The following is a 55,036-nucleotide window of genomic DNA, read 5'->3' on the forward strand; positions in this document are numbered from 1 at the left end:
GTGTCCGCGCTCAAGAACCTGCTTGACCGCAGCGACCTTAAATTCTTCCGTGTAACGCTTCCCACTCATGATTTCTCCTTTGCCTAAATTATGGCTCAGGAGTGTCTACAATGGTCGTGGCGATTCAAGCTAGCTGATTACGTAAATCAGTATACAAATAAATTCCGTAGTCAGCTTTACGCAATAATGCATACTTGGCGGCGAAAAAGCTGCATTTCGCCTTGTACTAAGCTTTGGGTAAGGAATGTTGGCAGATTTAGGTTAGAGCGAGCGTCTAAAGGCAAATGTTTAGACAGTTGACAGTGCCAGAGGCACGGGTATCTTCGCTGTGAAACCGTCGATTTAGCGGAACGACTGTCATATGTTTTGCCTCGACCGGAAATCGGGCTTCGACATGAGCACATCTCATAATTTATGACGCGTGCGGTGAGGCTGTTTATTCGATCCAAGTCTTTAGACACAGTAGGGTGATGTCTTTCGTAAGCAACACTTCCAGGTGATAGTGCTGTCTAAACTGAAAAACTGCTTTTACGCTTGCTCGTGCCTGCTAGATTGATTTGATAGCGGTCGGCTGAACGTTTGCGAGAACACGTCACGTGAGGCGTTTTTGTCCCGCTGTGATGGGCGCAATGTCGGACATCGTTACGAGATCGAGAATTCCTCGGTACAAATTAGCGCCCTTAGGCTTTAGTGACCTGAAGGGGGCGGCATGCAACGAGTTCGGGCATTTGAATCCGCTGAGGGGGCAACACCATCACCGCTTTCCGTACGTAAGCTTGTTGGGAAGAAGGTTGATCTTTGGTACATGCGGTCGCCAAAAAACGGCTGCAGATTTGTGCTGTCGGGCGAACCCTTATATCTGCTGGCTATAACACTTGAAGCCGACCTCCAAGTGCGATCCTACTCACCGTGCGGAACCACTGACAATGCCGTTACTGCTGATAAGGTTGAACCCCAACTCAGTTCCCAATCCGTTGACGGAGTAATCACGAATTACTATACGGTGCGGCTGCGCGGGTCCAAGGCTCGTCGGTCCAAATTCGAAAACGTTGCTGAAAAAGATGGCATAAGAATTGTTACTGACGAATGGCTCTCTGAGCAGCGCATCCTCATTGATAACTGGATATTCTTATGTGCAGCGATGAACCGAGTCTGGAGATTACATTTGTTTGGCGAAGTAGATGTGCTCACTGCCGCAGTATCGAAAACGCGTAGCTGCTCCCTAGGTGAACTTTTAGCACTGCCACAGATTGACAAAGGAAAGATGCTCGGTTTAGTCGCATCAATGCTGCAAAAAGGTACGGCTTCTTTTGATACTGCTGGCGAGCCGCTAACACGAAACAGCGTGATCCGTTTTGGAGAGCAGTAATGGGCCGAAGCCGATTTTCCAAACGAAGCTCAATCCTACCAGTCGCCGAATGGCCCGCAGTGGATGTTGAGTGCTTCGTTGGTGAAGACAAGATACTGGTTGCAAATCGTATTCAGGCTATTCGGATGTATCTCGCTGGGCTACCACATACGCAAATTGCGGCAGATAGCGGAATAATCCGAAGTGAAGTTCATCGTTTGCTCAAGCGCTGCTGCGAGGTTGCTGCCGATGGACGAATCTGGGGATTCCGCGCTCTGGCCCCGAACATGCACATCAAAAATTACGAACGAACCGCTCCGGTTGTTTGTGTACCTGGGGAGGCGAACAATGGGAGCACTGGTGCACTGGGTCAGCTGTTTGAGCGCTACCCGATGCTGCAAAAATTAGTTCATGAACTCTATCTACCACGGGAGCCAAAGAACAAATTCCACGACGTCAGAATGCGCATTTGCGACCTCCACAATAAGTTCATACGGTGGTTGGAGGAACACGGACTACAACCCAATGAATGGCCACTTAGCACCAAGACCGAAGGGCTTGAAGCACTCCGAGCCTACTGTAATTCATTGAGCTCTCCATATCCAGAGCAATGGGTGAGAGCTCGCGCGGGCGAACAGGCTGCAGCGCGCCTTACTGTCGGCCGCGGCATAGAACCCATTGTCCCGACAATGCGTCCATTCAACGCGGTGCAACTGGACTTTCATAAAGTAGATTCCGCCTCAATGATCTCGATCACCAGTCCATTTGGTGTGGAAATCAAGGTTCCTTTACCTAGGTGGTATGTAGGAGCGATTGTTGAAGAGCGATATGATCTGATTATCGGTGCAGTTCTGGCACTAGAAATAAACCCCAGCGCGGACAGTGTTCTGGAAACTATTGAGTCCGCCATCATTCCTCTGGTTGCTGGAAGCAAGAGCTGCGCGCTCGCAATCGGCTTGGGAAACAAAGTGTTTCCCAACCAAATGTTTGAGCAGCTAGCTGGGCAGGGGTTTTCGATTTTGAGAATGGATAACGGTTGGTCAAACGTAGCCTTTGATGTGATAGACAACGTAGTTGATACTATTGGCTGCGCCGTTCATCTTGGGCCTGTAAAAGCATGGTGGGGCAGGGATACAATCGAAAGAGTGTTCGGTCAGACCACCCGCTCAGGGTTGCAACGTAGTCCCTGCACCTACGGCTCTGGCCCGCTGGACTCGCGCAAAAACAATCCGGAGCAAAATGCCGTCGCATTTGAGTTGAAATTATCCGACATCACTTCGGCGCTCGAACATCAGATTTTGCTACAAAATTGCTCCCCAACCGGCGCTCTCATGATGGGCTCGCCGATGGACGCACTGGCGGCTGCTATCGATAACTATGGAAGCACCTTCATACCTTCGCCGCTGCCTGCTACTACCCAGGAGTTACCGTTACTGATGTATCACACCGACATTGTGACGGTACGCGGAAATCGCAAGAAGGGTGAGCGCCCCTACGTGAAAGTAGGACCTTGGCGGTACACGAATGAGATCATCAGCTCTGATTTTGCTCTGATAGGACAGCATCTCAAAATCTACAGTTCGCTTCGTGATGCTCGTATAGCGTATGCCGTTTGTGTGGAAACCGGTGAAGTTTTAGGGAAGCTGTTGCCACCGAATCGATGGCAAGAAGTTGAAATAAGCTGGAGCGTTCGTAGTATCTTAAATCGCGAAGGCACCAACCACCGGCGCAAAGTTCGTCGAGAAATGCATTCAGACGACTGGGCTGGCACACTTGCTACCGCTACAGCGATAGAAGACACCAACGGGATGAATAAGGCGAACGTTAGAAAGGCAGCGCTGGCAGTCGCAAAAGCCGCCGCAAAGCAAGCGCCACTAAACCACCCGAGTGAGCATGAATCTGACGGCACGCCATCAGTCCGGCGAGATCGCGAGGCCGCGCAGTCAGGCAGTTCGATGCAGTCGCTTTTTCTGGATGTCCCATTCAACATTAAGAGCTTGCATCAGCCGGAGTAACGCCATGAAAAAGAAAGCCAGCCTATCTGAGAAGCCAGATGCCGAGCCTGGTAAGTCAGATGACGCATGTGAGCCCCCGAGCGTCGACGGGCGCTCAGCGAACGAACTTCTCTCGTTAACGAAGCACCCGCTTTTCGGTAAAACCTTGGTATTGCCGACGGAGCCCATTAAAGAAATGGTCGGTGCGATGCGGCGTGCGGTTATTTTGCGGGAGTTAGGATGCTGCTTTACGGCGACCAGCGGGTATGGAAAGAGCCGCGGCCTCATCATGGCAGAGCACGAGTTGAGAAAGATTTTTCCCAACGTGCCGATCTTCCGTCATATCGTTGATAACCAGCAAGTGCCGTCGATCCGAGCATTTTTTAAAAATTTCTTGTTGACGGTGGGGATCACGGACATAGCAGGTGAAACATTCGATTTACGAGTACGCCTTGGCGCCGCGTTAGAAGAGGCAGGTTTGGGCGGATCTGAAAAGATGGTGGTGCTGCTTATCGACGAGGCCCAGGGAATGGCGCTCCAAGACTTCTGCTTTCTAAAAGATATAGGCAATCAACTGGAGCGGGTAGACGTGCATTTCGTCGTCTTCATGATGGGTCAAGAGCCGGAATTTACTCGAGTGGCTCAGAGGTTAAGGGAGCGCGGTAGGCTGGATTTAGTGAGCCGCTTCACCCTGAGGCAGGTACAGTTTAAATCGCTCAAGGAAGAATCAGATTTTACAAACCTATTTTCGATAATGGACAAGGCCTGCTACCCTGCAAACGGCGATTGTCCTTGGACGAAGTACTTTGCTCCGAATGCTTGGGAAAGTGGACTTCGGATGGAAACACAGGTAACGCCAATGCTGCGCTCACTGAATGACTTGGTCCCCGGAGGAGTCAGCCGTAACGGTGTATCAGCCCGCCAGCTATTTTTGGCAATTCGTCGTTTTCTCATCGCTATTGCCGAATTAGATATTAGTCGCAAAGCTCTACCTGCAGATCTGTGGAGTGAATGCAATCAATATGCGCTGATCGCTGAGGCGGCAGCAATTGCAAGTAGTGAAAAGAAGGGCCGTAGATTAAAGGTAAATTTATGAGTGCTCCTCATCTTTTGCTTGGGCTAAAACTTACGCCTTTGCCTTTCGAATCATACGATTCGGCAAGCGCCCGATTAGGATGGCGTAACGGGAAATCTTATTCGCAACTGCTTGAACCTTCGAATAAATTTCGTGAATCCTTTTCCCGTTTTTATACCCGAGACGACTACTGGCGCAGACTCACCTGTTGGCAGGACAAGCTGGAAATTTTCCAAATCGGCTCAATCCTGATAACCACTTTTCGCTATTGCCCATTTTGCCTGCTAGGCGCTTACCACAGCGTTTTCTTTTCCTATGAGTTCGTCCGGACTTGTCCTGTACATGGATGCGAATTGACTGATTTATGCCAACATTGCGGTAAGAAGCCCTTTCCTTTAAAGCGCGGTAACTGGCTAAGCCAGTATCGGTATCGATGCAAACAGTGTAAGAACTTTTTATCTGGAGAAGCGCCGAGTCTTGCTGAGCACTTGAGCTTGCGTGACCATGCCACTGTGATCGAGCAGAGATTTCAACCTTTCAGGGATTATGCTCTTAGATTGAGTTCATTCGGAAGAATGACGTCCAGCATTAAAGATCGAGATTTATGCGAGAGTACTGAGCGATTTAGCGTGTTTCATTCACAAGAGCAGTTGCACAGGATTATTTATCATATGCATGCTCAAGCGGGCGAGGCTAGGGCATCAACGTTCCGTGGGATCGTGAGGTTGCAATGGAAGATTGACCGTTTTTCATGGGCACGAGATTTGACGGATGATGAGCGCACCCGGTCACAGGCTATGAAATTGAGGCAACGCGAATACCAAGCTACTTTACGACGGCTCGAAGCTTGGGTCTTTAATCAGCCAGATGAGATACACGAAATTTCGGCTGCGTGCATTCGCTTTAGAAATTCCGAGGGGAATGAAGAGAGCATCGGAAGCTGGCCGCGACTAGTCCTGACCTACTGTTTGTTACGTTATACACTGGAGGGACGTGCATTCTACTCTGCAATCAATCTGCATGATGCAACAATTATCACCATGCCACCGCCGCTTGAAAGGTGGTATTTTGGTGAGCGCCTGCTTCGAGTAGTGCTCCACGCTTATTTGCTAGGGTTGTTTGGCATCATTCATTCCATCGTTTTAAAACATAGTGATTGGCCAATTCAGAAATTATTTGAAGGTACTGGCTTCCCAGCAAGTGTTCTTACCCCTATTCTTGACGGGCGTGTAATGAGGACGGAAAAAGGGGCAATTTTTTTCCCGAAAGTCGATGGTATGCCACTTTGGCCGTTCGTGCGCAGAGATAGACCGATGCAAGAGATTGACGAGCCCGACGGCTCGGAATGCACAGTATTGTCTAAATTGAGGCGCTGAGTCTGTTTGTTTGCTTGATGGATTGCTCCTTGCTCTTTCGCTCAGTGTATCGCCCCCTTCAGTTTGGTCCGCCTTCCACTGTCAGCCGAATGCCGCCGCGAACTGGACCAGCTTGTCGACGGCGCGGTCGTCGGCCGCGCCCTGGCTCGCCAGGTATGCCCGATGGCTGGGGCGTATAGTTAAAACACACATCATCCATCGAGACGCTCAGTACCTTGGTGTCCACATTATGCCAATGGGTGGTTGCTTGCCATGAGACGTAGGACAACGTCGCAGAGATCATTTGCTTGGTTTTGTTGGCTTGTTCTTGGCAGCCTCAAGTTCCGCGTCAAGCATCTTGTCCGACTCGGCCAGATCGCGCTGACGTTTTGCAATCACCTCAAGACCTTTGTCCCGTGCTTCTTTGGAGTCGACATAGACGATCACCCGCTCATCTGACTTGGAACAGCCGGCCGCGCACAGTGAGATGGCGATCATGACGAAAAATTTCATCGTATATTTCCTTTATTGCGTGCCCGGGGCCGGGAGTAAATTTTCTGTTTTTCTTGGTCAAATGTGGCGAGCGGCATATCAGTGGTGTGCCCCATCTGACGACGATCACGCGCAAAAAAGATGGCTGCCTGTTCGTCCGCGGCGGGCAGTGTCCAGACTTCCTCGACTTCCTCCATCACCCATCGGCCGCTTTCCGCGGGCAGCAACATGCTCAATTGCGAGATTTTGCGGCGCACGTCCTGGACGACGTCCTGGCAAAGATCGATAACGTCCGCTTCGCGCCATAAGAAACAGCTCTCGTGCAGCCATATGCCGTCTTCCTTGACGGCGTGGCAGACGAAGTAATATGGGACGCGAAGCTCCATCGTTACCGCTCGCCACATCCTTGTGCCAAGTCCATGCAGGGCAGGGATGGTACGCATGGCGTGATCATCCATTGTTCGTAGCATAATAAATTCCTTTAGCGGTAGCGCCGTCCCATGCATGGCTGGGGCACTTTGCAGAGGCGGCTTCACGTCGCAGCAGATTTCCGCAAAATTACCAATATATTGTGAAGACGAAATAATACCCTAAGACCAAGATCACTCCCAATATATTGGGAGGAATTTTTTGGACGATCCAGCGATCGCGTTCGGCGTGGTGTTGCGAGCTCTTCGCAAGGAGGCGGGGCTATCGCAGGAACAGCTCGGTCTTGAGGCGGGGGTGGAACGCAACTATGTGAGCCTGATAGAACGCGGCATCAATCAGCCTTCCATCCGGGTCATCTTTAAGCTGTGCGCTGCGCTTGACGTGCGCGCGTCTTCGGTTATTGAGGCCGTGGAAAAACAGCTTGAATCCAGTACTTCCAAAGTCACTTCGAAGCGGCGCTGATAAACCGGCGCAGGAAGTTACTGCAGGCTTGTGCTGCGCAGGTGGAAAGCGGGCTCTGTTCGGAAAAAAAAACGAGGAAAAAACGAAAACCGAATAGAAAAAGAGGCGCTTACGCGCCTTTAGCTATGGATGTTTCGCTTCTACGAGAGACGTTCCCAGCGTTGCCATGTACAGTCTTATTGATTTCTTGGCGTGCCGTCAATCGCGAAGTCACAGCATGGGTGGCTACCGCATTACGCCGTTGCGCCCACTGTGGCGGCGAACAGCCCATCGGCAAGGAACAAAGGAGCAATGGACGGAGGCATACTATTCGGCAGCGAGAAAGCCTGGCCTGCTGTCGTTGCTCGCACGGATCAGGTCAAGTGCCTCCTGCTCGGTGTAGATCATTGTTGTGGCCAGGTCGCTATGGCCAAGCCAAGCTGCGACGGTGCGCACGTCCTGTCCAGTCAGGAGGGCGGCCTTGGCAAAGGTATGCCGAAGCCAGTGTGTTGAGGCCCGACGCAAATGCGCCGCTCGCTCAGGCTCACCAATTTCATCCAGTATTTTGGCCGCCTTTTCCAATCTGCCTTTGACAATATGATAGAGGCCGTGGCGGGTGGTAACAGGCAGCCAGGCTTGAAAAAAACGCCGGGACTCAACGTCTTTGATGAGGCGCCCGCTGGCATGGGCTTTGGAACGATCAGTCTTGACAGACAGGATCAGCGAAATTTCCTCGACGGAGGAGGGTTCAGTGTCCATGCCAAACGCCTCGCGATAAACGCCCAGGGCGTCCATCACCACTTTCGGGACAGGCAGCTTGCGCTCTTTGCGCCCCTTGGAGGTTTCCTCACCGATCCGCATGACCCAATACGTCCTCTTATCTTGTGGGTCGGACAGCTTATAGAACGCTGACATGCTGGCTTTGATTAACTCGCTGGCCCGAAGGCCGAGCTCGCGCAGTGCGATGAGAATAAAGCGGTCACGCGCCGCCAGTTGCCTGGCGGTGAACGTCCGCTTTTCCTCCGCATCCATCGCCTCAAACACCATATCGTAAAGGTCGATCGACACGGCCCGCTCCGGGTTAATCTTGCGCATGGTGCCGGCACCGTGTAAGGCCATCGGGTTGATGTGAATGTAGCCCATGTCCCGCCAGGCGCGAAACATCGCATGGGCAAACCGTTTGATGTCGGCCTGACTGCTGACGGCCGGCTGCTTGCGAAATGGCGAGTATCCCGGATCGTGTCTGCTGGCGAAAGCGCCAGTCAGCGGATCTCGGGCGCAAATCGCATCTTCGGGCACATCCGCCAGGTATTTGCAGAACGCGTCAACGTCCTGCATCGTCCATCGGGAGGGGCTGACGGGGTGGACGTTCTCACAGAACCAGCGCACTTTGTCGAGGTGATACCCATATGTCGCGACCGTTTCAGCCGAGTTTTTACGTCCCCGCGTTGCAATGGCGTCGAGCCAAACCTGGGCCGCTTGCCAGTCGTCGGCTACCGGCCCTAGCCCGTGGGCATGCGTGGCCGTCACCAAACGGCCGTTTTGAACACTCACCGGAACCAAATCTGTCACGTGCGCTTTCCTTCTCAAAAATCAACCATCTAATGTCTTCTGCCGAGAATGTTCCGGCATCATAACTTTAGCGCTTACCAGCTCATGCGCAAGTGCTTTGACAGCCGACGACGTCATCAGCCCAAATAGAGGGTCGGCCGGGATTCGTGTAAAAAAACTCAAATGCTGCTGTAACTTATTGATTTAACTAAGTTTCGATAATGCTATAACTAACTCAGGCAGCCCTGCACTATGGCGGTGGCGGCAGCCATGCCAAAGGGACTCGCCTCGGGATATCAACTCCGTCGCGGTCCAGTTGCGGGTCCGGTATCACGCCGCGCCAGCTCTTCATGAACTATTCGGCCCTGAGTCCTGATCGTTTTTTCTTGGGACAATTGGTCGCGATGGCTTGCAGCCGCCGTACCTCTTTGTTCAGCAAGACCGACTTCCGCTCCTGCCCCACCAATTCCAGCCTGGTCACCATTTTGGTTCGAGCGTAAGAACTTGACCTTCATACGTGCCGTCGTCCTTACATGCAATACGCCCTTGTGCTTATGCTGGTATTTATTTGGGGGCAGCTGCTTTCGGATCTCGGTCTGATCGCAGCAGAAGAAGCGGCCTAGCCCGCCGGGCGCTGGAACAGGCCATCCTAGATGCGATGTTTCAGGATGGGACAGCGGGTGATGTCCCGAGCAAAATAGTAGCGGCGGGAGCCATGGACCGCCCGGCCGTTGATATCGGCGACCTGGTGGAAACCGATCTGCTGGTCCGCGTGTCCCTCCACGAGAGCGATCGTAGGCGATAGCGGAACGACGCTGTATGCCGAAAAATTGTCTGGGACCAGAAATTCGGCATCGGCCGCCTTCAATATACCCCATCTCTTGCCCGCCATTCGTTGCCGCTCCCTGCCCATCTCGATCGTAAAGCGCAATCCAGTCATGAAGCGGCTGGCGAGGGTATTGTCCGGCGAAGCGAACACATAGCCGTTGGCCTCCAGGATCTCTTGCGTGTCGATCGACATCTCTCGCTCTGGCGCCACCATATTCATTCGGATATCAGGAAGCGGATTAAGGTAGCGTTCGTGCCGGAGAGTCCACAGCAGATACATGTCGGTGACAGCCGCATTCATCGCAGCATCAAGCGTGGTAACGGCGCCGGCGACTATGTTCTTTGCGACGTCCTGGTACTGATCCTCGATCACCTTCATGAAGACGGATTCGGCCTTCTGGTCCCACAGGCGGCGTGCGCAAAAGTACGAGTTGCCAGGCGTTAGCCACAGATCTTGCTCGTTGCTTTTACGGCGCACCTGCACCGTGCCATTCTCACGGGCGAAACGGGCTATGCAGGCCTTGGGAAAAATATGCTGATCGATCGTCAGTTTGTGCGGGTTGCCTTTTTGTGGCTTTGGATAACGCATCACGTTCCCGTTACTGCTGGCCCATCGTGCGGTCCGTCGTCAACGTCCGGCGCGTCACTTTTTCGCTGGGGCGATTCTTCGAGCATGGCTGTTAGCATTGCTTTTAGGGTGCCACAGGCCTGGTCGAAGGTCGGGTGAAAATTGAGGGCATCGACCGCCTCAAATTGCTTTTTTAACGGTTCATATCGCTCGTCGAGTTGCTGGAATACTGCGGCGGCATGGCGAACCATCCATTCGGCGGCCGCCATGAGTGCCTTGGGCTCCCGCTCAGCAATCAACGCAAAGTCGAAGATATCGCGCCCCGTAATGCGATCGCCTCGATGCCACATCTTCTTGGCGATGATTTCCACGGAGGTCTCCGCCCGGACCTGTTGCCCCAGTATCGTTTCAATCGCGAAGCCTGGTGTTGTCAGGTTCGGCGCCGCCACGAAGTCGATGACCGTCAGGGCATTGGAAAACAGTGTCTCCCATGTCGTCGGGATGCCCGGATCGCCCGCCATCACCAGACTGTTCTGCATACTTGCCACTGCTCAGCCCACAAGCTCAAGTTCTTCATGATCTTTTTCGCAGGCACGTCCGGCGTCGCCGCCTCGGTCACTGCCTTTACGACGACCGGCAGCGGAGTCTCATCAAGCAACGCCATCAAGTGCGGCTGGAATTGTTCAGGTGCCTGGCCGGAACGCAGCATCAGCGACAGCATCTCGGGCGTCACGACGTCCCGGTAACTGGTGCTGATGCTGCGCGCAGCGATCACCAACGCGCTTTTCAATCCAGAGGGTTGTACTGTTTCCATGTCGATACCCACAATGTCCATCACGGCCTTGAGCTTGGTGTAGCCTAAGTCCTTCAGCGTCCCATTTTCCAATTGATTAATCGTGACGCGGGAAAGGCCAGCAAACTTGGCCAGGTGCTCCTGCAGCAGACCAGCCTGGACGCGCTTATTGTGAATTTCACCACCAATCTGGGCCAGATTCATGTTAGAACCAAGTAATGTTAAGTATATTTAACATTATAGTGCGCAAAGCCAAAAATCCAAGAGTTTAAAACGATTGCACGCCTGTAGTTGCGTCAACTATCCAGGAAGTAGATGCGAAAACAAGATCTGAGCATCGGCGCCGACGTCAAGCAGCGCCGTCACTGTCACGTCAATCGACACAGCCGTGCGACGGACGGTGTAACTTAGGAAGCCACAGCACTCCCGCTCCTGAAAAACCATTTTGTCGACGTCAGCCGCCGCCTCCAGTCGGTATGACAGGTGCAGACGTAACTCATCGAGCTGATGACTCAGTAGCGCGCGGGACGTCAAATCACGCAGCCAGTCGGCGCGCTCTTTGAAATTCGCGGCCGACAATGTACAGGCGATCGGCGCCGGCTTGCTGACATTCATCACTGACTCCGCTGACGAAGCTGCATTCGAGCCGCGCTCGCCCTGACAGCCACAAGTACCTTTTCCTGCGCGTAGGCGCGACCGACGACGGAGGTACGACAGCCAGCCAAATATTGACACGAAGGCAATCCCGGCAACCACACTGACGAACCAGGGATTTATCACATCGTCGAGGCAGTACGCGCCGACACCGGCCAACAAGGAAGCGGCAATCGGCGCAATCAAGGGGAGACAACAAGCCGTACAAGCCAGTCCGGCCGCAGCTGCAACGCCAGCTCCGGTAGTTGCGACGTTGCGCCATTTATTTGTCAATGTCATAAGATGAACCTCTCTGGTGATTGAAATACTGCTTGCCTACACCATAAGACCTAAAGTAACTTTAGGTGCAAGCACTATTTGAGGAAATCCTGTCATGCCAGACCCGAATCTCACCATCGGCACGATGTCGGTGCAAACGCGCTGCAGCGTGCCAACCATCCGCTACTACGAGAAAATCGGGTTGTTGCCCCGCCCAGAGCGCGCCTCGAATGGTCACCGCTACTACCGAGAGATCGACCTCAAGCGCCTGACATTCATCAAGCGCTGCAGGGATTTTGGTTTTCCGATCGAGCAAGTGCGCGAACTCACCGATCTGTTCGAGGATGGAGACCGCGCCTGCGTCGAAGTGCGCGACCTGGCCCAGTTCCATCTCGATGAGGTGCGGGCCAAGTTGGCGGAAATGCGCGAACTGGAAGCGAGCCTGGCGGCCTTCGTCTGCAGTTGCGACACCGCTTGCAGCGGCGGGCTGACGAAGGATTGCGTGATAATCGACGACCTGGCGACGCCGGCCGCTTGCGTCTCCGCTACTGACGTATCATGCTGCGCCGTTCCGGCCGCGGCCAGTTCGGCATTGATCACCAAGGAATTGAAACGCAAATGACTATGGATTCGATCGCGCTTGCGCGCACTTTTGGTTTGTTCTTCGCCACCGCCATTGCCGAGTTGCTCGGCTGCTACCTTCCGCTGTTGTGGTTGACCGGCCGGGGTTCAACGTGGCTAGCGCTGCCGGCGGCGTTGAGCTTAATGGTGTTCGTCTGGCTGTTGACACTACACCCTGACGCGAGTGGCCGCGTGTACGCCACTTATGGCGCCATCTATATTGCGACGGCAATAGGATGGCTGTATTTTGTTGATGGCGTCGCTCCGACGTGGAATGACTATATCGGCGTCGGTTTGGCACTCGTGGGGGCCGGCGTTATCGCGCTGGGCCACCGGCCGGTGTGATTGGCCCAAAGGTAATCGGTAGCGCCATAGCCAGTCGTTGTGCGATGGCATCCTATGGAGTCGTGTGATCAAGCGGTTAGGGAAATCTGAGTCAGCGCACATTGATCAATTATCAGATGCGGTACTATGGCGCCTGAACTTTGGAGAGATGCTTCTCATGCAAAATGACTTTGAATGGTTCGGCACTCCGTTAGAGAACATCGAGTCTGCGAAAAAATGGGCTGATAGTTATCACGGACGGCGCAAATTCCATGTGCGCGTGCCGACTCGAAAAGAGGTACTGTCCATGCCTGCGAACGAATTGTCGCCCTTACTGATCGGCTGGATGGTACATAGTCCCACCGAAATCATTCCAAGCAAAGTCCAAATCGAGCTCGTGCTTGAGTTGCTATGCCAAAGATCGGACACCAGCGAATTGGCGGCTGTTATAGCAATGTGCAAGCAATACGCCCGTAATCATTAAATTCGCATAACGCAATTGCATCGCGAGAGACTGCCTTCAAACAGTGCCCCGGCCTCGGTATCACTGCAAACGTAAAATGCGGCGTGCGCCGATGAGGACGATCAAGCTGATGACAAAGCCCACCATCAGGTCCGGATACGGTGAGCCAGTCCATGTCACCAGAGCGCCAGCGATGACCACGCCCAGGTTGGCAATCACGTCGTTCGCCGAGAAAATATAGCTCGCCTTCATGTGGGCGCCGTGATGACGTTTCCTGGCGATGAGCATCAGACAGATCACGTTAGCGACCAGCGCGACAGCGCCAATTCCCATCATGGCGACCGATTCGGGCTCGCTGCCAGTCACGCCACGGTGCAGCACTTCGCCCAGTGCCCCCAGCGCGAGGATAACCTGAAGCCACCCAGCCAAGTGAGCAGCACGGCGCTTCAATGCCACAGAGCGGCCCACTGCATACAGGGCCAGGATGTAGACCGCGGCATCGGCAAACATATCGAGCGAGTCGGCGATCAGGCCTGTCGATTCAGCTAGAACACCCCAGACCATCTCGACCAGGAACATCAGGCCGTTGATCGCCAGCAGCCAGCGCAGTGTCCGCGCCTCGCTGGCGTCGTCAACCGCTTCATTTTCCGGCCAGGCGCTGTCGGTGGCGGGTTTGGAATTAATCAACTGGGCGCCGAGGCCAAACGGTGCGAGGCGGGCAAGAATTGTTTGGGCGTTGCCTTGGTGTGTAACCCTCAGCGTATGTGCGGCAAGGTCAAAATCCAGCGAGCCGACTCCAGCCACACCCCCAAGCACCATGCGAATGAGGTTTTCCTCCGATGGGCAGTCCATCTTTGGAATAAGCAGCGTGGTAACTACGTTGCCTTGAGCAGTGCCGATTGGAACGCTTTCGCGCAACTGCGCCCCCAGATTTAAGGGCAATAACGCGTCTAAAAACATCTGTGCATCGCCAGCGTGATCGATGGTGACGGTACGTTCGTTGAGATCAAATTTAACCGCGCGAATACCGCGCACCGGCTCCAGTGCCATGCGGACTAGACTTTCCTCCGATGGACAGTCCATCTTGGGTACATGCAGGATACTCGCGCGACGGGGTGTGGCTGCTGTGGACGGTTCCTGGGTAAAGCCGGTATCTGTATTCATCCGTCAAGCGTACACCTTGAAGCTACTCTAACGTCAAGCACAATGCGCCGGTGGGGTCATTGCCTGGGCTGCAATGTGTCGATGATGCTGCAGTTGGCCACCGTCCCGCCCTGGCACGACGCCAACATGTTGGCCAATTGCTCCTTGAGCACCACCAGATCGGCAATCTTCTGCTCAACCGCATGTAAATGCTCGGACGTCATGGCCATCACCGCGCAGCAGTCGGCATCGCGCTGGTCGGAGAACGCCAGTAGGCTACGCACCTGGTCGATCGTAAATCCGATTTCCCGGGCCCGCCGCACGAAGGCGAGCCGATCGAGGTCCTCCTTGTCGTATTGCCGGTAGTTGCTGCCGGTGCGCGATGGAGTGGAAAGAAGTCCGATTTTTTCGTAATACCGGATGGTCGCCGAAGGCGTCTGTGCGGCACTGGCCAGTTGGCCGATTGAAAAAGATATCGTCATGATGCTTGACCTTAAAGTGACTACAAGGTTTATAAACGTTGCATGTCAACCCGTCAAGCGTCCGATTATGCACCTTCGAATACGCCATCCCCTCACAAGAGGACTCCTCTTAGCCAGCCTACCTCTGACCTATGTTAGTCTTTGCACTATGTTGAAATTCTTCCGGGCCGCCAGCTATTTTGTTTTGCTCACCTTCGTCTTGAACTTGGGTGATTGGCCGTTTCTGGATGAAGTTTTGGAAGAACAGTCACAGGTTCAACATGAATCGGTGGTCGCGCCCCAGACCAATCCGGTCGCCAAGCCCGAGAGAACCCAAGTCAGTCATGCGGCAGGTCTTTACGCGTCGCTGTCAAATTTGGCAGATATGCCCGTGCACGATTATTTTGTTGGCGCTGCCGAGCCGGACATTCATCTGGCGATAGTGGTCTCAGGTTTTACATCCGCAAACCCCATCCCTCTGGATCGACCTCCTATATGTTCCTGAACTAAACCATTTCTTGATCCGGCGCGCTTGCGCCTGTTTTGTCACGTCATCAGGTTTTACAGGAATCATTCATGGCCCATGTTTATACAAGGGTCGTTCGGATATTGCGCTTGCCGCAAACTGTCCGCGCGACCGTCATTTTTATCGTCTGCTTGTCAGGTAGCTACGCGCCCGCATCCAGCGCCTGGAGTGCCGCTACTGACGCGGAATTTACTGGCACTCCGGCGCCATTGCCCGACGGGGAATTCGTTCCGACTTTGTCGCTCGATGCAGCCATCCAGTTGGCCACACGGCGTAACAGCGATATTCGCGCCGCCACAGGCGAGGTCGCTGCCACGGAGGCGGCACTGGTGCAGTCGGGAGCACGGCCCAATCCGGAACTCGCGTATTCACTGGAAGATCTCAAAAAGGCGACCAGGACCACGACGGTGCAGCTCAACCAGATAGTCGAACTGGGAGGAAAGCGGAATGCGCGAATCGCCGCCGGCGAGCGCGCGCGGGACGCCGCTGCTGCCGACCGTGTTGTCAAGGTGGCCGATATTCGCGCCAGCGTGATCGCCGCATTTTTCGATGTGCTCGTCGCCCAGGAAAGACTTGTGCTCGCGGATGCCGCGGTGGTCCTGGCGCAGCGAGGGAGCGAGATCGCCGGCAAGCGTGTTACTGCTGGCAAGATTTCTCCTGTCGAAGAAACCAAGGCGCGGGTCGCCCAGGCGAACGCCATGCTGGAACGGTCCCAGGCGAACACAGATGTAGTCGCCGCTCGCGGCCGCTTATGCGCGATGTGGAATGGAGATGTGCAGTGTTTTGGCGTTGCCAATGGGGTACTTGGCGATATGCCGGATGTTCCCAAGTTTGGGGACATCGCAACGTTGATCGCCGCGTCGCCGTCGGTGCGCCGCGCTGCCCTGGAGGTAGATCGCCGGAGCGCGCTGGCCGAGGTCGAGAAGACTCGGCGGACCATGGACGTGACAGTTAGCGTCGGCGTCAAGCGGGCCGAGGACATCGGACGCAATCAAGCGCTCATCGGCTTATCCGTGCCGCTGCCGCTGTTCGACCGGAACCATGGCAATGTATTGGAGGCACTACGCCGAACCGACAAGGCGAGCGATGAGTTGAGCGCCACCGAAAGCCGTGTGCGCGCCGACCTGTTGCAGTTCCATCAGCAATGGACCGCTGCGCGTGACGCTGTCGTGCTCTTGCGTAACGACATCCTGCCCGGCGCTCAGAGCGCCTACGACGCGGCGGTAAAGGGCTTCGAGTTCGGGAAATTCACCTTCCTCGACGTGCTCGACGCTCAACGCACCCTGCTGCAGGCAAAAACGCAGTATCTGAACGCGGTCGCATCCTTGCATCGCGCGCATGCCGAGATAGATCGCCTGACCGGCGCACCTATTGCCACCAATTCGCTCAATGGAAAGACCTCCCCGTGAACAAGCCCACCGGAAAACAATTGCGCTACATATCCGCCATGCTCGCCGTTGGCGTGCTGATCGGCGGTCTCATTCTGGGGATGGAACGCGGCGGTCAACGCGACGATGACGACAAGCCTGCCAGCGGCCCATCGGCGAGCACGGTCGCGGCCCCTGTATCCGCCGTCGCCGGCACGGCGGCGGAATCGGATCGTACTGGCGGCGACAGCGTCGTTACCCTGTCCGATGCGCAGGCCCGCCAGGCGGGTGTCACGATCGAGATGTCACAGGCGGACACCATCCGTACGATGCTGACCTTGTCGGGTGAAATCCGGGCAAACGGCGACAAAACCGCCATCGTGGTCCCACGGGTGGCCGGCATCATCGAATCCGTTACCGGAACACTGGGGCAACATGTCAAGCGTGGCGACGTGCTGGCGACCATCGCCAGCGCCACGATCTCCGACCTACGCAGCGAGTTGAACGTCGCCCAGCATCGACTGGCGCTGGCCAAAACCTCCTATGAGCGGGAACGTGTGCTCTGGAAGGAGCGTATCTCGGCCGAGCAGGATTTTCTGCTGGCTGAGCAGGCTTTCACCGAAGCGACGGTCGTGAAAGAAAATGTCCAGCAAAAACTGGCGGCGCTAGGCGCGGCTGGAACGAATGGGACGGCTTTGAACCGATATGAGGTACGCGCCCCGTTCGATGGCATGCTGACGGAGAAGCATCTGGTGGTAGGAAACGCCGTCAAGGAAGACACGCCCCTGTTTCAGGTCTCCGACCTGACCACGGTGTGGGCGGACATCAACGTCCCTGCGAATAATCTTGGCGCCGTGCGCGTGGGCGATAGCGTCACGGTACGGGTCCGGCAACAGGATACTTCCGCTATCGGGAAGATTACCTACGTGAGTGCGCTGGTCGGCGACCAGTCTCGCAGCGCGCTCGCGCGCGTCGTCCTACCCAATCCGAACACACAATGGCGCCCCGGACTGTTCGCGGACTTCGACGTCGCCGACGGGGAAGTCAATGTTCCGGTCGCCGTGCGCGCCGACGCGCTACAGGACCTGGCGGGCAAACCAACCATATTCGTGCGTACGAAGAATGGTTTTCGTACTCAGGTTGTGACGGTCGGTCGCTCAGATGGCCGGCACAGCGAAATTGTCAACGGGCTGAAAACGGGCGTGCCATACGCCGCCAACAGCTTCATCTTGAAGGCCGAACTCGGCAAGAGCAGCGCCAAAGATAACGACTAGGACACCATCATGTTTGAACGCATCATACGCATCGCCGTCGAGCTGCGCTGGCTGGTCCTGCTCGCGGTCCTGGGCACGGCGGGACTAGGCATCTACAGCTATCAAAAATTGCCGATCGACGCCGTTCCCGACATCACCAATGTTCAGGTGCAGGTCAACACCGCGGTGCCGGGTTACTCGCCCCTGGAGACCGAGCAGCGCATTACCTACCCGATAGAGACAGCCATGGCCGGGCTGCCGCAGCTGGAGCAGACGCGCTCGATGTCGCGCTATGGATTGTCCCAGGTCACCATCATCTTCAAGGAGGGGACCGACATCTACTTTGCACGGCAACTCGTCAACCAGCGCATCCAGGAGGCAAAAGACAGCCTGCCACCCAATGTCAGCCCGACGCTGGGACCGATCTCTACCGGTTTGGGAGAGATTTATCTATGGACGGTCAAGGCCGATGCCAAGGCCAGGAAGGTCGACGGCACCGCTTACTCGTCGATGGACTTGAGGGAGATCCAGGACTGGGTCATTAAGCCGCAATTGCGCAATGTGACGGGGGTGACGGAGGTCAATTCGATCGGCGGCTATACCAAGGAGTATGAGGTGGCACCGTCGCCCGAGAAGCTGGCCGCCTATGGTTTGAGCTTGCAGGATGTGGTCAGCGCGCTGGAGCGCAACAACGGCAACATGGGTGCCGGATATATCGAGAAGCTGGGCGAGCAGCTTTTACTCCGGCTGCCCGGACAGGTGTTGTCGCTGTCGGACATCGGCAACATCGCGCTGACCAATATTCAAGGCGTAACGGTTCGCATGCGCGATGTTGGCAGCGTCAGCCTCGGCCGCGAGCTCCGTAACGGGGCAGCGACGGAAAACGGCGAGGAAGTGGTGCTTGGCACCGTGTTCATGCTCATCGGTGAAAACAGCCGCGCTGTGTCCCAGGCCGTCGATGCTAAGCTGGCGCAGATCAACCGCACGTTGCCTCGGGGCGTGCGCGCCGAGCCTGTGTATGACCGCACCGTGCTGGTCGACAAGGCGATTCACACGGTCAAGCAGAACCTGTTGGAAGGCGCGGTGCTGGTGATTGCAGTCTTGTTCCTGTTTCTGGGCAATCTGCGCGCGGCGTTGATCACGGCGCTCGTGATTCCGTTGGCGATGCTGTTCACCTTCACCGGCATGGTCACTTACAAGATCAGTGCCAATCTGCTCAGCCTGGGTGCGCTCGACTTCGGCATCATCATCGACGGCGCTGTCGTCATCGTGGAAAACTGCGTTCGGCGCCTGGCCCATGCCCAAGCGGTGAAGGGGCGGCCATTGAGTCGAAGCGAGCGACTGCATGAGGTGTTCCGCGCATCGAATGAGGCGAAGCGGCCTCTGCTTTTCGGGCAACTGATCATCATCGTCGTGTATTTTCCTATCTTCGCACTTACTGGCGTGGAGGGAAAAATGTTTCATCCGATGGCGTTCACGGTGGTCATCGCTCTCGTGGCGGCGATGGTCCTGTCGATCACCTTCATTCCCGCAGCGGTTGCGTTGTTTATCGGCAGCAAAGTCAGCGAGTCCGAAAACCGCTTGATGGGCGTAGCGCGGCGCGTCTATGTTCCCCTGCTGGGCCGGAGCATGCGCAACAAGCCGGTCGTGCTGACAGGCGTGGGCATCGTCGTCGTACTATGCGGTCTGCTTTCTACTCGGCTGGGTAGCGAATTTATTCCGAGTCTGAACGAAGGTGACTTCGCGATCCTGGCCCTACGCATCCCCGGAACAAGCCTGACACAGGCGGTGCTGATGCAGCAGCAGGTCGAGCACACCCTAAAACAGGGCTTCCCTGAAATTGAACGTGTGTTTACCCGCCTGGGAACAGCGGAGGTTGCAACTGACGCCCAAGGCCCGAATATCTCTGACGGTTACATCATGCTCAAGCCAGAGGCTCAATGGCCGACTCCGCAACGCTCCAGACCGGAGTTGCTGGCGGCGATGCAGTCCGCTGTTGAGAAAATCCCCGGCAGCAACTACGAATTCTCTCAACCGATCCAGTTGCGTTTCAACGAATTGATCTCCGGTGTGCGCAGCGACGTGGCCGTCAAGGTCTTCGGCGATGACATGACGGTCCTGAACGATGTCGCGGCCAAGGTGGCGGCCATTCTTGAGAAGACGGCTGGCGCAGCTGACGTGAAGGTCGAACAAACGGCCGGGCTCCCCATGCTGACCATCGACATCGACCGAGACAAGATCGCCGGCTACGGCATCAGCCTCTCCGATGTCCAGGAAACCGTCGCCACCGCCGTCAACGGCAAGTCGGCTGGTATTGTCTTCCAGGGAGACCGGCGGTTCAATCTGGTGGTCAGGTTGCCCGAACAGGTTCGCAGCGACCTGGATGCGCTGCGCCGCCTGCCGGTGGCGTTGCCAAAAACTGCAGCACCGGATGGAAAAAATAGCTTTGTGCCACTCGCGGCGGTGGCGACACTGAACCTCACGCCGGGTCCGAATCAGATCAGCCGCGAGGACGGCAAGCGGCTGGTGGTGGTCAGCGCCAACGTGCGGGGCCGTGATATCGGCTCGTTTGTGTCCGAATCGCAGCAGGCCATCGATCGGCAGGTGGCGCTACCCGCCGGCTACTGGCTGCGCTGGGGGGGACAATTTGAGCAATTGCAGTCGGCTCTCGGCACGATCAAAATCATCGTGCCGGTCGCTTTGCTGCTGGTGTTGGCGCTGCTCTATCTGATGTTCGGCAACCTGACCGACGGCCTGCTGGTGTTTAGCGGAATTCCGTTTGCCTTGACCGGCGGCGTCATCGCCTTGTGGGCGCGCGGCATCCCGATCTCAATTTCTGCAGCGGTCGGCTTCATTGCCTTGTCCGGCGTCGCGGTGCTGAACGGGCTGGTCATGGTCGCGTTCATCCGATCGCTGCGTGAAGGTGGCACCGACCTCGACACCGCCGTCGAGGAAGGCGCCATCGCACGGCTGCGGCCCGTCCTGATGACAGCGCTGGTCGCTTCCCTTGGCTTTATCCCGATGGCGATCGCGACGGGTACCGGGGCCGAAGTGCAGCGGCCGCTGGCCACCGTGGTCATTGGCGGTATCCTGTCGTCGACGGCGTTGACGTTGCTCGTGCTACCGTTGCTGTATCGTCTGTTCCAAGGCGCAAATGAGGACGAATTCGATTCCGTGTCGACCGCGCAGAGGTCGGTCGTCGATTCCGACGGTCCTGCAAGCGCATGACCCCGCACAATCATCAATAGGAAGCGCGATGGGCATAAAAGCAACCGGCGGAATATTGAACCAGATCCCGGCCGGCGTCTGGGTGCTGGGCTTTGTCAGCATGCTGATGGATATTTCTTCCGAAATGGTCCATAGCTTGCTGCCGATGTTCATGGTGGGAACGCTGGGGACCAGCGTCCTCACTGTGGGCGTCATTGAAGGCATGGCGGAATCCACCGCGCTGATCGTCAAGGTGTTTTCAGGTACGTTGAGCGACTATCTCGGCAGGCGTAAAGGGCTGGCGGTGCTTGGTTACGCCCTGGGGGCGCTGACCAAGCCGCTGTTTGCCATTGCTAGCACGAGCGGCATGGTGCTATCCGCCAGGCTGCTCGATCGGGTTGGCAAAGGCATCAGGGGAGCGCCGCGCGACGCGCTGGTCGCTGATATCGCTCCGCCACACTTACGGGGCGCCGCCTTTGGCCTGCGCCAGTCCCTCGACACAGTCGGCGCGTTCCTCGGCCCACTGCTTGCGGTCGGACTGATGCTGCTATGGGCCAACGATTTCAGGAAAGTGTTTTGGGTGGCGGTCGTTCCTGGCATGCTGGCAGTGGCTTTGCTTTTCTTGGGTGTACGCGAGCCAGAGCGGCACCATACGACCAAACGTACCAACCCCATTCGCAGGGAAAACCTGAAACGCCTCGGCAGTGCATACTGGTGGGTGGTTGCAATCGGCGCGGTGTTCACGATGGCCCGCTTCAGCGAAGCGTTTCTGGTCCTACGTGCCCAGCAAGGCGGCGTGCCTGTCGCGCTGGTGCCGCTGGTCATGGTGGCGATGAACGTGGTCTATTCCGTCTCCGCATATCCGTTTGGAAAGCTCTCAGACCGCATGAGTCATACCCGCCTGCTGGCAATCGGGCTGATCGTGCTGATCGCCGCCGATCTGGTGCTGGCCCAGACCGATCATTGGGCGGTCGTGCTTCCGGGCGTCGCGCTTTGGGGTATTCACATGGGTATTACGCAGGGGCTGCTGGCGACGATGGTGGCGGACACGGCACCTGCAGATCTGCGTGGCACGGCCTATGGCTTTTTCAACTTGGTGAGCGGTATCGCAATGCTGATCGCCAGTATCGTTGCAGGGCTGCTATGGGATAGCGTTGGGGCTGCCTGGACGTTCCGTGCCGGCGCCGGCTTTTGTGTCGTAGCGGTGATCGGGCTGTCGGTGTATCCACACCGACCAGAGTCGAAGCAAGTCAAGTAACGAGCATCCACCATTGGGAGCCGGCGTGAATTTTTGACGTCGACTAACTTGCCTCGCCTCGACCGTCCTCGTCATTTTTTTTGACCTACCGAGGGTCAGGCATGACCTTCGGTAGGTCAAATTTGAACTGTATTCGGGTCATCTGTTCTGGCGGCCGTATCGATTTCGGTAATGGCGAGAGTGTTTAACCGGCGGCGTAGGATATATATACACAAATATATGCATGTATAGCCTCTTTAGCTTATACATGGTTATACATGGCTATACATTTCTGCGATCCATACGAATTGACGTTGGCTTGAGCGCTGTTTCTGCAAAAATCTTGCACTAGCCTCGTCCGGCACATGTAGCTGAACGCATACCTTTGCCGCACTAAAACGGACGCATAGCCTTGCCAAACGGCGAAGTTATGGGTATCGGCATACCGATGCGCGATTTAAGTGCCATTTATTTATGACGATTGTCTTTCACGCCATACCCAAAAACTCCAGTAAAATAGTTTCTGCAGGGAATCAATAACGACAATGGAAGGGTTTCATGAACGTACTTCGTACAATTTCTCGGGCATGGCACAGTGTTACCAGGGGCAAGAACTCGGCGGTCGGCACTTTCCGCCCGGAAGATTTTTATGGTCTGCAGCCTCGATCGGCCCACGCCTACAGAGAACAGTTTGATGTGGCAGAGAATTTTACTTGCGCAATAGGGGCGTCTGTTGAGCGAATAAACTGGATAGATAAAAGCGTTATCAACGATGAGACGCCTTCTGTCATCGAGCCGATGCTCATGGCGGCCGGGATCACGGACCTCCGCCAAAGCAAGGCCCAGTGTTTAAAATGGTCGGCCTATCTGGTGCCGCATGTCGAGCGAGCATTCGGGATGCGCGCCATCCTCACAATCGGCCAGCTTTGGCGTGAGAATGACCCGCTCTTCAATCCGACTTGGGAGCAATTTCACCGACTGCATGAAGAAGGTTTTTCCCTTGAAGACTTCGGTAAAAATGGGACCGGCTTCAACTTCCATGCCTGGATAACGCTCGAAACGGGCGAGATCCTCGACTTCACGCTCTTGTCCAGTTTGGCCGACGCTGTGCCGAAAAAATGGGGAGAGATGGCGGGTACTGTGGTTGGGGGATATCCAGAGGAAGTGATCAAGCACCATCAGTATGTTCCAATGGTGCTTGGCCTCGACTTCGCGCACACGTTGAACAAACGCAGCCCCGTAGCGCTGCTGGCGGAGAGCACACACGATCTACCCAAATTGCCGATGTTCGTAGCGGCCGTACCCATTTGACGTTCCTGCCGCGTGCCACGGTGACGCTCTGTACTTCTTACCGCAGGGGTCGCCGGACGGCATAGCGGGACACGCTAGTCGCCTACGATCGTCCAGAATGGAATAGAACGCTGCGGCAGGCCTGCCCCCTGCACAAGGGTTTAAAAAAGATATATGATAAAAGAAAAATAACACTAATTTCCAAATATCTATCCGGGGAAGGCAGGCGCATGGCGAGCAAACTGGAGCGTATCCTGATCTTGGCTAAAACCTATCCGTCGCCCAGCGCCAAACATACCGAGACTTCGTGCGTCGCCGGCATCAACGAGCATGGCCAGATGCGCCGCCTTTACCCCGTGCCGTTTCGCATGATCGCTGAAAACCAGCAATTTCAAAAGTGGCAATGGGTGACGCTGCGCGTTGAAAAATCGCCGGCCGATCATCGTCCTGAAAGCCACAAGGTATTTGTCGATACGATCCAGATCGGCGAAACGATACCGCCGGATAAGGGGTGGGCGTTTCGCCGTCCTTGGTGGGAGAAGATCCCCACATTCGGCAGCTTTGACGCACTGGAACAGGCCAGGCAAACGCAGCACATCAGCCTGGCATTACTGCGTCCAAAGCGCATTGAAAGACTGGAGGTCACGGCGGTCGACAATCCGGAGTGGACTGATGAGGAACTGACCAAGCTGTCGCAGGAGCAGAGCCAAGGCAACTTGTTTTCAGAAGACGAACAGCGCAAGCAACTCAAGCAGCTGGAAAAGATGCCGTTCGATTTTCACTACCACTATCTATGTGACACGCCGGACGGCGAACGCGCTTACCGCCATAAGATCGTGGACTGGGAAGTAGCCATGCTGTTCCGAAACTGCCGCAAGTCGCATGGGGACGCCTGGGAAACGCCATTCCGGGCAAAGCTGGAACAGGATTTCGCTGCACGCGATTTGATGTTCATGATGGGAAATATCCATCGGTTTCAGCACCAGTGGCTCATTATCAGCCTGATCTATCCGCCTAAGCCAGCGCCAGGTGACGCTGCGCAGGGTTGTTTGTTTTAAGGGCTGCCGCTTGCAGGTGGTTGATCTGCAGGCCGCAGTCCTGGTGGACTGCGTCGGCCACCATGGATCGATGGCACATCTGGTAGTCGGCCTCAAAGCAAAGCAGCGCGCAATGACTTTCCTGTGCGATTTCGGATAATTCCGCCACCACGGCGCGTTGACTGGTGAGGTAGCGCTTGAAGTCGCGTTTGTAGCGCGACCAGTCGCCGTCTTCCCGATACTGGTTGCGGATCGGTTTGGGGCACCCCAGCGCGACGATATGACGATAGCCCAGGCCATTGGCCTGTAAGATTTCCCGCAGCCCGTTCTTTGAAAAACCGCGCTTACGCGACAACGGCAGTTCGCGAATATCGACCACCGTATCGACCTTGCCCAGTTTCAGCAGCTTGATGAACTGGTCGATATCCAACCCTTCGTAGCCGATTGTAAAAATACTCATAATGAATTCCTTGTGAGGCCGCAGTTTACACGATTTCTTGCGATGGACCGCTCCAACGGCCGCTTCAGCGCCGCGCGTGTGCCGGTTCACCGCGCCAGTTCGCAAGTCTCCCGGCTTGGCGCCCACGCGGCTCTGCTGCACTATGCAGGGGCCAGGAAGGGGAGCGCGTACCCCAGAAACTCATTATGCGGGCGACGGACGACATCCCACCGCTTCTGGTAGTTCGGCGGTTTGGGCCGTTGATCGGCGTAGGTCAGCACCAGCCGACGCTTTGCCCGCGAGACGCCGACGAAGAACACACAACGCTCGTCGGCCAGATTGCCAAAGAACGCTTGCTCCTCGATCCCGAGCATGATCACCGAATCAAATTCCAGACCCTTGCTTTTGTGGATCGTCAGCAAACGCACCGCCTGATCGTCAGCAAAACGATTCAGTGCCGATGGTAGCACCGGTTCCAGTTGGAGCAACTCCTCAATCTTCGTCTTGACCTGCTGGATGACCTCTCTCAGCCGAGCGTGTGTTTCATAGTCCGGTGACAGGGCCACCAACGTCTCCAGGCCAACCGCACTGAGAAATTGTTTCGCGTGCTCCCACCAACCATCGTAAGGGGCACCTAGCAACTGCGCCACCGCGACTTCTTTCCTCTGCTTCTTCACAAATTGGTGAAAGGCGCGTCGCTTGGCGGACTGTAGGTCGTCATCGTCATATGGCAGCAACTGCTCTGACAGCCGTGTCCAGGCCTTCGGCTCGCGCTGCCCGTACAAGCAGGCGAGGAAATCGACAATCAACCGGGCTGCCGGTTCCGCCGACAAGTCCTGCAGCTGCGTTTCGTTGCGATACGGGATGCCCATACGCGTGAGCGCCTCCATCAAGTCGAAGGCATATTGATCTGGCAGTTTGGAAACCAGTACCGCCACCTCGGAATAGGGGAGCTTGCCACCTTGGGTCCAGCCCGCAATCAGGTTGGCCAGATACTCGGCCTCTTGGCGGCTATCGGGAAAACGCCAGGCGAATACCTCGCCCCCTTCACCTGTCAGCTGCTCCGGAGGCATTACGGATGCCGGGTCCAAGACCCGAATGATGTCGTTCTGCATGCGCAGGAGCTTGGGCTGCGAGCGGAAGTTGCGGTACATGTTCAGCGGCACCGCCGCAAAGTCACGCGCGTAGAGTTGAAAAATCCCCTCCAACGCACCCGCCCAGCCCATGATTTTCTGCTTGACGTCACCGACCGCAGTCATGCGGATCGCCGTCCCTTTGAACGCCACTTTGATCAGCTCGTACTGATCACCCGTGCAATCCTGGAACTCATCGAGAAACACGTCCGTATAGGTCTGGCGGATGGCATTGCGGGCACTTTGGGATTGCCGCAATATCTTAATGGCGAGGGGGAGGAGGTCTTGGAACGTGATTTGCGAACGCGCGACGCGATTGCTCCCGATCTGATAGCCAGGATCGAGGGCGTCGGCGCCGGTGAGCACCGGACGAAACCGGTCGATAATGCGCTTGGCAAAGGCGTGGAAGGTATGACTGTCAAACCGGCGCCCCAATGCGGCGCCGCAGCGTCGCTTGACGCGCTCTTTGAGGTTGGTGCTGGCGTCCACCTTGAACGATATGGCCAGGATGCGCTTGGGATAACGGCACGTGCCGGTGCGCAGCAGGAAGTCTGCCCGTTGCGCCAGCATTTCCGTTTTGCCTGCACCTGGCCCCGCGGTCAGCGCCAGGTTCGCCTGTCGCTCCCTTGCCGCGCGCAAGGCGTTCGGTTCCAGTGTCAGTCCGTCGGCCGGCGCCCATGCATCGGGCGCAATCATTCCGGCAGCTCCGCCAGGCGTGCAATCACTGCGTCGGCAAGCCGCGCCAACGAAGGCGGCATTGCCGCCAGCATCGCTGCATCGGTGATATGTGCCATTGCCTCGATGTGCGCGGCAGGTTTGCTACCGACTTTGAACAAGCTGTGGTAAGTGCCAAATAGCTGTAACTGCGCTTGCGCATACTGCTGTGCACCGTGGTGACTCTTGCCCAGCACGGCCTTGACGGTATCGGCGTCAGGGTCTTCCAGCGTTGCGCCGTATCGAACGGGGAAGGCTGCAAGCAGCGCAAAGTCAAGGTCCATCGGGGAGGAGAAGAAAACGCCACGTTGTTCCAACTGCTCGAAATAATTGAAAAAGGTGAGCACTTTATGCGTGTCATCGTTCCACTCGGGTATGACGAAATCAGCGGGTAACTGCTTGGCCGGCTCGTGCTTTCCGAATTGATCGTTCACATACTTGATCCGGCCCCAGCCCCCGCGAAACCTGGCCAGATCCAGATCCAGCAACGTGAGGTAGGGGATCTGGAGTTCGGACAGCAGACGCCAGAAGTGATTGACGTGGCGCCCGCCGAGTGGCGCCACCGTCACGCCCGATTCATCGACGGGCGCCCCTTTTGCGCGCAGTAACTTCGGTAGCACGATTTCCTCGCTGTCGCCTTCACCAAGCACGACCAGCCGCGAAAAATAAATCTCGGGGAACGCCTGAACAGCTTCCCGAACAAATTTGTGCGCTTCGTCCTGGGCCTCTGGCAGGCGTATGGATCGCACTTGCGTCGTGCGTCCCGCGTTCAAGCGAAGATACCGGATGTTTTCCGGCGGTACGCGCCGCAACATCGAAGGCGCATGGGTCGCGATCAGCGCCTGGGCGTCACCTTCGCTGGTGATCTTGGCCAAGGTGTTGACGATACGGCCGAGAAAATGCGGCGATAAGCTGTTCTCAGGCTCTTCGATGGCGATGATGGTAAAGACCGGGGGACGCAGTTTCTCGACATCGAAACTGGTGTCTTCTCCTGTCAGCACCTTGCGACCGATGGCGTGGGATGACACCACCAGGGACAGGTAGAGCATGGACTTCTGGCCGTCGCTCAGCCGCGAGAAATCAGCGACTCGATCGTCGTGCGCAGGGGAGAAGGAGATCGACAGATGGCGAAGTAAGGCTTCCACTTCGGACGCCGCGAAAGTGATCTTCGGATCGGCAAAATAACTCCCCTTGTGCAGCGACGTCCACGTTTCGGCAAGACACTCGCTAAAAGCGCTGATGGACGGGTTGCTCGACAGGCGCTCGGTGATTTGGTCTGTCAGTTCCTTGATGCCGGCCCGCTCGTTGTCCCAGTTGACAGCCCGCAGCATCCTGCCCAGCAGCGCGTTTGCACCGTAAGCGATATGGTCTGCCGGATCACGGCGAGCCGGCAGGTAGTGGACATGAATTTCGTTACGCTCGGCCTTAGGTACCTGGGCGGTACTCACAATGGTGCCGTCCTCCTTCACGTCCAGGACGTACACCAGCGACTCATCAATTTCACCGGCGTCGGACAGGGTCGCTTCCAGGCGGAAGCGAACGCGCACCAGGCCGTCGGCCTCGTCGAGCCGCATGTGTCCGAAGTTGGGTGCGACGCCATCGCTCTCTTCACCGTCTTCCAGTTCCGGGAACACGAAATCGACCTCAATCCAGAGCTTGCGCTCGGCTGGCACTTCGGCTTCGTCGTGCGGGACATGAAAGTCGGATTTTTTGATACGGCGAAGGGCCGGATCGAAGGCAAACAATCGGCAGATCGCTTGCAGCGCGGCGGTCTTTCCCGAGCCGTTCGGCCCGATCAGGTAGCACAACTCGGGGACGGTAAAGCTGACGGGATCTGGCCCAAAGGATTGAAAATTCGACAGGCGGATGAGGTGCAGGTTCATGGCTGGAAGGCTCACTAGATTGAAGGTGTCGTTTTTGTTATGTTGCGTGTCAGACAGAGAGTATTGAGGAAAAACGATGCCCCAATTCTCTCCATTCGTCACACTTGGATCCTGTTTATGTCTTTTTGAGTATCTCCGAAATATCGGCGCCGCTGCGGCACGCCTTCTGGCGGAACGTTTCCAGCAGCTGGCTGTCGAGCTGACGCTGGCTTTCAAGATACGCGACGCGCTCCCTCCAGGTCCGTGTTTCGCCCCGTGCGTCGTCGATCGCCACCAGCCCGAACTTCCTAAGGTCGCTCACCTCGGCGGTCAGCTTGCTGATCGCTTCGCTTTGCGCGGCCACAATGCCACGTAATTTCTCAACTTCGTGTTCCTGTTCGACAGCCCTTTGACGGGACTGGCTCAGCGCCGCCTGCAGCTGCGCAGCGTTCGCCCGTTCGGTACGCAGTTCCAACTCGGTTTCGTGCAGCCGGTCCACGTAAAAGGCGGCCTGGGCCGTGGCGGCCCCGTCTACGCGGCGATTCTGGGTCATCGCCTCGGCGATCGTGTTGGCAATTAAGGCGGGCAGGGCAGATGGCATCGCAAGCGGTGCCGGGGGGACTCGAACGCCGATTCGACACGCGGGGTTTCAGCGGCAAGCGCGGCCTTTTCGGCGGCGAGTGTGGACGTCAACGGCCGCCGGTCCGCGTAGGTGCCCAGCAAGCGCCGGCAAACGGCGGGGTTAGCTATTTTGAACGACAGAAAGTTGTAGCTACAATGGGCTTCATTTTTTAAATACGAAGCTTATGAACAGGATATTTTCCCGCGCCTCAGCCTGGTTTGCTCGCAATCAGGCCAGGCGCGCTGCTTTGGCGTCGAGAGCCGAACAACTTGACAGCGGGATTGGAGCAGACGCCCCCATCCGCACTGCCTCTCAAGATCGTCTCAGGAGAACAGATTTCGCCGAGCGTATTGCTGGTGTGCTTTCTGAGTTGACCTTGCGTGAGGGGAGAGTGTTCGCGATACGGGGAGCGTGGGGTTTCGGAAAATCTTCATTGAAGAATCTGATCACAGAAAAGCTCGATACCAGGCAAAAGGGGGCGGATTGGGTAGATTTCAATCCTTGGCAATGGGGCGACGGCGACGCAATCGCGCGAGCCCTTTTCAGTCAGATCGCGGATCGTCTTGGCGGAGATCATTCTCAAGCAGCACGGTCACGCGCAGAAACGTTGCGCCGCTACGGTGAGATGCTAACTGGCGCCGGGTCAGCGTTGAAGGAGTCAGACGGGAGCAGCAAGTTGATTTCCTCGCTGCTGACTAACACATCTGTTGTTGTCGTAGCCTCCGCCATTGGATTCGACCTACCGATTGCTGCACAGGTAGCCGCGGGGCTGGCCACGTTAGCAATAGTAGCGCCGCTGATTGGACGCGTCCTTTTGTATTTGGGGCGTCATCACCGGGAAAGTGAATCACTTAACAAAGTGCGATCAGCGCTGGAAAGTCAGCTTCGCGAGCTGGACCGACCGTTAGTGGTGTTTGTCGATGACATCGACAGGCTCGAACCGGAACAAATTAGGACGCTCCTACGACAGGTAAAGGCTAACGCTAATTTGCCTAACATTGTTTTTGTCCTGCTTTTCCAGCCCAGCATTGTTGAAAGCGCTTTAGATCCAGTTGCCAATGGCGATGGCCGCGCTTTTCTGGAGAAAATTGTTCAGACAAGCTTTGACTTACCCGCAGTGTCGGCCTCGGTGGTACACGCGGTCTTCGCGGAAGAACTATTCAAACTTGCCGAGCCTTATGCCAATGAGGCGAACGGAGTTTCGCAACAGCGATGGGGCAACGCATTCGTAGGCTGTATCCAGCCCAGGCTGCGCAACATGCGTGACGCGCGCCGCCTGATTTCATCTATTGCGGTTCATTTACCCTTGCATGTGGTGGGAGATGTATTTGAAGTGAACTTGATCGATTTTCTTCTTCTTGAAACCCTGCGGGTCTTCGAGCCTGATCTTCATTCCGCGCTTTTTCGGGAGAGATCTCTAGTTCTGCAAGAACGCAGGTTTGGTGGGGACCGCCGAGATGATGAAAACAAGGCAGCTGCAGAGCTGCTCATTGGGATTGTATCGGAGTTGCGGCGCGACATAAGTCGGGACACACTTAAGAATTTATTCCCCACTCTAGAATGGGCCTATGGCGGAACGCGTTATGCCGAAGGATTTTATCCAAAGTGGCTTGCTTCAAAACGTGCCTGTACGGGGCGTTATTTCCCCAGATACTTTGAACTTCAAACGGCCGAAGGCGAGATATCAGATAGTCGTTTTATTGCGTTCATTGAAGCTGCGGCAACGGAGGAAGGGCTAGCCGCCGCAATTTCGAGCGCGGAGGTCGATGGCCTATTGGACTCATTGGTGGAGAGGTTGGATGAGTCTGCTGCAGACCTTCCCGTAGTGAACGCCAGCGTGCTTTTACCTGGCATGTTCCAGATCGCGCAGAGATTTGCAGGTGCCAGCAATGTTGGAATGTTTGGTTCACCTTGGATTTCCGGATGGCGAGCCGTAAGTTGGTATATAAAACGCATTCCTGAAGATGTACGGGGTGAACATGTGATCGCTGCACTTCGTAAAACGGAGGCGCTTTCGGTAGCCGCAATGATGATTAATCTAAATGATCCGGCTGTCAGAAACGAGGACGGCGCCGATCAGTTTGAACCGACGTTGGACTTGCCCACCATTGAAGCGTTGAAGCACGATTGGCTTGCTTTGATACGGCGCCGAGCGCAGCCAGTTGAGACTTTAATCTCCGAACCTGACCTTGTTTCCTTGCTCTATCGGTGGCGGGACTATGCTGGCTCACTTGATGAGCCTCGCGCGTGGATGGAGCAAGCCATCAGCACCGATGCAGGATTCGCCAACATAGCGACTCGTCTGGTAGGCACTGTTACCACGCATGCTGATGGCGATCGAACCTACACCACGCACAAGCGGTTTAACAAGGAACTAATCGCTGACTTCATCGGTATCGATGCAGCCAGACTTCGATGCGATGCCATTGATCTCTCGGCATTTCCGGAAAACCGAGCTGACCTGGAAACTCTCAAAGTTTCTATCGAAAGGTGGCTTGGGTTGAGGGAGCGTGATGCGTTCGATATTTAAACTGGTGATATTCTAATGAGCCTATAGATTCAGCGAGGTATATTTTGTACAGTGAGCAGTTTGCGAAAGCGGGGAAATTTACACGATCGCTGGGCTTTCAGATTTCACCTGTGCCCATAGTATCCGGTGATTTGGTCACCCAGATCAATGGTCAAAATTTGACGGCCAGGCTCACAGCGGCAGGGATCACGAGTCTCGTCGGCAGCGCGTTCCAATGCTTGAAGTGGAGCTACGCATTACTTCCTCTGGTAGAGGAGGCGCTCGGTTGCAAAATTACCCTGACGGCTGGCAGCGTTTACATCGAAGACAGTGCCGCCTTCGATCCGTCGTACGATGACTTTTTACGCTGGCGTGATCTAGGCATCACTACTAGCGATTTCGTCGAAACAAAAGGTTTTAACTTTCACGTTTGGTATACCCTTCCCAATCTGCAGGTGCTTGATTTGACTTTATGGTCTTCGCTCGCGGTGACGTGGAATAGACCGCCATTGGCTGGACGGGTTGATGGTGGCTGGCCGGACAAGATCGCACCTCATCCAAGATTTGTGCCCATGGTCCTCGGAACTGGTTATTGGGAGCACGTTCAGGCCCGCAGTGAAGTGCCGTTGCTCAGTGACTAAACGCCAGGAACCTGTTTATGTCTTTTTGAGGATCTCCGGAATATCGGCGCCGCTGCGATATGACTTCTGGCGGAACGTCTCCAGCAGCCGGCTGTCGAGCTGACGCTGTCCTTCCAGATAGGCGGCCCGATCCTTCCAGGTCCGTGTCTCGCCGCGGGCGTCGTCGATGGCCACCAGCGCGAACTTCCTGAGGTCGCTCACCTCGGCAGTCAGCTTGGTGATCGCTTCGCTTTGCGCGGCCACAATGCCACGGAATTTCTCAACTTCCTCTTCCTGTTCGACAGCCCTTTGCCGGGACTGGCTCAGCGCCGCCTGCAACTGCGCGGCGTTGGCCCGCTCGGTACGCAGTTCCAACTCGGCTTCGCGGAGACGGTCAGCGTAAAACGCCGCCTGGGCCGTGGCGGCCCCGTCCACGCGGCGATTTTGGGCCATCGCCTCAGCGACCGCGTCAGCGATCAATGCGGGCAGGGCAGATGGCATCGCAAGCGGTGCGGCGGCCTCGGACGCCAATTCGACCGGCGTGGTTTCAGCGGCCAGCGCGGCCTTTTCGGCAGCGAGCGTGGACGTCGACGGACGCCGGTGCTCCACGTAGGCGCCCAGCAACCGCCGGTAAACGGCAGGGCTGTAGAAGCGGCCGGTTGCCGTATGCACCAGCCGGATGAACGCGCGCACGAAGGGCCGATGATTTTGGGGATCAATCGGATAGTCGAGTTCTAGCTGGGCGACGCCGGCGGAAATCGCGCGGGCCTGGTCATCCGTGAGCGAAAAGGGTGGGCGTGGCATGCGGTGTCCTGAAATCAATATGAGTACATTAACAGATATATTTATACCTGTCAAAACACACAATTTACCTTAATATGGATTAAGGTAAATGATTTATCCAAACGACAGGTTGGGTTTCACGCTCGGATTTGCGCCCGATCTCAATCGCTTTCGGCGCACCTAATTGCCGTTGCGAGTAAAAATTCTTGCAATATCTGATCCACAAGCTATAGTGCCTGTGGTGGTAAAATTCACTACATATAGTCATCCAGCTATTTGCGGAGGTTTTATGGCAGGCAAATCTACAGGCGGGAAGATCGCGTCGACTGCTGGGCGCACGCTGTCGAACCCAAATGCGTCGTCCATCCAGCGCAGCTTGGCCGGCAGCGCGTTGGCACAGGCAGGCACCAACAAGGTCACGGGCAAGGCGATGGAAGCGAAAGCGTCGGGCGCCCTGCAAAACCCGAATTCCAGCGCGACCACAAAGCAGCTGGCTGGCTCTGTCACCTCGCAGTCGATCAAAAAACGCTGACGTCCGGCGCCACGCCGGCGCGTGCCGGTCAACAAGGAGGCAAGATGCGGTTCAACTACATGCTAGGTCCGGATGACCGCCACCTGGCCGAGGCCAGTATGCTGGGCCATCTGGCCAACGTGACCCTGTGGTCGGGCACGTACGACCAGGTCACGGCCTTGCATTTCAATCTGCAGTTCGACGACGATTGGGCTGAAAAAGCTGGGGACGATAAATGCCATGATGCAGCCAGAGTGGCGATCGCACACGCCCTGGAGTGGCATCCGGCACCGGGCGTAATTGTCGACCTATTCGCTGAACCCACCGTAGCGCGGTGGCCGGGGCGGCTTGACATTGTGGTCTGAGTTAGGTGAGCTTTTGCGGGAGGCTGATCGTTAATCTCATGCTGAACAACGTTTCCGACAGTTTTGCAAACGCTCTGTGCCGCAATTTGCTGTCGCCATCCGTACTCGACCAGGGCTTCCAATCTGGCGTGTTCATTGCGGCAGGAGGGAACACACCGCCAGAGGCTGCTGTTCTTGATACCTTGACCAATAACTTGGCCAAGGTCGACGCCCGAGTGGCTCGCATGTGTGCGGAGGAGCTTGGCAGCGATGACGTGCTCGAAAGGGTGACTGAGGCAGTCCGAACTCAGGTAATGGACACCATATGGGGCCGGCGTCCGGGTGGCTTGAAAGACCTCGTGCGCCAAATTACACAGGACGGGACGCCGTTCGTCATGCTGATCGAGAACATCGACGCCTGGCTAGATTCCTCGGAAGGCGTGCGCATGCTGTGCGCATTGAAGGCCATTCGGGATGCCACCAATCTGCCGCCGGGGCATGGCGGGAAATTCCTTTTGGTCGGTATTGGTGCTTCACCCAAAATGATCGCGCTGACGCAAGACCGCAGCCAGGCATTTTACGGCGCAGTCTATCTGACACTGGCAGATCAACACGTCCGTTCCACAGCAGTCGGCCAATAGAGGCGTCAAAATAAATGCCGCCGCGGGAAGAGTCACTTTTACGCTATCGTACGCATGCGTCTGATTCGGTGGAGTTCTAATTTAAAGTCAAACGCTTAAGCGCCCCCCGCTCCGTGGTCGATCACACGCCAGAATCAACTGAATGGAACGCGTCGCATGTATATGAGCGCAACTGCGGACGCTTTCGCCCGCTGTTTCCAATAAGAAAAATATGCTCACTTGTGAGAAATGGAGAGAATGTTTGGCAGTAGGATGCGATACCGTATTACTTTAGCCACATAAATTTCCTATTGACACTATGGTAGACCTGAACACTTTGCGCTCCAATCGCGCCAAACCACTGCCCATCGATCCGCACGAAATCCTGCGCCGGCTGCCCAAGCCAGCGGGATTTAATGACCTCTATTCCAGCCAAGCCGAAGTCCTCAAACAGTGGTTTGATAGCCGCAGTGCTAAAGACACAGTGGTCAAACTCCATACCGGCGGAGGCAAGACACTGGTCGGTTTGCTGATGGCCCAGTCGACCTTGAACGAGCTCAAGCTGCCCGTGCTGTATCTCGCCCCAACTACGCAGTTGGTCGAACAGACACTTGAGCGTGCGGCGCAGTTTGGAATCCCAGCCGTTCCTTACGAGGCCGGCGCCGGGCCACTGAACGACGCGTTCGCCAACGCGAAGGCGATCATGGTCGCCACCTATAAATCTCTTTTCCACGGCCGCAGTAAGTTCGGGCTGGAAGGCACGGCCAATCCACTCATGGCCGGCGCCATTATCCTCGACGATGCCCATTCCTCGTTCCCGCTAGTGCGCGAATCGTTTACGCTGAACGTGTCGGCGTATTCCGATAAGGAACGCTACAAGGAGATGTGCGACTTGTTCCGCCAGGCTTTCCGCGACATCGGTAAAGCCGGCACATTCGACGATATCGTGTCGGGGCGTGAGGGGGCGGTCATCGAAGTGCCTTACGGCGCTTGGCGCGAGTTAATTCAGGCTGTCGAACAACTGCTAAGGAAGGACCTGGCGCCATTCAAATACCAGTGGCCGCTTGTCCGTGATCGCCTCCTGATGTGTCACGCTTTTGTCAGCGGTGCAAACTTCAGCATTACGCCAATCCTGCCGTTCCCCAACGCTTTCCCGACGTTTGCCCATTGTCCGCGACGGATCTATATGTCAGCTACGATCGCCGACGACAGCGACTTGCTGCGCACGTTTGGCGCTGACTTCGAACTGGCTAAAAAACCGCTGCGCTCCCGCTCTTTGGCCGGCATCAGCGAACGGCTGATACTGTGCCCAGACATCATGCCTTTTGCGATGAATACACGCACTGCGGTGGAAGAGCTGGCTGGACGGCTGTCGAGCTCGAAGAAGGGGGTGGTGTTTTTAACCCCCTCGGGGAAAATTGCTGAAGAATGGAAAACGATTGGCACTGTAGCTGAAAATTCTGACGACGTTCAAAAGATCGTCTCTGCGCTGCAAAGCGGCACCAGATTTGGTCCGTACGTCTTGGCAAACCGCTATGACGGCATCGATTTGCCGGGTGACGCGTGTCGCCTGTTAGTGCTTAGCGGCCTCCCCACCGGCACCTCCGAATACGAGAAATACCGCGCGACAGCGGTATACGGTGGCGCGAGTTTCAACCGCATGCTCGCGCAGCGCATCGAACAGGGCATCGGCCGCGGCGCCCGCGGCGCTGGCGACCACTGTGTGGTCCTTATCGTCGGCACGGACCTGGCTTCATGGGTCAGCAAAGAGGCAAACTTTGGCTTCCTGACCAGCGCTACGCAAGCGCAGCTGACCATCGGCACGGAAATCAGTAAGGCGGTAAAAAACCGCGATGAATTCTTTGCTACTGCTATGCGTTGCATCGACCGCGAGCCAGTCTGGCAGAGCTACCACGCGGAGATGCTCGACGAACTTGTGGAAGAACCAGAATCCGATCAGGACCACCTCGAATTGGCAGCGATCGAACGGAAGGCGATCGATCTCTGGGCGTCCGGCAACCATGAGAAGGCGATTGCCCGTCTTGAAAAAGCGGCTGGCCTTGCCAGCATCGATAGCCAGGAAAAGGGCTGGGTGTTGCAGTTAGCTGCGCGCATCGCAGACGACTGGGGCAACGATGAACGGACTGAAGACCTGCAGCGCAATGCCTATGCTCACAACCCGAACCTCAAACGCCCGAAAAAGATGGAAACCCATCGACTGCTGCCGGCGCCAGGTGCGCAGGCTAAAGCGATTGTAGTATCGATCCAGGCGTACCGCTTCCGTAAAGGCTATCTGTCGGAGTTCGACCACTTAGTGGCCAACCTTACGGCTGAAGCATCCGCCAACCAGTTTGAGCAGGCGCTTGCGAACCTGGGAAGGATGCTGGGCTTCTCTGCGTCTAGGCACGACGACGCCGGGGTGGGGCCTGACGTCCTATGGCTGCTGCCGAACAAGCAGGGCCTGATTATTGAAGCCAAGAGCCGCAAACGAGAAGATAACCCCCTCAATAAACAGGAACATGGTCAGCTCCTAGTGGCGGAGCAGTGGTTCGCGCAGCAGTACGACGGATTCACATCGGTGCGGGTCAGCATCGTTCCGAATACGAAATCAACGGAAGCTGCGTCTGCTGAACAGTCCTGCGCCTTGACGCTGGACAAGCTGCAAGTCATGGTTTCGGACGCTCGCGCACTGATCGCTAATCTATGCGAATCCCAGCTGTCTGCGGCGCAGTTAGAGGGCCATTGCGCTCAACTCCTGGAAAAGTCGCCGCTGGCGGCGCATAATATTGTGAAAAGCTATCTGCAGTCGTTTAAGACTGCCTGATGCCGAAGGGATGGCAGATGGTGATCACCGGCCCGCGCCAATGCGCCATAGTTTATTAACTATTGGCGCATTGGAGTGCGGGCAGGCAAATGAAAGAGCGTGAGAAAGGCCCGGTCTTCCGACTAGCAGCTGAGCGCACTGCAATCCGGAGGAAACCATCAATAAGGTTCGCTCAGCCGCCAGCCGCACGCTCAGCCATTCCAATGTGTCAGCAGTGCAACATAGCTAGCCCGGTAGCGCATTGGCACAGACGGGTGTGAACGAGGCCACTGGGAAAAACGAAACCAAGGCACATGCCACATTACAAAACCGGGCTGCCAGCACGGCGACAATACGGCTACCGTACGCTCTGGGGAAGGCGCGAAGCCATTGTCCGCGCTAGGAGGAGTGGTCAAAGTCTTTGGCCCATTCACACATCGGCATACCAGATTTCAAGCGACATGGAGGGTAAAACCTTCCAGAATCTTTTGAGCTCCGAGCAAATTCTTTAGACGCAGCAGGCAGAAAAAAACTGTCAAGCCGAAAGTTCAGACAGACGTTGGAATTAGGGGCTGTAGAGGGTCAGCGCTTAAGCGTCTAAAGATTTGCCTTTAGGCGCTGAGCGCTGCCTGCCGTGCATCAACATAAATAGGGGGCAGACGGCCAATCTCATTTTACATAATATAAATTATGCGAAAAGCTGAGTCGGCCTGAAGTACCAAGTAGCTCTCCTCAGATAGTTACTTTCAAGCAAATAGCATTTGGGCCGGGATACGATATCCGGCCCTTTTTTTTGGCAGGTACGAAATGCGTTATCCCAATCTCCGCTACGGAAACCCCACCGAATTCGCCTATTACGTCATGTGCCACGGCGACGATATCGCCCGCGTGGCGCGCATCCTGCGCCGGTCTGAGCGTAGCGTTAAGGACTGGCTGCACCAGCGGAAGAAAATTCCCTGGTGGGTGCCTGAAGTGTTGCGTTTACAACGCATGGAGGCCGCGCATACCCTGCGCCAGATGGGAATCAACCCGCGCCCGAGTTTCGGCCTGGTCACGCACCAGGCCCAGTTGGTGTTGCGTCGTCCAGAAACAAAAACGCCCCAGGTCACAGACCTGAGGCGCGCCGCCTTCGACCAACCGGCCAAGGCTATTTCTTCTTGAAGCGGCCATTCTTGGCCCGCGCTGGCTTACGCGCTGGTGCGCGCTTCGCTGGCTTGTGTTTCTTCTTCATTTCGATCCTTTCTTGATGGTCTCTAAAAGCTGCTCGATTTGCGTCTGCATCCTGGTGATGCGACGCTCCAGCAGCACGATGTAGCCAAACGCTGGCAGCACCAGCACGTTGGCAAGCTGCGCCAGCGCTTCCCAGGTCATTCCGCGCTCTTGCGCTCGGTCACGGCGGCGGCCACGGTGCCAGCCAAGAACGACAGGCCGTCAAACACGGGGGCGTATTCGGGCTTCATGGCTTTCAAGGCCTGGAACACGATGCCGAAGCCGGCCCAGGTGGATGGTTCTTTCAGTCGATGCATGTACTTCCTTTCAGGGTTAAAAATACAGGGTTTTGTTGCTGCTATCCGCTACACGGATGGATTGCCCCGCCACGAAGTCCCGCACAGCGGGAAAGCGCGACAGGATGTAAGCCGCGATCAGCACACCGCCCAGCGTCACCAGGGCTGAATGCGCCAACTCAGGCACTTTCGGAATAATCTTCATGTCAGAAAAATGATTTGATGAACGTGCCAGCCGGGCATGCAAAGCTGGCGTCCCAGGTGCGGCCCTCGGCCAGCGCCTTCTCGCATTCGGTCTGGTCGGTGCGCGGCACGCCCAGCTTGTCGCCGACGCCGTAGACCACGCCGGACGTAACTCCGTCAGCTACATCCACAACCACAGCCCCCACGTTTTGCGCCACCGTCTGCGCAAGGTTGCCGCCGCCGCTTTTCTTGAACAAAAAAAAAGCAGCACCGGCCAGCACCGCGCCCACCAGGGCCAGCTTGATCGGGAACGAAGGCGACAGCGTCACAGCACACCCCCGTGTTCCTTGTAGCCGATCACGCCATTGAAGCCGGTCGCTTGCCCCACGTTCGCCTGGCCGGTGGCCGCGTAGATCGTGAAGCTCGATTGGGCGTCAGTCGGCAGCAGGTCGTCTGCATACAGCCGCGCCCACTGGTCCGCGCCCCAGGTGGTCGGGTCGTGCAAGTAGTCGTACTCACTGCGGGCTGCAGCCTGTAGGGCTTGCGTGCGCTGGTTGCGGTTCTTCAGCATCAGCAGCAGGACAATGCCGCCGATCACCATTTCGCTAGTTTGCATACATTCCTTTCGGGTCATACACCAGGTTGGTGCCGCTGTAGTAGCGGCCATTCGGATCAATGCTTGTGCCGTCGGTGTAATAGGTCCAGCCGTCGGCGCGCATGATCTCGCTGGCGCCGTAGGTGTTGCCCGTCGACGGCGAACTGGTTGCAGCATTCGCCTTCTTCGCGAACATCGGCAGCAGCAGCACCGCGCCAGCGGCCAGCATGCCCAGCAGGATCAGGTCTTCTTTCTTCATGCCACGCTCCCAAGGATCGATGCGCCAGCGGCCACCAGGACGGCTTGTGCGCGGTCATAGGTCAAGGTCGGCTGGCCGTACGGCGAACCAGGCAGCGACGCCCATTCCAGGTTGCATTTATCGATGGCGGCGCGGAAACGGCCCGCCAGCACGTCAGAAAGCGCGCCACGGCGTTTGATGAGGCCGACCGCTGCGATGTCCTGGGACGACGGCGAAAAGTCGCTGAGCGCGTATTTAGCGGCCATCTCGTCCCACGTCTTGGACAGGAACTGATATGCGCCTGCCGCCGTGCTGGTCAAGCTGCCGCGAGTGACCGCACGGCGCGGGTGGTCGGCGTAGCCGGTGAACAGGCCGCCGCCGAACATCGTGCGGTAGCCGTTCGGGCCGGTGGTCCCCTCCCCGGTTCGGATCAGGGTAAGGAAGGCTTGCACTTGCGGATCACCGACGGCGTCCGAGACGCTGGTGGTGAGGTTAGAAATTTGACTCAAGGTGTCATCCAAAAAAGAAGGTTCAGGTTGGTCGGCGATATCGGCCGGTTGCTCGTCGGCGGTTCCGGCCTGGTCAACCAGGTAGCGCCAGTACAGCACGCCTCCCAGCCCTATCAGGCCAGCGCCGATGATGAGGACGCGGCTCATTACAGGACGGTGTACAGCATGGACCTGAGCTGATTTGCAGCACTAGGCGCAACTACCCACAGGCCCCGGCCCGCTGGAACCTTGATCTGGGAATCTTCCACGATAGCCACCGGCACGCCTGTTCCGGCACTTGTCGCAGCCGCGATCACGTCGCCATCCGTCCAGGACGTTGGAGCCGATGCTTTCGCCAGGATTACTACCGGCGTTCCCGTTTCCTGGAACAGCACGGTTCGATTGACCATAATTCCGTTGACGTTCGTCACTGGCGCTACGATCTGGACCGGAACGTTTGCCGTCAAGCCGACGTTATTTGTCCAGGATGATTGATAGTTCATGGTATTGCCCGATACGTTGACGGTTCCCGCGATGGAGACCGGAATGGTTTGGGAAAGGTCGGCGGTAACAGGCACGCGGCTTGCGGGCGTGTTCGTCACCTGGACGTTGTTTGCAAAAGTGGCGTCCAGCTTCACGTAGCTGGTGTTGCTGGTGTTCGAATCGCGGAAGTCGCCTTCGCCCACCATCACCTGGCCGGTGATCACCTCGGAGGCCTTGAAATTCGACAGAATCCATTCGGTCGGTGCTTTGTCGCTTTCGTCGAGACGATAGGACTGGCCAGGCATCAACAGGATGGTGTTACCGCTCTGCCCTGCCTGCACCTTGATCGCCTGGTTGCCTGCCGCCGCTGGCGTAGCGCCGCCAGCAATCAGCGGCGTGGTGCCGGTGTAGTAGTAGATGTAACGGCCCTGCGCCGCGATCTTCTGCGTGCCGGTCAGGCCGATATTGATGTCGTAGTACTGCAAGCTCATGCTGGTCCTTTACTTCATTTTCGAAAACAAAACAGCGCCCACCACCACAAGGCCGACAATCACCAGGACGTGTTGCGGGTCCTGCGCGTTCAGCGGCTTCGATGCAATGGCAACCACCTGGTTCAGTGCGTTGTTGCTGGCGGCGGTCACTTCCCGGATGGCGTTGCGCGCCTCGGCGTTTGCGTCCTCCGTCAACTTGGTTGCCAGCTTTAGGCCGCCGTCGGTGACGTGCTGGCCGAAGCTGATATTTGCCTTCAGCATCTGTGCGCCGGCATCCGTCAGGTACTTGCTCACGTCGATGCTCTGGCTGGCCAGCGACGTGTTGGACGCAATCGCGGCAGCCACGGAACCGTAATCAGTGTTGGTGATCGTGGTGTTGTGGCCGGTGTCCATGCTGAAGCTGGAGCTGTTGTTACTGTTGCTGGTCGTGATCGTGGAGTTATCCGCCGACACGCCATAACCACCGTTGTCCACCACCAGGCGGCGATCCTGCGTCAACGTGTTGGTATCGTTGACGGTCGAATTGCTGCTGCTGTTGGTCGTGGTGTTGATAGCCGTGTTGTGGCTGTCAACCGACGACGATGTATTGCTGGTGCTGTTCGACGTGGTGGCGTTGCTGCTACTGCTGCTGTCACCACTGCCGAAGAGGCTGAAAAGTCCCATGCTGTTAGCCTTTCTTTACGACGAGGTAGGCCAGCACGGCAAAGCCCACCAACATCAGGTTGTTGCCGCCGCCTTGGTTCGACGCCAGCGGCGGCGAGAAGGAGAACGGCGAGCCAGGATTAACGCCAGCCTGGCTACTGGTCTGCACTGGCGATAAGCCGCCGTTGCCGCCGCTGGTGCCGCCGCCGACGGCGGTGCTCTTGCCGGTGCTGACGGTCCAGTTGCTGCCGTCAACGTTCGCCTGGCTGAAAGCGCCGCCGTACGCGCCACCGGTTGCCCCGCCGGTCGCGCCGCTGCTCATCCAGTTTTGGCTGGCCGCGTCCAGCTGGCCGCCGATGGCGTAGCCGTCGGCGCGCTGGGGCGGCGGCGGCGCGGACACGGGACCGGAGTTCAGGCCCTTCAGCAGGCTACTGCCCGCCTGGAGCATCGCAAGGGTGGATGGGTCCATTGGCCCTCCCTTACTTGCGCAGCAGCAGGATCGCGCCGCCAACCAACAGGATCAGCATCAGCGGGTTGCCGGTCGCCCTGGCTTGCACCACCGCGCCCGTCGTCGGGTTCGGTCGGCCCTGCTGATAGACGCCGCCCTGGGTCGCTTCGTAGCGCTGGTAGTCCAGGAACTGCTGATTTTTTTTGTACTGCGAGTAGACGCCAATGCCCTGTTGCAGCACCTGGAATACGTCGTTGCCGTATTGGCCCAGGCCACCACCTGCAGCGTCCCAGGGCGTGTTGTAGGTCTGCGCGCTGGACGGCACGTTGTAGGTGCCGTTGTTGTTGGGGCCGACACTGGATAAGCCGCCGCCGTCGTAGCTCCAGCTGTCTTCCAGGTTGATATCCTCATCCATCTTTTGCCTTTCACTGAGGTTGGGGCCGCTTGGTCAGGCAGCCCCAGCCGATTACATGTTGCCCAGGGTGTCCAGGGTCTCCAGGACCACAGTGACGGTGTCACTGGCGCTGAAGGTCGGATTGAACTCCAGGGACACCATGTCAGCGGTCTTGATGGCGTTGGCGTAGTTGTTGTCCGCGCAGGGGTCGAAGGTGTAGATGTTCGCCTGAGCGATCTTCTGGTAGTCGGCCTGCCAGAACGTGTTCACCACGGTCGGGATGTTGTCGTGGATGACGATGCCGTTCTTCTTCACTTCCAGCTGGGTCAGGTTGCCGGTGTGCGCGAAGTGGGCGCGCTTGATGACAGCGCCACGGTTCGCCAGGTCGATCAACTTGATCGGGAACTTGCCCGCGCCGTTGTTCGAGCCGGTGAACAGGATCTGCTTGGCGATGATGCCCAGGGGCGCAGGCGGGCCGAGCTCGGCGTAGCTGTCCAGGGTCGGCGCGGTCGCACCGGCAATGGTCACTTCAACGGACAGCGACGAGACGCCCTGTGCGGTGTTGTAGTTGCCCAGGTACTGCTCGGCCATGATCTTGGCGCGCGGCTCGGTGAAGTCCAGCACCAGGAAGCCAGCCGAGGACGACATGCCACGGTAGGTGTTCTGGAGGTCCAGGCGGGAGCCGATGTTTTCCCATACGGTCTTGCCGTTCAGCTTGACCTTGATATTGGTGATCATCGACTTGGTGAAGGACGTGCCGCCCAGCGCCAGGATGATCTTGTTGTAGCTCATGCCGATAGGCAGGGAGACAGTTGCCAGGCCAGTGGCGGCGACGTTGTTGAACGGGAGGTTTTTGATCAGGAGCATGTGTGCTTTCTTGTTCGTTTATGGGGATGGTCTGTTAGCGCTTTGGCTTACAGGTCTTTCACGAACGGCACGCCTACCTGTTTAGCCAGCGGCACCACGACAGCGGCGGTGATGACGGCGAACGCCAGGTAGATGGCGTAATTCTTGACGTATTGATTCATGTTTTGCGACTCCAAAAAAGTTAAAAGGTGTGTTCTCGCTGCTGGAGAACACACCTTAAATTTTCTGGTTCGCTTTGTCGCCTCACGTGCCAATGGCCTGTAGCCATAAGGACGTATTCAAATTTCGGCACTTTCGAAAAATATTTTTAGCCGCGGCTGATTTCCCCCGTCTGGTTGTTGCGCTCGATCCACATGTAGCCGCTCAGGGCCGACACTTCGGCGGGCTTCACGCCGAGGCTGCGCGCTACCGTTTTCGCGTCCTCCGGGTACGACAGGCGGCGCGTGTGGATGGTCGAGGCATTGCCCATGAAGTCCTTGTCCATGCTGGCCGGTCGCTGGCTCATGCCCCAAATCTCGATACCGTAGCCGCGCCCCATCATCACCAGCTTGCCCCATCCGTCGACGGAGTGGGACGGCTTCGTTACGGTGTGGAGCTCGTCGACGACGAACAGCAGCTGGTGCGCGGCCAGAGCGATACGGCAAACCACATTGAACTGGGCCTCGTCTTGGGAACGGTTCAGGCTTGGCCGGAAAACGATATGGAACTCGCCGCGCTTGCCCGCCGCCTGGACGATTGCCAGTACCTCGGCGGTGGTGGTGCAGACCACGGAGCCCGGCCACCAGGAGGCGTAGTTGTCGATGGGTTCCTTCGGGGACCAGACGATGGTGCGGCGGCGGCGCTTCTTCATAATCTTTCCACGCGCCTGGGTGGTCTTGCCACCGCCGCTCGATCCCAGCACGACGTGGATTTCGGCAACCTGGTTGTTGCCGATCATTTGTACAGCGCCATCTGTGGGTGGACGGCGGTTCCGGGTGGCAGGCCGTTTTCTGGCGCCGGGTTCATCTCCACGGCGACGCCCTGGAAGCCCACCGGCTGCGCGGCGGCGGGCGGTGCCGGTTGCGCACCTGGTTGCGCCTTGGCGGCGCGGTCGGCTTGCAGCTTGTCGCGTACGATCGTAGCCGATCGGTACAGCAGCGGGCCTACAACGATGGCGGCGGTCAGTTCGGGCGGGATAGCCATCAGGGAGAAGTTGTACTTCACCATCAGCGGGGCAATGGCCTGAGCGCTGGCCTGGCGCGCTTCAGGCGTCCATACGGCGGCGGCGTCGGGCGCGTAGCCAGCCAGCATGCCCGCGAAGCCGTTCACCATGTCCAGGGCTTGCTCATCGGGGCCAGGCGGGGCTGGCACGTCCTGGACGGCTACAGCACCAGGCGGCGGTGGCGCGGTGGCGTCCGCGTCGGCGGCCAGTGCCGCCAGGTTGTCGAGGTCTTCCATGTGCACGTCCTATCAAAGATTGAAAATTGACTTAGGCGACGTCTTGGCAGGTGCCGGGACGTCCGTTTTTGGCACGTCCTGGGACGTCTCCAATGGGATCAGCCGCGCCATGGTGTTGGCGTAGTGTTCGCTGCCGTCGTTCTTGGCATAGGCCGGGTTGCCGCATTCGATGCACGGAAACGACAAAGCCCCGGTCGCTTCGTTACGGCGTACCGGGACTTTCGTGTTGCATCCAGGGGTAAGGCACATGAGGCGCCCGATCTTAATCTTCAGGGGTTTTTTCATCTAGCTCCAGTTGGTCAGGGGGTACAAGGAAGTGCAGTTCGGGGCCGATCTGTTGCGCTGGCGTGCTGGGTGAGGGGCAAGCGATCCAGACGCCGCCCGCCTGGCTTGACAGGTCGGCCAGGGTCGCTTTCCAGCCGTCGATGTATGCATAGAACTCATCGGCGGCCCGAACAATCACGGCCAAACCAGGCTTGCATTTGGCCGCGTCCATCAGCGGCCCAGGAAGGTCAGGTCCGTGGTCAGCACTTCGACCTGGCCGGAATGGTGAGTTGGCGTCTCGTCCAGATCGACCGTGCAAACCTGTTCCGGGTCGTCGTCGCGGCCTACGACCTTGACGACGAGCCCGGCGCGGCCCAGGCTTTCTTCGTCGCCCTCGGCTACCTTCTTCAACTGCACTTGGTCATTCACTTGCATCTTTTCTTACTCCTTCGGTGGTTGGTTTTTGACCTGGTTCACATCGGCGCGCAGCTGGTCAAGCTCTGCGCCCACTTCCAACAGCAACGACTTGACCGACACGGGCAACATGAATGCCCCGGCCAGCGCCGCCTTAATCTTTTCTTCCATTTACCTCCCTGTCGACGTGCATAAAACCTTTGTAGTGCATCTTGACCTTGACCTGGCCACCGGCCACACGGGGCCGGGTACGCGCAAACTCCAGGTAGGCGTCAATGTCCGCCTGGGCCGTCTCCGGGTTGCCGCAGTAGGCCGCGACATACGCGAGGAAGTTCGGCAGCAGCCGGCGCGACTGGAGCACGGCCAGCGCTTCGGAATCGATACGACCGGCTACGCTTTCTTCCGGCAGCACCTGGTCGGCGGCCTGTTCGTCGGTGGTCTCGTCCGCGCCGGTCAATTCCTTCTTCAGCCCACGGGACCAGGACAGCATGCGCTTGCCTTCGAAGGCTTCCGCGTACTCGCGGAACTGCGCCACGGCGTCGGTGTCGCCCTCGTCCGCCCAGGCCAGCAGCTGGAACGGGTGCGCGCCCTTGTTGTCGGTGCCAACCTTGGCCGCGTGCATCGTCACCTCGCGGGACAGGCCCCATTTCTGGTCCTTGCCGAACTTGGCTATGTACTCGGCGGCGAACTGGCCGCCGCGCACGTCCAGGCCATGTGCCAGGACGTCCGACATTTCCGACTGTTCGCACAGGCCGGACTTGCGCAGCGCCATGTACCAGGCTTCCTTGAGCTCGTCGATCAGGCGCGACGCCAGGCGGCCACCGTCGCCCTCGCGGGTATCGCCAAAGGCATCCGGGGTGCAGAACACCAGGTCATGCTGGTGCGGGTGCCAGCCGTTGCGGTCGCCCCGCGTCACTTCCAGGGAGGACACGGAGCCCTTGCGGATGCCCTTCGCCAGGATGCGCTTGTACGTCTTGCTGTTCTTGAAATGGGCCTTGGCCTTGGTGAACGCGGGGAGGATTTCGGCCAGCGCTTCACCGTTCTCATGCGGAAAGGTCAGCGTCATCAGGAACACATAGCCGCCCTGCTCTACCCACGCCTTCATGCCCTGGGCCAGTTCGGCCTGGCGCACGGCGCAAATCTTCGCGCTGCACGTCGGGCAGGTCCAGACGCTCTTGCAGGTGGTCACGCCGTGCATGCGGGCGTTGCTGCCGTCGTCGTTGCGGTACACCGCTACGGAGTCCCCGGCGTTGGCAACGCCGCGATGACACCAGCATGTGCGGTGCTGTTGGTGCGCGGCCAGGTCCGGGTTGTAGAGGATCGAACCGGCGCGGCGGGTCAGCGCGTACTTACGGAATTTCGCTTCGCCCGGTGCAAATACGCCCGTAACCTCTTGATTCTGCTGGCGGTTTATCGATTTACCACTAATACCAAGGTTGTTAGAGCCGTTTTCTACGGCATGCAGCGCGACACTCATGCGGCCCGTTCCTCGCACTGGACGGCCAGCAACTGGAGGTCGACCGCGTAGGTCACCAGCTGGGCGCTAAGGGCCTGGGTGATGATCCAGGCGATGTCCACGCCACCAGCGCGCAGCACAGCGAACTCTTTCGCTATGGCGGCGTCGGCGCGCATCAGCAGCTGAGCGGCGTACTTCAGTTCCTGGATGATGACGGGGGAGGCTTCGCCTTCGATGGCGACGGATGGGCGCTTGACCAGTTCGCGGTCTGCCTGGTCGGCGGCCAGGCGGGAGAGTGTGAGGGCCGTCATTTCGCCAAGGCCTTGGCGCGGATGGTGCGGACTTCCGCCAGGCGTTCGCGGAAGAATTCGTTGCCTACCAGGGGAATCAGGTTCTGTTCGAGGCGCTCCAGGGACAGGAGCATTGTGGCCATTTCGCAGGGGTCGAGGGTCAGGGTCTTGGTCTTCAACGGCGGGAACTTCGGTCCGACTGTGGTTGAATTGTAAATATTTGTATCTGACATACACCCCTCCAGGCTTGTGTTTTCTGCCCCAGCAAGAAGGTCGGACGGGTCGGCGGGAGCCGTATTTGCTGGAGGAGAGCGTTGTGTTGCCCGTCCGACATTCCGAAATATACAACAAACATCGGTTGATGCACAACCAACGCGAGTGCATTGATTAACAGCCAGTGTTTGGGTACCCTTGGGTCTTGGTGCTGTTCTGCACCGCTAAAGCCCTGAGGAGAGCTATGAAAACCACTGAATATCTGGATGCCGTCAAGGCAAAACGCGGCTTGCCGTCCGACTATGCGTTAGCAAAGGAATTGGAAGTTTCGCAACAGACCGTTACGCACTACCGCAATGGACGTACGTCGATGGGGATTGAGACGTCGATGCGAGTGGGGGAAATACTGGGTGTGGACGGCCACAAGGTCTATGCAGACGGCCAGATTGAACGTGCGAAGAATTCGGCGCAAACCGCGTTTTGGACCGACATTTCGGAAAAATTTTCCGTGTCTTTTCGTAACCTCCTATTGGGCTACGGCCCGCATGTAGCCTAGTTCTACGTGCGCCAATAGGCAGTAAAAGGCCGATTCAGCTTTCTATAAATTATGCGAACTATATCTGCCGTGGGAATTTGAGAGAGTTCATCTGGTAAATGTTGCATATAATAGATCGTCGTTCACTCGCAGCCCCCAAGCACGAGTCTCCCGAATCTTCTTGGCCACAAGCATTGAAAGCTCCGCCCGCCATCGCTAATCCAGACGACAAACTCCGCTTTGACGAAATCCTCGTGCGGCTTGACGATTGCGACTGGAACGCGGTGGTCTTGGCGCGGCTGCTGCCTCAACTGCAATCCCACTTGCCCGGCGCGCCGCTGGCCAAACAGTTGCAATGGAACGCGGCCGTTCAAGGCGCATGGCAGAAGATCGAAGCTCAGCGCGATACTTGCGGTGAGGATTTGGCTTTTTCACTCGGCACCCTGGCCGCCAGCACCCGTTGCTGCCAGTCGGCCCTGGACTACCTGAACATATCGCTGCAATGGCACGGTACACATCCGGCAACCCACCACAACTTGGCCGTCGTTTATTGGCGGTTGGCCCGCCACGCGGAAGCCGATTGGCAACTTCGGCTAGCGCTGGCTGCTTCGCCGGATTCGCCGCACGGCGAACGTCAGCTCGCTACCTTGGCCCAATGGCGGAAGCTCTGCGGTATGCGGCTCGGAACCGATCAGTTGCATGCTCAAGCCAAACCAGGCAACGTCTTTCTGACGCTGCTTGGATCACACCACGCAGGCGCCTTGCTTCAACAACAAAACGCGCCGGATATCCTGGCCATGGTTCGCCTTGCGCCCCTACACGACATGGACGACACGCGCCGCTGGATAGACGCGCATACTGCCCACCGTGGCAAGACCGCATTCGGCCTCATCCATGCGGATCATGGCCTGGTCGGCGTGGTCGTCTTGCAAATCAAGGGCAAGGCGGCACTGTTCCATTACTGGATAGGCAAGGAATTCCGGAACTGCGGCTATGGCAGGCTTGCCCTTCGGCTGCTTAAGCGCGTTGCAATCAGGCGTGGAATTCAGCACCTGTTCAGCGCTGTGTTCCCCGGCAACGTGTACTCGCTGGCGGCGCTGGATGCGGCCGGCTTCCGCCGGTTGGCCGGTGTCAGCGAGGACGGCGAGGACGCTTTGCCGTTCCATTATTTGTCGATACCTTCAGCACGCAACGCCGATCCGGACGGCATGCTGGCCGTGCTCAATCGAGTGCTCAAGGCCGCTAACGGCTGCCGGGCTGTTAAAAGGGACGCCTGACCATGCTGGTAATCCGCCAATCTCAACTACAGTGCTTTGCGGCCGCGCGGCGCGATGCGTACATGGACGCCTTGATGGCCTATCTTCGCGCACAATTCCACGCCGAACTATGGAGCTTGAACCAGGAAGAACTGCGCCACCATGTGGAAACCGCGCTGCGGCACGCCGCCAACTTTGGCATCGTGGGCGAACGCAACTGCCGCCGTTATCTGAACCTCGCCGTTTGGTACGGATGGGACTTCCATGCACGCGCGGAGACGGCATGGATGCGCAATGTTCTCGGGCCAGATCAGCCTGGCACGCCGGAATCACGTCTGCATCATTTGGTGAGCCGGTGCATACGGCGGGCTGAGATCGCCGAGCGCAATTTCCGCCTGGGGCGTGCGCGGCATGCCGAGGGCGGCGCAAGCGCCTACCCTGAACTGCGGCTCCTCAAAGAATGAGGCCACAGCACACAAACTTCGACAGGATCAGCATATGAGTTCGCTAAACGGCGCGTCGCAAGGATCTGCAATGTCTGGACCGTCAGCAAGCCGGCTGCGGGCGGCCGACCACGCGGCGCAACAGCCGGGCAGCAACGACGGCGGCACAAGCGTGGTTCAATCCTGCACTTCACCAAGGTTTGCCATCGAAGTCCGCGTGCTGGGCGACGACGACCAACCCTTGACGGCGGTGGCGGTGGAGTTGCGCGCCGCTCCGGGCCGCGCGTGCAGAGACAAGACGGCGGACGACGGGACGGTCCGCTTCGACGGACTACCGGAAGGGAGTCAGCAAGTGGGCTTATACGAACTCGATAAGGAGGTGTGGGAGGTGCTCGCCAGCGCTCCCCTGCCCGCTCCGCAAGCCTCCAGTCAGGGCGACATTGTATGGCAGGCTGTTTCTGTGACCGAACCTCCCCCGCTGGTGCACATGGTTCTGCAAGGCGAGTGCACCTCCAAATTGGCGGACCGTTATGGATTTTTCCCGGACACGGTTTGGGATTGGCCGGACAACGCGGCATTGAAGGCGCAGCGCCGGGACAAAAACATTTTGCTCCCGGGGGATAGGCTGGCGATCCCGGGGCGTCGGACGAAGCTGGTCTCCGCGCAGACTGGGCAGCGCCTGACGCTTAGGCGCAAAGGGGTTCCCGATAGCATGCGCATACAGTTCCTGCTGGATGGGCGTGCGCGGTCACAGGTTCCTTATCTTGCCCAAGTGAGCTATGGTGACGATACGCTTTCGCCTGACAGCTCCGGTGAAACCGATGCCGACGGTTACGTGACGGTGGCGCTAATGCCCAATGCACAAACTTTGACGATCACGCTGGGTACGGGCCAAGAGGCCAGGGAGCACACCTTCCAGATTGGCGCCATGGATCCTGCGACAGACTGTGCCGGCATCCAGAAACGGCTCGCCAATCTCGGCTTCTATGATGGGGCCGTCGACGGCCAGCCAAGCGCGCAACTGGAAAGCGCTGTTGCGCGATTTCAGCTTTCGCAGGATCTGGAAGCGACAGGCAAACTTGACCCGGCCAGCCTGGACAAGCTGCTGGACTTGCATCGCTCGTAACCCTGCCCTCTATTTTAACCAGCACATAAGGAGCCGGCCGTGTCTTCATCATCGTCAGGAGGAGCAGGCAAAGCGAAAAAGACTAAAGGCACAAAACGCGAACTCTCGAAGCCATCTTCCGATGTGGACGACGAGAACGCCGTAGATGAAGGCGACGATACCGACACAACAACTACTTCGCAGAAAGACCAGCCTGAACTAAAGAAACGCAAGCAGGATACATCGTCGTCCACCAAGGGCCCAGTCGTGAAGACGAGCGGCGGGGACGACGAAGAGGACGATGACGAGCCCCCTCCCACGCCGATTGGCAACGAGGACGACGAAGAGGACGAAGAGGACGAAGAGGACGACGACAAGTCCCCACCGACGCCCATCGTCGCCAGCTCAGCGGCCACCCTGGGGACGACCACGGCCGTGAATGCGAACGGTTCGCTGACCATAGTCCATATCGACGTAGGCCAAGGCGAATCCACGCTGATTATTTACCGCGAGAGCGACACTGTCGTCTACTCCGCGCTGATCGATGGGGGGCGGCAGAATAACCTTATGCGCATAAAGGACACACTGGCTGCCTATCATGTAAATGAGCTTGATCACGTCATCTCGACACATTTCGATGCCGACCATATCGAGGGTCTCACGGCGCTTCTTTCAGTAGCCGGCGATGATGATCTCAAATCCCACAAGTATCTCAAGCCCGACGGAAAAATCTATTATCGAGGCCTACCTCGCTATCTTCTGGAGGATCAGATCTTCAGCAAGTTTAGAACGGCTGCCGGCAACAAGGAAGAGGCGGCGCCGGGTGCTCCCAAGGCCAGCGGCAAAAAGAAGTACACTGCTGGCGAGTTCAAGAATCGTGGCTCCTTCAAGTTTGAGTGCCTCTATCGATCGGAGGCCCGATCCATTGGCAATTCCGACGATTCGGAGAATAATGCCGGCGTCATGATGACACTCACCTATGGAGCTTTTCGCTATTTCACGGCAGGCGACCAGGGCGCCGACAATGAACACACGTACGCACCGGAAAATTGTGCCGCATTCAAGTGCGGCCATCATGGCAGCAAGCACAGCACCAAGAACACTTTGCTGAAGCGCCTGCGGCCAGCGGTTGCCATCATTTCTGCGGCCAAGCACAAGTATCGCCATCCCCACCATGAGGTATTGGAAAATTTGCGGGATTCACCCCATGTGAAACGCGTCTTCCTCACCAATTGCGCGTACAACCGCCCGCAAGTGAATACGGCCTACCTGGCAACAGAGATTGTGCTGGCTAAGACGCATCTGGACAAGCTGGCGGCTTACGTTAACCGCAAAAAGGCCAAACGCTATTTGGACACCGCACAGTATGGAAAGTACATAAAGTTGCTGACACGTTCGCTTGCATCCATCACAGAGGGGAGCGGGAAGAGCGGTGCAGATGTCAAAGCAACCAAGCTCTTGGAAGGCGCCATTGCTGCGGCGGAAATACTAAAGAAAGAGAGCGAGCGGCCTGCAACATCGAGTAGCCACGGGGCGAGCGCCGCCAGCTCATCCTCGAATTCAAGCGCTGTTGTCGGCACCGGCTCTTTACAAAAGTTCTCAGCACATGTTGCGGGCAACCCGACTCACTTGGGAAACATAGAAATCTTTGTGGATTCTACTCACTACTCAGTGGGTCATATCGGTACAGACGGCGCTAATAAATGGTGCCACTTCAAGATAGGCACGAATGAGGTTGTCGATCAGCCTCCTGGCTGGAATCGAACTGTTCCGTCTGTGACGAGGCCGGGCTCACCAAGCTATACGTTGCCGTTCAGTGAATTTTCAGGGTACTCCGCACCGGATAACGTGCAACCTTGTTGGGTGGACGGTTGCGAAGAACCTGGCTCCCCTCTCATCGGGGGGAGTGAGGGGTGCAATAAGCGCGGATGCGCCGAACATCAGCAAGAGCTCAGAGACGGCTGCAAAGAACGTCCTTGCGTGTGTAGGGGCGAAAAAGAGGAAAGCGACGATGACGATGACGATGACGTAGACGAGTATCGTCCGAACCGCCGACAAAAGGGGGCAAGTTCTATCGCTGCGAGTCGAAAGCCATCGACGCGTAGTCAGATGAAAAAGAAAGCCACGACGACGAGCACAGCTCCCCCCGCAGACAATGACGAATAGTGCGCCTTGTATCGTCACGGCATGGGAACTTCCCCCATGTTGCATCCACTAGCCAGTCTCTGGCGCCATCCGAAGCGCGTATCGTTCTACGATTCCGGTGGCTGGATCGGTCAAAGCGCCCTGCTGCTGGATGGCGCGGGGCAAGCACGCGCGCTGGAAAGTCAGCGTCGCTTTACGTCGATCGACGACGCCTTTAATTACTTGCGATACTGGTCGGCCGAACCGGATGCCCGCGCCGAACTCAAATCGATCCTGCAGCGCTCCGGCGCGTCACTGGTCGGCGCACACGCAGGCACGGATGGATGGTTGCGCGGATTGGCTTCACGCGTGGTGGCTGGTGCTGTGTTGGTAGTGGACGAAAACAGGCGCGTCGGTGGTCCGGGACGCCTGATGGCGACATCGTCGCCTGGCGCGGGGGTTGCCGCCATCGCTGCCCTGCCGTTATTGACCGACCCTTCGTTGCAGATCGCCACACCGGTGGCCGCGCCAGAAGCGCCCCCTGCGGCGGATGAACCCGATGCGACCGCACCGGCCACAGAGTCCGTGACGCCCGAATTCGCGGCCACCACTGCCGCCCAGATATAGCCAGCCTGGTCTCCGCCAGCAGCCTGGATCAATCCCCTCTCTTTTCCGGGCAGCTTCATCCACGGCTGCAAGCAGCGGCACCCCGCCTGGTGCACCTGCGCACCGCATCCCCGGCGACATTCGAACTGCTACGTCGTGGATGGGGGAAGTCCTGGGGCATCTTGACCATAACAGCGGCCGGGATCACCCTGGAGCAGCAACGTCTGCATCTGAAAAAATTCTTGCGCGTCAAAACCGAGCAGGGCCAGACGCTGATGTTCCGCTATTACGATCCCCGCGTTTCACGCCTACGGCAAAACCCTTTAAAGCGCTCGACCCTTCTTCTGTCGTCGTTGAAGCCACAGCAAGCTGGCAATCGCATCTACGTCGCGCATTTGTCCGATTTGCATATTCCGTGTGGAACGCGACTGACGGAAGACGAGCCGTGGGAGGACGATATTCTGCAGAAGTGCAGCAATACACTGGCTGCCAAAGATAAGGAACAACCACTCGCCGCGATCGTATTTTCCGGCGATATCACTGACACCGGCCGTCCCGGCGCATGGCAGACCTTCGAATCGAGCTTCGGCGCCTATAAGGATCGTATTGTCATGGCACCGGGCAACCACGATTTGAATATAGTGGGTTATGGGGCATTAAGCATTCTGCTCGTCAGGGATAAGTCAGGCGCGGAGGGACGCTGGACTCGGATGGAGGCATTTATGAAGACGGCGATCGTGATGATGGGAGACCGCGCTCAGGTCTGGCAAGACGGCAAACTCGTTCCACTCACCGATGCATGGGAGCGTGTTTTGAATTGCAAGCCAAACTTGAGGAAGGCACTGCAGTTTGCCAACGATTTGTTTCCTTTGGTGGTGACAGTC

General features: G+C 57.3%; 64 protein-coding genes (1 of these 64 cut by a window edge). 29 read left to right on the forward strand and 35 right to left on the reverse strand.

The window, feature by feature from the left end; genetic code table 11:
• The first annotated feature begins 709 nt into the window (after positions 1-709).
• The 4 genes from GTP90_RS20250 to GTP90_RS20265 are packed head-to-tail and all read left to right on the forward strand — an operon-like array spanning position 710 to position 5,793.
• Positions 710-1,369: a hypothetical protein gene (locus GTP90_RS20250; RefSeq protein ID WP_161085227.1), complete on the forward strand. Its 660-nt coding sequence runs from the start codon at positions 710-712 to the stop codon at positions 1,367-1,369.
• The gene (locus GTP90_RS20255) at positions 1,369-3,363 is read left to right on the forward strand and encodes a helix-turn-helix domain-containing protein (protein WP_161085228.1); all 1,995 of its coding nucleotides are present in this window, start codon (positions 1,369-1,371) and stop codon (positions 3,361-3,363) included. The genes GTP90_RS20250 and GTP90_RS20255 overlap by 1 nt, the downstream gene beginning before the upstream one ends.
• A 4-nt stretch (positions 3,364-3,367) precedes the next feature.
• Positions 3,368-4,438: an ATP-binding protein gene (locus GTP90_RS20260; protein WP_161085229.1), complete on the forward strand. Its 1,071-nt coding sequence runs from the start codon at positions 3,368-3,370 to the stop codon at positions 4,436-4,438.
• Positions 4,435-5,793: a hypothetical protein gene (locus GTP90_RS20265; protein WP_161085230.1), complete on the forward strand. Its 1,359-nt coding sequence runs from the start codon at positions 4,435-4,437 to the stop codon at positions 5,791-5,793. Before GTP90_RS20260 ends, GTP90_RS20265 begins: the two co-directional genes overlap by 4 nt.
• A gap of 279 nt (positions 5,794-6,072) precedes the next feature.
• Here the strand turns inward: GTP90_RS20265 and GTP90_RS20270 are convergent, their stop codons facing one another.
• Both GTP90_RS20270 and GTP90_RS20275 read right to left on the reverse strand, forming a co-directional pair.
• Entirely contained in the window at positions 6,073-6,285 is a 213-nt protein-coding gene (locus tag GTP90_RS20270) for a glycosyltransferase family protein (protein ID WP_161085231.1), read from the reverse strand.
• Entirely contained in the window at positions 6,282-6,707 is a 426-nt protein-coding gene (locus GTP90_RS20275) for a hypothetical protein (protein ID WP_161085232.1), read from the reverse strand. Before GTP90_RS20275 ends, GTP90_RS20270 begins: the two co-directional genes overlap by 4 nt.
• A 187-nt stretch (positions 6,708-6,894) precedes the next feature.
• On the opposite strand from GTP90_RS20275, the gene GTP90_RS20280 reads away from it, so the two are divergent.
• Positions 6,895-7,155, forward strand: a complete 261-nt coding sequence (locus GTP90_RS20280) for a helix-turn-helix domain-containing protein (RefSeq protein WP_175048165.1) — start codon at positions 6,895-6,897, stop codon at positions 7,153-7,155.
• A 306-nt stretch (positions 7,156-7,461) separates the two neighbouring features.
• Here GTP90_RS20280 and GTP90_RS20285 read toward each other — a convergent pair whose 3' ends face one another.
• The 5 genes from GTP90_RS20285 to GTP90_RS20305 form a co-directional block, all read right to left on the reverse strand.
• Complete coding sequence (locus tag GTP90_RS20285; protein WP_161085233.1) at positions 7,462-8,706, reverse strand: tyrosine-type recombinase/integrase; 1,245 nt, start codon at positions 8,704-8,706, stop codon at positions 7,462-7,464.
• Between the two features lie 628 nt (positions 8,707-9,334).
• Positions 9,335-10,102: a hypothetical protein gene (locus GTP90_RS20290; RefSeq protein ID WP_161085234.1), complete on the reverse strand. Its 768-nt coding sequence runs from the start codon at positions 10,100-10,102 to the stop codon at positions 9,335-9,337.
• Entirely contained in the window at positions 10,102-10,620 is a 519-nt protein-coding gene (locus GTP90_RS20295; RefSeq protein ID WP_161085235.1) for a nucleotidyl transferase AbiEii/AbiGii toxin family protein, read from the reverse strand. Before GTP90_RS20295 ends, GTP90_RS20290 begins: the two co-directional genes overlap by 1 nt.
• Positions 10,602-11,078, reverse strand: a complete 477-nt coding sequence (locus tag GTP90_RS20300) for a helix-turn-helix domain-containing protein (protein ID WP_161085236.1) — start codon at positions 11,076-11,078, stop codon at positions 10,602-10,604. Before GTP90_RS20300 ends, GTP90_RS20295 begins: the two co-directional genes overlap by 19 nt.
• 96 nt (positions 11,079-11,174) lie before the next feature.
• Positions 11,175-11,807 carry a hypothetical protein gene (locus GTP90_RS20305; RefSeq protein ID WP_161085237.1) on the reverse strand — a complete coding sequence of 211 codons (633 nt, stop codon included), beginning with the start codon at positions 11,805-11,807 and terminating at the stop codon, positions 11,175-11,177.
• 94 nt (positions 11,808-11,901) lie between these two features.
• Between GTP90_RS20305 and GTP90_RS20310 the strand changes: the two genes are divergently transcribed.
• The 3 genes from GTP90_RS20310 (at position 11,902) to GTP90_RS20320 (ending at position 13,215) form a co-directional block, all read left to right on the forward strand.
• On the forward strand, positions 11,902-12,408 hold the full coding sequence (locus tag GTP90_RS20310) for a MerR family transcriptional regulator (protein ID WP_161085238.1): 507 nt from the start codon (positions 11,902-11,904) through the stop codon (positions 12,406-12,408).
• Positions 12,409-12,410: 2 nt separating this feature from the next.
• Complete coding sequence (locus tag GTP90_RS20315; RefSeq protein ID WP_161085239.1) at positions 12,411-12,752, forward strand: YnfA family protein; 342 nt, start codon at positions 12,411-12,413, stop codon at positions 12,750-12,752.
• Between the two features lie 64 nt (positions 12,753-12,816).
• Positions 12,817-13,215, forward strand: coding sequence for a hypothetical protein (locus GTP90_RS20320; RefSeq protein ID WP_161085240.1), 399 nt, complete (start codon positions 12,817-12,819; stop codon positions 13,213-13,215).
• A gap of 60 nt (positions 13,216-13,275) precedes the next feature.
• Here the strand turns inward: GTP90_RS20320 and GTP90_RS20325 are convergent, their stop codons facing one another.
• Positions 13,276-14,358 carry a cation efflux transmembrane domain-containing protein gene (locus GTP90_RS20325; protein WP_256369113.1) on the reverse strand — a complete coding sequence of 361 codons (1,083 nt, stop codon included), beginning with the start codon at positions 14,356-14,358 and terminating at the stop codon, positions 13,276-13,278.
• A 56-nt stretch (positions 14,359-14,414) separates the two neighbouring features.
• Complete coding sequence (locus GTP90_RS20330; RefSeq protein WP_161085241.1) at positions 14,415-14,819, reverse strand: MerR family transcriptional regulator; 405 nt, start codon at positions 14,817-14,819, stop codon at positions 14,415-14,417.
• Positions 14,820-14,967: 148 nt separating this feature from the next.
• On the opposite strand from GTP90_RS20330, the gene GTP90_RS20335 reads away from it, so the two are divergent.
• From GTP90_RS20335 to GTP90_RS20365, 7 genes are all read left to right on the forward strand, one after another.
• Positions 14,968-15,303 (forward strand): hypothetical protein, encoded by a 336-nt coding sequence (locus tag GTP90_RS20335; RefSeq protein ID WP_152836401.1) that lies wholly within the window; start codon positions 14,968-14,970, stop codon positions 15,301-15,303.
• A 71-nt stretch (positions 15,304-15,374) separates the two neighbouring features.
• Positions 15,375-16,733, forward strand: coding sequence for a TolC family protein (locus GTP90_RS20340; protein WP_161085242.1), 1,359 nt, complete (start codon positions 15,375-15,377; stop codon positions 16,731-16,733).
• On the forward strand, positions 16,730-17,965 hold the full coding sequence (locus GTP90_RS20345) for an efflux RND transporter periplasmic adaptor subunit (RefSeq protein ID WP_371875095.1): 1,236 nt from the start codon (positions 16,730-16,732) through the stop codon (positions 17,963-17,965). The genes GTP90_RS20340 and GTP90_RS20345 overlap by 4 nt, the downstream gene beginning before the upstream one ends.
• A 9-nt stretch (positions 17,966-17,974) precedes the next feature.
• Entirely contained in the window at positions 17,975-21,172 is a 3,198-nt protein-coding gene (locus GTP90_RS20350; protein ID WP_161085243.1) for an efflux RND transporter permease subunit, read from the forward strand.
• A 28-nt stretch (positions 21,173-21,200) separates the two neighbouring features.
• The gene (locus GTP90_RS20355) at positions 21,201-22,409 is read left to right on the forward strand and encodes an MFS transporter (RefSeq protein ID WP_161085244.1); all 1,209 of its coding nucleotides are present in this window, start codon (positions 21,201-21,203) and stop codon (positions 22,407-22,409) included.
• Positions 22,410-22,946: 537 nt separating this feature from the next.
• Positions 22,947-23,699: a hypothetical protein gene (locus GTP90_RS20360; protein WP_161085245.1), complete on the forward strand. Its 753-nt coding sequence runs from the start codon at positions 22,947-22,949 to the stop codon at positions 23,697-23,699.
• A 209-nt stretch (positions 23,700-23,908) separates the two neighbouring features.
• Positions 23,909-24,736 carry a DUF8757 domain-containing protein gene (locus GTP90_RS20365; RefSeq protein WP_161085246.1) on the forward strand — a complete coding sequence of 276 codons (828 nt, stop codon included), beginning with the start codon at positions 23,909-23,911 and terminating at the stop codon, positions 24,734-24,736.
• On the opposite strand, the gene GTP90_RS20370 is transcribed toward GTP90_RS20365, so the two are convergent.
• The 4 genes from GTP90_RS20370 to GTP90_RS20385 form a co-directional block, all read right to left on the reverse strand.
• On the reverse strand, positions 24,693-25,301 hold the full coding sequence (locus GTP90_RS20370; protein ID WP_371875096.1) for a DUF488 domain-containing protein: 609 nt from the start codon (positions 25,299-25,301) through the stop codon (positions 24,693-24,695). The genes GTP90_RS20365 and GTP90_RS20370 overlap by 44 nt on opposite strands.
• A 14-nt stretch (positions 25,302-25,315) precedes the next feature.
• The gene (locus GTP90_RS20375) at positions 25,316-26,983 is read right to left on the reverse strand and encodes a UvrD-helicase domain-containing protein (protein ID WP_161085247.1); all 1,668 of its coding nucleotides are present in this window, start codon (positions 26,981-26,983) and stop codon (positions 25,316-25,318) included.
• Positions 26,980-28,884, reverse strand: a complete 1,905-nt coding sequence (locus GTP90_RS20380) for an ATP-dependent nuclease (RefSeq protein ID WP_161085248.1) — start codon at positions 28,882-28,884, stop codon at positions 26,980-26,982. Before GTP90_RS20380 ends, GTP90_RS20375 begins: the two co-directional genes overlap by 4 nt.
• A gap of 115 nt (positions 28,885-28,999) precedes the next feature.
• Positions 29,000-29,464: a hypothetical protein gene (locus tag GTP90_RS20385; RefSeq protein ID WP_161085249.1), complete on the reverse strand. Its 465-nt coding sequence runs from the start codon at positions 29,462-29,464 to the stop codon at positions 29,000-29,002.
• Positions 29,465-29,669: 205 nt separating this feature from the next.
• Here GTP90_RS20385 and GTP90_RS20390 point away from each other — a divergent pair, with 205 nt between their 5' ends.
• Together GTP90_RS20390 and GTP90_RS20395 are read left to right on the forward strand one after the other, a co-directional pair.
• The gene (locus tag GTP90_RS20390; protein ID WP_161085250.1) at positions 29,670-32,015 is read left to right on the forward strand and encodes a KAP family P-loop NTPase fold protein; all 2,346 of its coding nucleotides are present in this window, start codon (positions 29,670-29,672) and stop codon (positions 32,013-32,015) included.
• Positions 32,016-32,059: 44 nt separating this feature from the next.
• Positions 32,060-32,635 carry a hypothetical protein gene (locus GTP90_RS20395; protein WP_161085251.1) on the forward strand — a complete coding sequence of 192 codons (576 nt, stop codon included), beginning with the start codon at positions 32,060-32,062 and terminating at the stop codon, positions 32,633-32,635.
• A 15-nt stretch (positions 32,636-32,650) separates the two neighbouring features.
• Here the strand turns inward: GTP90_RS20395 and GTP90_RS20400 are convergent, their stop codons facing one another.
• A complete protein-coding gene (locus GTP90_RS20400) occupies positions 32,651-33,418 on the reverse strand; it encodes a hypothetical protein (RefSeq protein WP_161085252.1) in 768 nt (255 codons plus the stop codon).
• Positions 33,419-33,686: 268 nt separating this feature from the next.
• Between GTP90_RS20400 and GTP90_RS20405 the strand changes: the two genes are divergently transcribed.
• From GTP90_RS20405 to GTP90_RS20425, 5 genes are all read left to right on the forward strand, one after another.
• The gene (locus tag GTP90_RS20405) at positions 33,687-33,929 is read left to right on the forward strand and encodes a hypothetical protein (protein ID WP_161085253.1); all 243 of its coding nucleotides are present in this window, start codon (positions 33,687-33,689) and stop codon (positions 33,927-33,929) included.
• 44 nt (positions 33,930-33,973) lie between these two features.
• A complete protein-coding gene (locus GTP90_RS20410) occupies positions 33,974-34,273 on the forward strand; it encodes a hypothetical protein (RefSeq protein WP_161085254.1) in 300 nt (99 codons plus the stop codon).
• Between the two features lie 38 nt (positions 34,274-34,311).
• Positions 34,312-34,893 carry a hypothetical protein gene (locus GTP90_RS20415; protein WP_161085255.1) on the forward strand — a complete coding sequence of 194 codons (582 nt, stop codon included), beginning with the start codon at positions 34,312-34,314 and terminating at the stop codon, positions 34,891-34,893.
• A 298-nt stretch (positions 34,894-35,191) separates the two neighbouring features.
• On the forward strand, positions 35,192-37,696 hold the full coding sequence (locus tag GTP90_RS20420; protein WP_161085256.1) for a DEAD/DEAH box helicase family protein: 2,505 nt from the start codon (positions 35,192-35,194) through the stop codon (positions 37,694-37,696).
• Positions 37,697-38,482: 786 nt separating this feature from the next.
• Complete coding sequence (locus GTP90_RS20425; RefSeq protein WP_161085257.1) at positions 38,483-38,836, forward strand: hypothetical protein; 354 nt, start codon at positions 38,483-38,485, stop codon at positions 38,834-38,836.
• Between the two features lie 66 nt (positions 38,837-38,902).
• Here the strand turns inward: GTP90_RS20425 and GTP90_RS20430 are convergent, their stop codons facing one another.
• The 21 genes from GTP90_RS20430 to GTP90_RS20525 form a co-directional block, all read right to left on the reverse strand.
• Positions 38,903-39,046, reverse strand: coding sequence for a hypothetical protein (locus tag GTP90_RS20430; protein ID WP_161085258.1), 144 nt, complete (start codon positions 39,044-39,046; stop codon positions 38,903-38,905).
• On the reverse strand, positions 39,043-39,201 hold the full coding sequence (locus GTP90_RS20435) for a hypothetical protein (RefSeq protein ID WP_161085259.1): 159 nt from the start codon (positions 39,199-39,201) through the stop codon (positions 39,043-39,045). The genes GTP90_RS20430 and GTP90_RS20435 overlap by 4 nt, the downstream gene beginning before the upstream one ends.
• Before the next feature lie 16 nt (positions 39,202-39,217).
• Complete coding sequence (locus tag GTP90_RS36460) at positions 39,218-39,385, reverse strand: hypothetical protein (RefSeq protein WP_175048166.1); 168 nt, start codon at positions 39,383-39,385, stop codon at positions 39,218-39,220.
• A gap of 1 nt (position 39,386) precedes the next feature.
• Positions 39,387-39,692 (reverse strand): hypothetical protein, encoded by a 306-nt coding sequence (locus GTP90_RS20440; protein ID WP_161085260.1) that lies wholly within the window; start codon positions 39,690-39,692, stop codon positions 39,387-39,389.
• Entirely contained in the window at positions 39,689-39,979 is a 291-nt protein-coding gene (locus GTP90_RS20445) for a hypothetical protein (protein WP_161085261.1), read from the reverse strand. Before GTP90_RS20445 ends, GTP90_RS20440 begins: the two co-directional genes overlap by 4 nt.
• The gene (locus tag GTP90_RS20450) at positions 39,969-40,217 is read right to left on the reverse strand and encodes a hypothetical protein (RefSeq protein ID WP_161085262.1); all 249 of its coding nucleotides are present in this window, start codon (positions 40,215-40,217) and stop codon (positions 39,969-39,971) included. Before GTP90_RS20450 ends, GTP90_RS20445 begins: the two co-directional genes overlap by 11 nt.
• Positions 40,214-40,852 carry a glycoside hydrolase family 24 protein gene (locus tag GTP90_RS20455; RefSeq protein WP_254451964.1) on the reverse strand — a complete coding sequence of 213 codons (639 nt, stop codon included), beginning with the start codon at positions 40,850-40,852 and terminating at the stop codon, positions 40,214-40,216. The genes GTP90_RS20450 and GTP90_RS20455 overlap by 4 nt, the downstream gene beginning before the upstream one ends.
• A complete protein-coding gene (locus GTP90_RS20460; protein WP_161085263.1) occupies positions 40,852-41,658 on the reverse strand; it encodes a hypothetical protein in 807 nt (268 codons plus the stop codon). The genes GTP90_RS20455 and GTP90_RS20460 overlap by 1 nt, the downstream gene beginning before the upstream one ends.
• Before the next feature lie 9 nt (positions 41,659-41,667).
• Entirely contained in the window at positions 41,668-42,321 is a 654-nt protein-coding gene (locus GTP90_RS20465; RefSeq protein WP_161085264.1) for an ATP synthase subunit B family protein, read from the reverse strand.
• A 4-nt stretch (positions 42,322-42,325) separates the two neighbouring features.
• Positions 42,326-42,769, reverse strand: coding sequence for a hypothetical protein (locus GTP90_RS20470; RefSeq protein WP_161085265.1), 444 nt, complete (start codon positions 42,767-42,769; stop codon positions 42,326-42,328).
• Between the two features lie 10 nt (positions 42,770-42,779).
• Entirely contained in the window at positions 42,780-43,163 is a 384-nt protein-coding gene (locus GTP90_RS20475; protein ID WP_161085266.1) for a hypothetical protein, read from the reverse strand.
• A gap of 51 nt (positions 43,164-43,214) precedes the next feature.
• Positions 43,215-44,009 carry a major capsid protein P2 gene (locus tag GTP90_RS20480; protein ID WP_161085267.1) on the reverse strand — a complete coding sequence of 265 codons (795 nt, stop codon included), beginning with the start codon at positions 44,007-44,009 and terminating at the stop codon, positions 43,215-43,217.
• A 307-nt stretch (positions 44,010-44,316) separates the two neighbouring features.
• Positions 44,317-44,946, reverse strand: a complete 630-nt coding sequence (locus GTP90_RS20485) for an ATP-binding protein (protein ID WP_161085268.1) — start codon at positions 44,944-44,946, stop codon at positions 44,317-44,319.
• Positions 44,943-45,446, reverse strand: a complete 504-nt coding sequence (locus tag GTP90_RS20490; protein WP_161085269.1) for a hypothetical protein — start codon at positions 45,444-45,446, stop codon at positions 44,943-44,945. The genes GTP90_RS20485 and GTP90_RS20490 overlap by 4 nt, the downstream gene beginning before the upstream one ends.
• 12 nt (positions 45,447-45,458) lie before the next feature.
• Positions 45,459-45,731, reverse strand: coding sequence for a hypothetical protein (locus tag GTP90_RS20495; RefSeq protein ID WP_161085270.1), 273 nt, complete (start codon positions 45,729-45,731; stop codon positions 45,459-45,461).
• On the reverse strand, positions 45,709-45,942 hold the full coding sequence (locus GTP90_RS20500) for a hypothetical protein (RefSeq protein ID WP_161085271.1): 234 nt from the start codon (positions 45,940-45,942) through the stop codon (positions 45,709-45,711). The genes GTP90_RS20495 and GTP90_RS20500 overlap by 23 nt, the downstream gene beginning before the upstream one ends.
• Positions 45,942-46,145: a hypothetical protein gene (locus GTP90_RS20505; RefSeq protein WP_161085272.1), complete on the reverse strand. Its 204-nt coding sequence runs from the start codon at positions 46,143-46,145 to the stop codon at positions 45,942-45,944. Before GTP90_RS20505 ends, GTP90_RS20500 begins: the two co-directional genes overlap by 1 nt.
• A 6-nt stretch (positions 46,146-46,151) precedes the next feature.
• On the reverse strand, positions 46,152-46,295 hold the full coding sequence (locus GTP90_RS20510; protein WP_161085273.1) for a hypothetical protein: 144 nt from the start codon (positions 46,293-46,295) through the stop codon (positions 46,152-46,154).
• Positions 46,279-47,601, reverse strand: coding sequence for a protein rep (locus GTP90_RS20515; protein WP_161085274.1), 1,323 nt, complete (start codon positions 47,599-47,601; stop codon positions 46,279-46,281). The genes GTP90_RS20510 and GTP90_RS20515 overlap by 17 nt, the downstream gene beginning before the upstream one ends.
• Complete coding sequence (locus tag GTP90_RS20520; protein ID WP_161085275.1) at positions 47,598-47,891, reverse strand: hypothetical protein; 294 nt, start codon at positions 47,889-47,891, stop codon at positions 47,598-47,600. The genes GTP90_RS20515 and GTP90_RS20520 overlap by 4 nt, the downstream gene beginning before the upstream one ends.
• Positions 47,888-48,103, reverse strand: a complete 216-nt coding sequence (locus GTP90_RS20525) for a hypothetical protein (protein ID WP_161085276.1) — start codon at positions 48,101-48,103, stop codon at positions 47,888-47,890. Before GTP90_RS20525 ends, GTP90_RS20520 begins: the two co-directional genes overlap by 4 nt.
• Positions 48,104-48,327: 224 nt before the next feature.
• Here GTP90_RS20525 and GTP90_RS20530 point away from each other — a divergent pair, with 224 nt between their 5' ends.
• From GTP90_RS20530 to GTP90_RS20560, 7 genes are all read left to right on the forward strand, one after another.
• Positions 48,328-48,639: a hypothetical protein gene (locus GTP90_RS20530; RefSeq protein ID WP_161085277.1), complete on the forward strand. Its 312-nt coding sequence runs from the start codon at positions 48,328-48,330 to the stop codon at positions 48,637-48,639.
• Between the two features lie 173 nt (positions 48,640-48,812).
• Positions 48,813-49,895: a GNAT family N-acetyltransferase gene (locus tag GTP90_RS20535; protein WP_161085278.1), complete on the forward strand. Its 1,083-nt coding sequence runs from the start codon at positions 48,813-48,815 to the stop codon at positions 49,893-49,895.
• 2 nt (positions 49,896-49,897) lie between these two features.
• Complete coding sequence (locus GTP90_RS20540; protein WP_161085279.1) at positions 49,898-50,338, forward strand: hypothetical protein; 441 nt, start codon at positions 49,898-49,900, stop codon at positions 50,336-50,338.
• Positions 50,339-50,372: 34 nt separating this feature from the next.
• Complete coding sequence (locus GTP90_RS20545; RefSeq protein WP_161085280.1) at positions 50,373-51,443, forward strand: peptidoglycan-binding domain-containing protein; 1,071 nt, start codon at positions 50,373-50,375, stop codon at positions 51,441-51,443.
• Positions 51,444-51,482: 39 nt separating this feature from the next.
• Entirely contained in the window at positions 51,483-53,588 is a 2,106-nt protein-coding gene (locus tag GTP90_RS20550) for a ComEC/Rec2 family competence protein (RefSeq protein WP_161085281.1), read from the forward strand.
• Positions 53,589-53,624: 36 nt separating this feature from the next.
• The gene (locus GTP90_RS20555) at positions 53,625-54,173 is read left to right on the forward strand and encodes a hypothetical protein (protein ID WP_161085282.1); all 549 of its coding nucleotides are present in this window, start codon (positions 53,625-53,627) and stop codon (positions 54,171-54,173) included.
• A gap of 23 nt (positions 54,174-54,196) precedes the next feature.
• Positions 54,197-55,036, forward strand: the 5' portion of a protein-coding gene (locus GTP90_RS20560; RefSeq protein WP_254451966.1) for a DUF4123 domain-containing protein. Its footprint extends 33 nt past the window's final position; the window shows 840 of its 873 coding nt (coding positions 1-840); its start codon is at positions 54,197-54,199; its stop codon lies beyond the right edge, outside the window.

The organism is Duganella vulcania (assembly GCF_009857655.1).
Taxonomy (GTDB): Bacteria; Pseudomonadota; Gammaproteobacteria; order Burkholderiales; family Burkholderiaceae_D; genus Rugamonas; species Rugamonas vulcania.

Excerpts from the sequence above, each read along its gene's own strand:
- GTP90_RS20250 (WP_161085227.1), top strand. The coding sequence starts at position 710 with ATGCAACGAGTTCGGGCATTTGAATCCGCTGAGGGGGCAACACCATCA.
- GTP90_RS20255 (WP_161085228.1), top strand. The coding sequence starts at position 1,369 with ATGGGCCGAAGCCGATTTTCCAAACGAAGCTCAATCCTACCAGTCGCC.
- GTP90_RS20260 (WP_161085229.1), top strand. The coding sequence starts at position 3,368 with ATGAAAAAGAAAGCCAGCCTATCTGAGAAGCCAGATGCCGAGCCTGGT.
- GTP90_RS20265 (WP_161085230.1), top strand. The coding sequence starts at position 4,435 with ATGAGTGCTCCTCATCTTTTGCTTGGGCTAAAACTTACGCCTTTGCCT.
- GTP90_RS20270 (WP_161085231.1), bottom strand. The coding sequence starts at position 6,285 with ATGAAATTTTTCGTCATGATCGCCATCTCACTGTGCGCGGCCGGCTGT.
- GTP90_RS20275 (WP_161085232.1), bottom strand. The coding sequence starts at position 6,707 with ATGCGTACCATCCCTGCCCTGCATGGACTTGGCACAAGGATGTGGCGA.
- GTP90_RS20290 (WP_161085234.1), bottom strand. The coding sequence starts at position 10,102 with ATGCGTTATCCAAAGCCACAAAAAGGCAACCCGCACAAACTGACGATC.
- GTP90_RS20295 (WP_161085235.1), bottom strand. The coding sequence starts at position 10,620 with ATGCAGAACAGTCTGGTGATGGCGGGCGATCCGGGCATCCCGACGACA.
- GTP90_RS20300 (WP_161085236.1), bottom strand. The coding sequence starts at position 11,078 with ATGAATCTGGCCCAGATTGGTGGTGAAATTCACAATAAGCGCGTCCAG.
- GTP90_RS20305 (WP_161085237.1), bottom strand. The coding sequence starts at position 11,807 with ATGACATTGACAAATAAATGGCGCAACGTCGCAACTACCGGAGCTGGC.
- GTP90_RS20310 (WP_161085238.1), top strand. The coding sequence starts at position 11,902 with ATGCCAGACCCGAATCTCACCATCGGCACGATGTCGGTGCAAACGCGC.
- GTP90_RS20315 (WP_161085239.1), top strand. The coding sequence starts at position 12,411 with ATGGATTCGATCGCGCTTGCGCGCACTTTTGGTTTGTTCTTCGCCACC.
- GTP90_RS20325 (WP_256369113.1), bottom strand. The coding sequence starts at position 14,358 with ATGAATACAGATACCGGCTTTACCCAGGAACCGTCCACAGCAGCCACA.
- GTP90_RS20330 (WP_161085241.1), bottom strand. The coding sequence starts at position 14,819 with ATGACGATATCTTTTTCAATCGGCCAACTGGCCAGTGCCGCACAGACG.
- GTP90_RS20335 (WP_152836401.1), top strand. The coding sequence starts at position 14,968 with ATGTTGAAATTCTTCCGGGCCGCCAGCTATTTTGTTTTGCTCACCTTC.
- GTP90_RS20340 (WP_161085242.1), top strand. The coding sequence starts at position 15,375 with ATGGCCCATGTTTATACAAGGGTCGTTCGGATATTGCGCTTGCCGCAA.
- GTP90_RS20350 (WP_161085243.1), top strand. The coding sequence starts at position 17,975 with ATGTTTGAACGCATCATACGCATCGCCGTCGAGCTGCGCTGGCTGGTC.
- GTP90_RS20355 (WP_161085244.1), top strand. The coding sequence starts at position 21,201 with ATGGGCATAAAAGCAACCGGCGGAATATTGAACCAGATCCCGGCCGGC.
- GTP90_RS20360 (WP_161085245.1), top strand. The coding sequence starts at position 22,947 with ATGAACGTACTTCGTACAATTTCTCGGGCATGGCACAGTGTTACCAGG.
- GTP90_RS20365 (WP_161085246.1), top strand. The coding sequence starts at position 23,909 with ATGGCGAGCAAACTGGAGCGTATCCTGATCTTGGCTAAAACCTATCCG.
- GTP90_RS20375 (WP_161085247.1), bottom strand. The coding sequence starts at position 26,983 with ATGATTGCGCCCGATGCATGGGCGCCGGCCGACGGACTGACACTGGAA.
- GTP90_RS20380 (WP_161085248.1), bottom strand. The coding sequence starts at position 28,884 with ATGAACCTGCACCTCATCCGCCTGTCGAATTTTCAATCCTTTGGGCCA.
- GTP90_RS20385 (WP_161085249.1), bottom strand. The coding sequence starts at position 29,464 with ATGCCATCTGCCCTGCCCGCCTTAATTGCCAACACGATCGCCGAGGCG.
- GTP90_RS20390 (WP_161085250.1), top strand. The coding sequence starts at position 29,670 with ATGAACAGGATATTTTCCCGCGCCTCAGCCTGGTTTGCTCGCAATCAG.
- GTP90_RS20400 (WP_161085252.1), bottom strand. The coding sequence starts at position 33,418 with ATGCCACGCCCACCCTTTTCGCTCACGGATGACCAGGCCCGCGCGATT.
- GTP90_RS20405 (WP_161085253.1), top strand. The coding sequence starts at position 33,687 with ATGGCAGGCAAATCTACAGGCGGGAAGATCGCGTCGACTGCTGGGCGC.
- GTP90_RS20410 (WP_161085254.1), top strand. The coding sequence starts at position 33,974 with ATGCGGTTCAACTACATGCTAGGTCCGGATGACCGCCACCTGGCCGAG.
- GTP90_RS20415 (WP_161085255.1), top strand. The coding sequence starts at position 34,312 with ATGCTGAACAACGTTTCCGACAGTTTTGCAAACGCTCTGTGCCGCAAT.
- GTP90_RS20420 (WP_161085256.1), top strand. The coding sequence starts at position 35,192 with ATGGTAGACCTGAACACTTTGCGCTCCAATCGCGCCAAACCACTGCCC.
- GTP90_RS20425 (WP_161085257.1), top strand. The coding sequence starts at position 38,483 with ATGCGTTATCCCAATCTCCGCTACGGAAACCCCACCGAATTCGCCTAT.
- GTP90_RS20430 (WP_161085258.1), bottom strand. The coding sequence starts at position 39,046 with ATGACCTGGGAAGCGCTGGCGCAGCTTGCCAACGTGCTGGTGCTGCCA.
- GTP90_RS20435 (WP_161085259.1), bottom strand. The coding sequence starts at position 39,201 with ATGCATCGACTGAAAGAACCATCCACCTGGGCCGGCTTCGGCATCGTG.
- GTP90_RS36460 (WP_175048166.1), bottom strand. The coding sequence starts at position 39,385 with ATGAAGATTATTCCGAAAGTGCCTGAGTTGGCGCATTCAGCCCTGGTG.
- GTP90_RS20445 (WP_161085261.1), bottom strand. The coding sequence starts at position 39,979 with ATGCAAACTAGCGAAATGGTGATCGGCGGCATTGTCCTGCTGCTGATG.
- GTP90_RS20450 (WP_161085262.1), bottom strand. The coding sequence starts at position 40,217 with ATGAAGAAAGAAGACCTGATCCTGCTGGGCATGCTGGCCGCTGGCGCG.
- GTP90_RS20455 (WP_254451964.1), bottom strand. The coding sequence starts at position 40,852 with ATGAGCCGCGTCCTCATCATCGGCGCTGGCCTGATAGGGCTGGGAGGC.
- GTP90_RS20460 (WP_161085263.1), bottom strand. The coding sequence starts at position 41,658 with ATGAGCTTGCAGTACTACGACATCAATATCGGCCTGACCGGCACGCAG.
- GTP90_RS20465 (WP_161085264.1), bottom strand. The coding sequence starts at position 42,321 with ATGGGACTTTTCAGCCTCTTCGGCAGTGGTGACAGCAGCAGTAGCAGC.
- GTP90_RS20470 (WP_161085265.1), bottom strand. The coding sequence starts at position 42,769 with ATGGACCCATCCACCCTTGCGATGCTCCAGGCGGGCAGTAGCCTGCTG.
- GTP90_RS20475 (WP_161085266.1), bottom strand. The coding sequence starts at position 43,163 with ATGGATGAGGATATCAACCTGGAAGACAGCTGGAGCTACGACGGCGGC.
- GTP90_RS20480 (WP_161085267.1), bottom strand. The coding sequence starts at position 44,009 with ATGCTCCTGATCAAAAACCTCCCGTTCAACAACGTCGCCGCCACTGGC.
- GTP90_RS20485 (WP_161085268.1), bottom strand. The coding sequence starts at position 44,946 with ATGATCGGCAACAACCAGGTTGCCGAAATCCACGTCGTGCTGGGATCG.
- GTP90_RS20490 (WP_161085269.1), bottom strand. The coding sequence starts at position 45,446 with ATGGAAGACCTCGACAACCTGGCGGCACTGGCCGCCGACGCGGACGCC.
- GTP90_RS20495 (WP_161085270.1), bottom strand. The coding sequence starts at position 45,731 with ATGAAAAAACCCCTGAAGATTAAGATCGGGCGCCTCATGTGCCTTACC.
- GTP90_RS20500 (WP_161085271.1), bottom strand. The coding sequence starts at position 45,942 with ATGGACGCGGCCAAATGCAAGCCTGGTTTGGCCGTGATTGTTCGGGCC.
- GTP90_RS20505 (WP_161085272.1), bottom strand. The coding sequence starts at position 46,145 with ATGCAAGTGAATGACCAAGTGCAGTTGAAGAAGGTAGCCGAGGGCGAC.
- GTP90_RS20510 (WP_161085273.1), bottom strand. The coding sequence starts at position 46,295 with ATGGAAGAAAAGATTAAGGCGGCGCTGGCCGGGGCATTCATGTTGCCC.
- GTP90_RS20515 (WP_161085274.1), bottom strand. The coding sequence starts at position 47,601 with ATGAGTGTCGCGCTGCATGCCGTAGAAAACGGCTCTAACAACCTTGGT.
- GTP90_RS20520 (WP_161085275.1), bottom strand. The coding sequence starts at position 47,891 with ATGACGGCCCTCACACTCTCCCGCCTGGCCGCCGACCAGGCAGACCGC.
- GTP90_RS20525 (WP_161085276.1), bottom strand. The coding sequence starts at position 48,103 with ATGTCAGATACAAATATTTACAATTCAACCACAGTCGGACCGAAGTTC.
- GTP90_RS20530 (WP_161085277.1), top strand. The coding sequence starts at position 48,328 with ATGAAAACCACTGAATATCTGGATGCCGTCAAGGCAAAACGCGGCTTG.
- GTP90_RS20540 (WP_161085279.1), top strand. The coding sequence starts at position 49,898 with ATGCTGGTAATCCGCCAATCTCAACTACAGTGCTTTGCGGCCGCGCGG.
- GTP90_RS20545 (WP_161085280.1), top strand. The coding sequence starts at position 50,373 with ATGAGTTCGCTAAACGGCGCGTCGCAAGGATCTGCAATGTCTGGACCG.
- GTP90_RS20555 (WP_161085282.1), top strand. The coding sequence starts at position 53,625 with ATGTTGCATCCACTAGCCAGTCTCTGGCGCCATCCGAAGCGCGTATCG.